Annotated in this window: 52 protein-coding genes (1 of these 52 running past the window's edge); 5 read left to right on the top strand and 47 right to left on the bottom strand. The window is 28.9% G+C overall.

The features are described 5' to 3' along the window. Positions 1-863: the 5' portion of a hypothetical protein gene (locus tag TR13x_RS08155; RefSeq protein ID WP_054871429.1), read on the bottom strand. The gene continues 301 nt to the left of window position 1, outside the view; only the first 863 of its 1,164 coding nucleotides appear in the window; the start codon lies at positions 861-863; the stop codon falls past the left edge of the window. A gap of 184 nt (positions 864-1,047) precedes the next feature. On the opposite strand from TR13x_RS08155, the gene TR13x_RS08150 reads away from it, so the two are divergent. After that, the gene (locus TR13x_RS08150; RefSeq protein ID WP_054871428.1) at positions 1,048-1,731 is read left to right on the top strand and encodes a BON domain-containing protein; all 684 of its coding nucleotides are present in this window, start codon (positions 1,048-1,050) and stop codon (positions 1,729-1,731) included. A 55-nt stretch (positions 1,732-1,786) separates the two neighbouring features. Here the strand turns inward: TR13x_RS08150 and TR13x_RS08145 are convergent, their stop codons facing one another. From TR13x_RS08145 to TR13x_RS08105, 9 genes are all read right to left on the bottom strand, one after another. Then, on the bottom strand, positions 1,787-2,620 hold the full coding sequence (locus TR13x_RS08145; protein WP_054871427.1) for a YjjW family glycine radical enzyme activase: 834 nt from the start codon (positions 2,618-2,620) through the stop codon (positions 1,787-1,789). Next, positions 2,613-4,112, bottom strand: coding sequence for a YjjI family glycine radical enzyme (locus TR13x_RS08140; protein ID WP_054871426.1), 1,500 nt, complete (start codon positions 4,110-4,112; stop codon positions 2,613-2,615). The genes TR13x_RS08145 and TR13x_RS08140 overlap by 8 nt, the downstream gene beginning before the upstream one ends. 12 nt (positions 4,113-4,124) lie before the next feature. Continuing rightward, positions 4,125-4,364 (bottom strand): DUF3006 domain-containing protein, encoded by a 240-nt coding sequence (locus TR13x_RS08135; protein ID WP_242851750.1) that lies wholly within the window; start codon positions 4,362-4,364, stop codon positions 4,125-4,127. Next, entirely contained in the window at positions 4,352-5,428 is a 1,077-nt protein-coding gene (locus tag TR13x_RS08130) for an MBL fold metallo-hydrolase (RefSeq protein ID WP_054871425.1), read from the bottom strand. The genes TR13x_RS08135 and TR13x_RS08130 overlap by 13 nt, the downstream gene beginning before the upstream one ends. 25 nt (positions 5,429-5,453) lie before the next feature. After that, the gene (locus TR13x_RS08125; protein ID WP_054871424.1) at positions 5,454-6,221 is read right to left on the bottom strand and encodes an acyl-CoA dehydratase activase; all 768 of its coding nucleotides are present in this window, start codon (positions 6,219-6,221) and stop codon (positions 5,454-5,456) included. A gap of 2 nt (positions 6,222-6,223) precedes the next feature. Further along, positions 6,224-7,219 carry a 2-hydroxyacyl-CoA dehydratase gene (locus TR13x_RS08120; RefSeq protein ID WP_054871423.1) on the bottom strand — a complete coding sequence of 332 codons (996 nt, stop codon included), beginning with the start codon at positions 7,217-7,219 and terminating at the stop codon, positions 6,224-6,226. 190 nt (positions 7,220-7,409) lie between these two features. Then, positions 7,410-7,928 (bottom strand): hypothetical protein, encoded by a 519-nt coding sequence (locus TR13x_RS08115; RefSeq protein WP_054871422.1) that lies wholly within the window; start codon positions 7,926-7,928, stop codon positions 7,410-7,412. Between the two features lie 14 nt (positions 7,929-7,942). Next, complete coding sequence (locus TR13x_RS08110) at positions 7,943-8,551, bottom strand: J domain-containing protein (RefSeq protein WP_054871421.1); 609 nt, start codon at positions 8,549-8,551, stop codon at positions 7,943-7,945. Continuing rightward, positions 8,548-9,420, bottom strand: coding sequence for a DUF5685 family protein (locus TR13x_RS08105; protein WP_054871420.1), 873 nt, complete (start codon positions 9,418-9,420; stop codon positions 8,548-8,550). The genes TR13x_RS08110 and TR13x_RS08105 overlap by 4 nt, the downstream gene beginning before the upstream one ends. A 176-nt stretch (positions 9,421-9,596) precedes the next feature. Here TR13x_RS08105 and uppS point away from each other — a divergent pair, with 176 nt between their 5' ends. After that, the gene (gene uppS, locus TR13x_RS08100; RefSeq protein ID WP_054871419.1) at positions 9,597-10,241 is read left to right on the top strand and encodes a polyprenyl diphosphate synthase; all 645 of its coding nucleotides are present in this window, start codon (positions 9,597-9,599) and stop codon (positions 10,239-10,241) included. Between the two features lie 38 nt (positions 10,242-10,279). Here the strand turns inward: uppS and TR13x_RS08095 are convergent, their stop codons facing one another. The 17 genes from TR13x_RS08095 to TR13x_RS08015 all read right to left on the bottom strand — a co-directional run bounded on the left by TR13x_RS08095 (position 10,280) and on the right by TR13x_RS08015 (position 33,027). Further along, positions 10,280-11,245, bottom strand: coding sequence for a D-glycerate dehydrogenase (locus TR13x_RS08095; RefSeq protein WP_054871418.1), 966 nt, complete (start codon positions 11,243-11,245; stop codon positions 10,280-10,282). A 78-nt stretch (positions 11,246-11,323) separates the two neighbouring features. Beyond that, a complete protein-coding gene (locus TR13x_RS08090) occupies positions 11,324-13,033 on the bottom strand; it encodes a sigma-54-dependent Fis family transcriptional regulator (protein WP_054871417.1) in 1,710 nt (569 codons plus the stop codon). Positions 13,034-13,134: 101 nt separating this feature from the next. Further along, positions 13,135-14,169 carry an electron transfer flavoprotein subunit alpha/FixB family protein gene (locus tag TR13x_RS08085; RefSeq protein WP_054871416.1) on the bottom strand — a complete coding sequence of 345 codons (1,035 nt, stop codon included), beginning with the start codon at positions 14,167-14,169 and terminating at the stop codon, positions 13,135-13,137. A gap of 28 nt (positions 14,170-14,197) precedes the next feature. After that, entirely contained in the window at positions 14,198-14,980 is a 783-nt protein-coding gene (locus tag TR13x_RS08080; protein ID WP_054871415.1) for an electron transfer flavoprotein subunit beta/FixA family protein, read from the bottom strand. Positions 14,981-14,992: 12 nt separating this feature from the next. Further along, entirely contained in the window at positions 14,993-16,132 is a 1,140-nt protein-coding gene (locus TR13x_RS08075; RefSeq protein ID WP_054871414.1) for an acyl-CoA dehydrogenase, read from the bottom strand. A 398-nt stretch (positions 16,133-16,530) separates the two neighbouring features. After that, positions 16,531-18,279: an alpha-amylase family glycosyl hydrolase gene (locus TR13x_RS08070; protein WP_054871413.1), complete on the bottom strand. Its 1,749-nt coding sequence runs from the start codon at positions 18,277-18,279 to the stop codon at positions 16,531-16,533. A gap of 81 nt (positions 18,280-18,360) precedes the next feature. Then, the gene (locus tag TR13x_RS08065; protein ID WP_054871412.1) at positions 18,361-19,527 is read right to left on the bottom strand and encodes a hypothetical protein; all 1,167 of its coding nucleotides are present in this window, start codon (positions 19,525-19,527) and stop codon (positions 18,361-18,363) included. Between the two features lie 208 nt (positions 19,528-19,735). After that, entirely contained in the window at positions 19,736-20,734 is a 999-nt protein-coding gene (locus tag TR13x_RS08060) for a LacI family DNA-binding transcriptional regulator (RefSeq protein ID WP_054871411.1), read from the bottom strand. A gap of 208 nt (positions 20,735-20,942) precedes the next feature. Continuing rightward, complete coding sequence (locus tag TR13x_RS08055) at positions 20,943-23,261, bottom strand: glycoside hydrolase family 65 protein (protein WP_054871410.1); 2,319 nt, start codon at positions 23,259-23,261, stop codon at positions 20,943-20,945. Between the two features lie 130 nt (positions 23,262-23,391). Continuing rightward, positions 23,392-24,618, bottom strand: a complete 1,227-nt coding sequence (locus TR13x_RS08050; protein WP_054871409.1) for an extracellular solute-binding protein — start codon at positions 24,616-24,618, stop codon at positions 23,392-23,394. A 31-nt stretch (positions 24,619-24,649) separates the two neighbouring features. Further along, positions 24,650-25,486: a carbohydrate ABC transporter permease gene (locus TR13x_RS08045; RefSeq protein WP_242851749.1), complete on the bottom strand. Its 837-nt coding sequence runs from the start codon at positions 25,484-25,486 to the stop codon at positions 24,650-24,652. Next, positions 25,483-26,373: a carbohydrate ABC transporter permease gene (locus TR13x_RS08040; protein WP_054871408.1), complete on the bottom strand. Its 891-nt coding sequence runs from the start codon at positions 26,371-26,373 to the stop codon at positions 25,483-25,485. The genes TR13x_RS08045 and TR13x_RS08040 overlap by 4 nt, the downstream gene beginning before the upstream one ends. Positions 26,374-26,420: 47 nt before the next feature. Continuing rightward, positions 26,421-27,410, bottom strand: a complete 990-nt coding sequence (locus TR13x_RS08035; protein WP_054871407.1) for a LacI family DNA-binding transcriptional regulator — start codon at positions 27,408-27,410, stop codon at positions 26,421-26,423. 204 nt (positions 27,411-27,614) lie between these two features. After that, on the bottom strand, positions 27,615-28,442 hold the full coding sequence (locus TR13x_RS08030; protein WP_054871406.1) for a carbohydrate ABC transporter permease: 828 nt from the start codon (positions 28,440-28,442) through the stop codon (positions 27,615-27,617). Between the two features lie 11 nt (positions 28,443-28,453). Further along, positions 28,454-29,383 carry a carbohydrate ABC transporter permease gene (locus tag TR13x_RS08025; protein WP_242851748.1) on the bottom strand — a complete coding sequence of 310 codons (930 nt, stop codon included), beginning with the start codon at positions 29,381-29,383 and terminating at the stop codon, positions 28,454-28,456. 56 nt (positions 29,384-29,439) lie between these two features. Further along, the gene (locus TR13x_RS08020) at positions 29,440-30,672 is read right to left on the bottom strand and encodes an ABC transporter substrate-binding protein (RefSeq protein ID WP_200905845.1); all 1,233 of its coding nucleotides are present in this window, start codon (positions 30,670-30,672) and stop codon (positions 29,440-29,442) included. 78 nt (positions 30,673-30,750) lie between these two features. Continuing rightward, complete coding sequence (locus TR13x_RS08015) at positions 30,751-33,027, bottom strand: glycoside hydrolase family 65 protein (protein ID WP_054871404.1); 2,277 nt, start codon at positions 33,025-33,027, stop codon at positions 30,751-30,753. Positions 33,028-33,224: 197 nt separating this feature from the next. On the opposite strand from TR13x_RS08015, the gene pgmB reads away from it, so the two are divergent. Next, positions 33,225-33,872: a beta-phosphoglucomutase gene (gene pgmB / locus TR13x_RS08010; protein WP_054871403.1), complete on the top strand. Its 648-nt coding sequence runs from the start codon at positions 33,225-33,227 to the stop codon at positions 33,870-33,872. Between the two features lie 42 nt (positions 33,873-33,914). Here pgmB and TR13x_RS08005 read toward each other — a convergent pair whose 3' ends face one another. The 6 genes from TR13x_RS08005 to TR13x_RS07980 all read right to left on the bottom strand — a co-directional run bounded on the left by TR13x_RS08005 (position 33,915) and on the right by TR13x_RS07980 (position 39,233). Next, positions 33,915-34,940, bottom strand: a complete 1,026-nt coding sequence (locus tag TR13x_RS08005; protein WP_054871402.1) for a LacI family DNA-binding transcriptional regulator — start codon at positions 34,938-34,940, stop codon at positions 33,915-33,917. Between the two features lie 111 nt (positions 34,941-35,051). Beyond that, entirely contained in the window at positions 35,052-35,243 is a 192-nt protein-coding gene (locus tag TR13x_RS08000) for a hypothetical protein (protein ID WP_054871401.1), read from the bottom strand. Positions 35,244-35,337: 94 nt separating this feature from the next. Beyond that, a complete protein-coding gene (locus TR13x_RS07995) occupies positions 35,338-36,192 on the bottom strand; it encodes a DMT family transporter (protein ID WP_054871400.1) in 855 nt (284 codons plus the stop codon). Between the two features lie 163 nt (positions 36,193-36,355). Next, positions 36,356-37,540 (bottom strand): tRNA uracil 4-sulfurtransferase ThiI, encoded by a 1,185-nt coding sequence (thiI, locus tag TR13x_RS07990; protein ID WP_054871399.1) that lies wholly within the window; start codon positions 37,538-37,540, stop codon positions 36,356-36,358. Positions 37,541-37,546: 6 nt separating this feature from the next. Continuing rightward, positions 37,547-38,704, bottom strand: coding sequence for a cysteine desulfurase family protein (locus tag TR13x_RS07985; RefSeq protein WP_054871398.1), 1,158 nt, complete (start codon positions 38,702-38,704; stop codon positions 37,547-37,549). A gap of 349 nt (positions 38,705-39,053) precedes the next feature. Continuing rightward, entirely contained in the window at positions 39,054-39,233 is a 180-nt protein-coding gene (locus tag TR13x_RS07980) for a hypothetical protein (protein WP_054871397.1), read from the bottom strand. 214 nt (positions 39,234-39,447) lie between these two features. Between TR13x_RS07980 and TR13x_RS07975 the strand changes: the two genes are divergently transcribed. Beyond that, the gene (locus tag TR13x_RS07975) at positions 39,448-40,437 is read left to right on the top strand and encodes an asparaginase (protein ID WP_054871396.1); all 990 of its coding nucleotides are present in this window, start codon (positions 39,448-39,450) and stop codon (positions 40,435-40,437) included. A gap of 13 nt (positions 40,438-40,450) precedes the next feature. Here TR13x_RS07975 and TR13x_RS07970 read toward each other — a convergent pair whose 3' ends face one another. From TR13x_RS07970 to TR13x_RS07905, 14 genes are all read right to left on the bottom strand, one after another. Further along, positions 40,451-42,160 (bottom strand): ABC-ATPase domain-containing protein, encoded by a 1,710-nt coding sequence (locus TR13x_RS07970; protein ID WP_054871395.1) that lies wholly within the window; start codon positions 42,158-42,160, stop codon positions 40,451-40,453. Between the two features lie 47 nt (positions 42,161-42,207). Further along, positions 42,208-43,251 (bottom strand): HD-GYP domain-containing protein, encoded by a 1,044-nt coding sequence (locus tag TR13x_RS07965; protein ID WP_054871394.1) that lies wholly within the window; start codon positions 43,249-43,251, stop codon positions 42,208-42,210. A 77-nt stretch (positions 43,252-43,328) separates the two neighbouring features. Beyond that, on the bottom strand, positions 43,329-43,787 hold the full coding sequence (locus tag TR13x_RS07960) for a nucleoside recognition domain-containing protein (protein WP_242851747.1): 459 nt from the start codon (positions 43,785-43,787) through the stop codon (positions 43,329-43,331). A gap of 24 nt (positions 43,788-43,811) precedes the next feature. Continuing rightward, complete coding sequence (locus tag TR13x_RS07955; RefSeq protein ID WP_054871392.1) at positions 43,812-44,249, bottom strand: nucleoside recognition domain-containing protein; 438 nt, start codon at positions 44,247-44,249, stop codon at positions 43,812-43,814. 93 nt (positions 44,250-44,342) lie between these two features. Next, positions 44,343-45,323: an acyl-CoA dehydratase activase gene (locus TR13x_RS07950; RefSeq protein ID WP_054871391.1), complete on the bottom strand. Its 981-nt coding sequence runs from the start codon at positions 45,321-45,323 to the stop codon at positions 44,343-44,345. Next, positions 45,298-46,407, bottom strand: a complete 1,110-nt coding sequence (locus TR13x_RS07945) for an acyl-CoA dehydratase activase-related protein (protein WP_054871390.1) — start codon at positions 46,405-46,407, stop codon at positions 45,298-45,300. The genes TR13x_RS07950 and TR13x_RS07945 overlap by 26 nt, the downstream gene beginning before the upstream one ends. Further along, positions 46,379-47,377: an acyl-CoA dehydratase activase-related protein gene (locus TR13x_RS07940; protein WP_054871389.1), complete on the bottom strand. Its 999-nt coding sequence runs from the start codon at positions 47,375-47,377 to the stop codon at positions 46,379-46,381. Before TR13x_RS07940 ends, TR13x_RS07945 begins: the two co-directional genes overlap by 29 nt. A gap of 192 nt (positions 47,378-47,569) precedes the next feature. After that, on the bottom strand, positions 47,570-49,015 hold the full coding sequence (locus tag TR13x_RS07935) for a hypothetical protein (protein ID WP_054871388.1): 1,446 nt from the start codon (positions 49,013-49,015) through the stop codon (positions 47,570-47,572). 85 nt (positions 49,016-49,100) lie between these two features. Next, positions 49,101-50,531 (bottom strand): type I glutamate--ammonia ligase, encoded by a 1,431-nt coding sequence (gene glnA, locus TR13x_RS07930; RefSeq protein WP_054871387.1) that lies wholly within the window; start codon positions 50,529-50,531, stop codon positions 49,101-49,103. Between the two features lie 196 nt (positions 50,532-50,727). Beyond that, on the bottom strand, positions 50,728-51,120 hold the full coding sequence (locus TR13x_RS07925; RefSeq protein ID WP_054871386.1) for an NUDIX domain-containing protein: 393 nt from the start codon (positions 51,118-51,120) through the stop codon (positions 50,728-50,730). A 29-nt stretch (positions 51,121-51,149) separates the two neighbouring features. Next, positions 51,150-52,721: an S-layer homology domain-containing protein gene (locus tag TR13x_RS07920; protein ID WP_054871385.1), complete on the bottom strand. Its 1,572-nt coding sequence runs from the start codon at positions 52,719-52,721 to the stop codon at positions 51,150-51,152. A gap of 75 nt (positions 52,722-52,796) precedes the next feature. Continuing rightward, a complete protein-coding gene (locus TR13x_RS07915) occupies positions 52,797-53,360 on the bottom strand; it encodes a hypothetical protein (RefSeq protein WP_054871384.1) in 564 nt (187 codons plus the stop codon). A 38-nt stretch (positions 53,361-53,398) separates the two neighbouring features. Continuing rightward, positions 53,399-55,549 carry an Eco57I restriction-modification methylase domain-containing protein gene (locus TR13x_RS07910; protein WP_242851746.1) on the bottom strand — a complete coding sequence of 717 codons (2,151 nt, stop codon included), beginning with the start codon at positions 55,547-55,549 and terminating at the stop codon, positions 53,399-53,401. A 54-nt stretch (positions 55,550-55,603) separates the two neighbouring features. Beyond that, positions 55,604-56,332, bottom strand: coding sequence for a hypothetical protein (locus TR13x_RS07905; protein ID WP_054871383.1), 729 nt, complete (start codon positions 56,330-56,332; stop codon positions 55,604-55,606). Positions 56,333-56,579: 247 nt separating this feature from the next. Here TR13x_RS07905 and TR13x_RS07900 point away from each other — a divergent pair, with 247 nt between their 5' ends. Further along, entirely contained in the window at positions 56,580-57,584 is a 1,005-nt protein-coding gene (locus tag TR13x_RS07900) for a ribonuclease H-like domain-containing protein (protein ID WP_054871382.1), read from the top strand. Positions 57,585-57,671: the final 87 nt, after the last annotated feature.

The following is a 57,671-nucleotide window of genomic DNA, read 5'->3' as shown; positions in this document are numbered from 1 at the left end:
GGCTTAAGAATAGGTGATAAAAACTCTCCTATTCTTGGCAGCAATCTAACTCCTTCAAAAGCCTTTCCTTGATATCCAATAGAAGGATCAGCTGGCCCAAAAGTTAAAACCATTATAACAGTACAAATTACTAAAACTCCTGGAATTATACTAAGCCCAATATCTACTCCTAATTTACCTCCTTCTAGAAAAGCTGTTAAAAATCTTTCAAAAAAGCTGCCTTGTGCGTGCTCTATAATATTATCTTCAATATCTATATCTCTCTTATTTTTCATCTTCTTTTCTGGTTCTTCGGGTAATACTTTTTTAGTTCTATAAGCCATTATTCTAACACTAACAACACTTCCTATTATAGCACCGATATTTCCTATTAATGCCTCTTTAAAAAATCCTAACCCCGTCATGAAAGTTGTAACTATAAGACCCATTCCAAATGCAGTACCTAGATTGCATAAGCAGGGTATTTGATGTTTCTTAAAATAACTTAAGAAATCATCATCCTTGGATAATGATATAATTGCTGGATTATCAGAAAGATAAGTTGTTATTACTCCTAAAAAAGCTACTCCAGGCATATTGAATAAAGGTTTCATTAAAGGAGAAAATATCTTATTTAATAGCTTAACTAAACCAAATTCAGTTGCAAGCTTACCAAAAGCTCCAGTTAATACTGCTATTGCCATAATATAAAATACAGTATCAATTAACAGCTCATAAGCTGTTGACATAATAGTCGAAAACATATTACTAATTCCCATATTTGCCCCTAAATAACCAAAAAACAAAGAAATAATTGCCAAAAAAATAATAGTATCCAGATATGGAATCGTTTTCCTAGTGCTTCCCGTTGTCATTTTATGCATCGTTTATACACCCCTTCTAAATATGTTAATTAACCCAGGATAATCATATTATATAAGATACAAAATACTAAAGCAATAAATTTTATCAATGTTTTGAAAAATTCATATAAGTGATAGGCTAGTATTCATATTTCATTCAAAGATGTGTAAAACTAATATAAATAGTTTAAAAGGGGTGTTTAATTTGAATATTAAAGATAAGAAAGAAAATCTTACAAAAGATGAATTATTAGTTGATTACATCAAAGATCAATTAGAAGAAAAAATGCAAGCATCTAGTATGGATATTAACGTAACCTGCAGAGATGGAGTCGTTCACCTTTCTGGATTTGTTGATGTACTAGCAGAAAAAAAATATGCTCAGCAAATCGCTTATAATATTGACGGAGTTAGAAAAGTAGAAAATAACATCACTATAGGTGTTGAAGGACAGATTACAGATAAGCATATCGAAAAAGAAGTTATCGACAGACTTCGTAATAACAGTTATTCTGAAAAAATAAATGGTGTTGGAGTCAAAGTAAAAGATGGTGTTGTAAATCTAGTTGGCCATGTAGATACATTAAAAGACTCACACATTGCAATGGAAATTGCATCTAAAGTCAGAGGTGTAAAGGACGTTGTAAATAATACACAAATCTCTACTTTAGGGGTAATTGATGATGTTACTATAACTAATATGATTAGAGATAAATTAAATAGAGCTAATTTTAGTGGAGAAGATATTGCTTGTACAGTTACAGGAGGTATTGCCTCATTGTCAGGATATGCACAAACTAGAAGAGATGCAGAAATAGCAAAAGAATTGGCTATGAGCGTTAAAGGAGTGAGGAAAGTTATTAATAAAATTCGAATAAGAGAAAAATAAGCCATGATTTTACTAACAAAGAAGTTAGCTTAGTGTACATGCTGAGCCAACTTCTTTATACTAAAATTACATTTTTACATCCATTTTTTGATGCTATATTAAATAATTTCTGCAAAAGTTCATCATCTGGTACAAAGCTGTGTACTCCCTCGCGTACTCCAATCGGTCTATATTTGATAATCTTATATCTTATATTTGGATTTAAACTAGCTATTAATTTGCTTATATTATCAACATTATAGTAATTATCTAAAATACCTGGCACTATTACTGTCCTAACCTCATATAGTTTATTAATCTTTGCTAAATACTTTATATTTTCAATTACAGTTGCATTGCCTTTTCCAGTAAGTTTTAAATGCTCATCTCTATCAAACGATTTTAAGTCTATCATTGCCATATCCATATTTTCAACTAATAATCTTAAATTATTTAAAGGTATATACCCATTGGAATCTAAAAAAGTAGTTAACCCGATTTCCTTTGTTTCCTTAAATATTTCACTAACAAAATTATACTGTAATGTACATTCTCCACCAGAAATAGTAACACCAGATATAAAGGGCTTTATTTTTCTTACAAAATCAATTACTTCATCCACTGTCATCAATTTTACTTTTGGTGAACTTGAATTTGGACAAGTTTTTATACATAAATCACAGTTTTTACAGTACTTTTCATTCCATATAACTTTATTATTTATTATACTAAGTGCATTATATGGACATTTATAGACACATATTCGGCAATTTATACAATAGTTAATAGTTTCTGGATTATGACAATACAAACAATTAAAATTACAACCTTGTAAAAATATTACTGTTCTATTTCCAGGTCCGTCAACAGAACTAAATGGTAAAATTTTATTTACATAACCTTTAGTCATATCTTCTTACCTTTCTATTTAGAAGATTTTGCTTTTCAACCGCTTCCAATCCTAAAGAAACTGTATCTTGCAGCACTTGGTATCCTTTTTTTAGCCTATCCATATCTGATTTTTTAACTAAATATCCTGTAATTCTTATCAAATCACTATCACTACAATAGAAAGAAAACATTCTTAACCCACTTTCCATTGCACCATCTATAATATTTAATACATATTCTGGATTATTTTTCGCTGTACTATCAAAAGTAAATATATCACTTATACCAGACGGAAAATACTTATGAAACATGGATGCTTGTAAAATATGCTCATAAATTTCTGGTTCATCACCTATTGGTATTCTACAACCAGGACTAACATCTATATCTGAAGATATACCCGACTGTGCATGTAGAAGAAATTTACCTTTAGTAATCTTACAATATTGATTATGATAATTGTTGACTTCTTTCTTTATTTTCTCGATTATCTCAATACCAAGATTATTAGCTTTTTTAGAATGACCATATTTTTCAATTTTGTCGACTGCATTTAGCAATATGTTAACACATTCTGCTAATCCAAAAATTCCAAACATTGCTGTAAATCTATCCTTTAAAATCAGACCTTCGTCAACAAGAAAACTGCTTTCAAAGAAATTACTTTCTTCAACCAAAAATTTTATTCTTTCATCCATTACTTCAGTCATTAATTTTACTGCATAAGGAATTACTTTATTAAGAAAATCGTCAATTCCTGAACTTATTCTAGCAAGTCGCTTTAAATTTAATCTTACTAGCGTATAGCTTCCTCCACCTATAGGCAATCCATTATAACAGCTTGCTATTCCATATCTACCATCAAAATCCTTTTGAAACATTTTATGGTTTGCAAAGTATGGTTTAGATACTTCTAATCCAGTTCTTACAGCCTCTATTGCAAAATCTCTGGGTGTATCTTTACTATATTTTAGCGTTAGATTAGGTACTGCATTTCTTAATTCCCTTTCTGCAACTAATATTGCTCTTCCTACCTTAGTAGCTTCTGGCCCAATATTAGCATGAACAAAAGAATCAGTTAATGTTTTATCTATATGAGTTAAAAACAATTTTATTATACTTAATACATATTCTTCATCTTCATCTGCTGCATAAGGCTCTAATAACTTATCTATTTCACCTAAATATACTGGGAACGATGTTATTGAAGGGACATGTTTATATAAAATCAGTAGGTTATTAACAGCTTCGAGTAGACTTTCAGCAGGTTTTAAACCAAAAAATTTACTGCCATTCTCCATAAATTTTTTATAATCAGGCAATATATATCTAGGTCTATAAGGTGCATTACCCTCAAATAAGTCACATATAATGCCTTTATTCATAAACTCTTTTGCTTCAGAACTAATATTTAATACATTTATTGAATTTTCAGCTTCTCTTGCTAACTGCAACACTTTTTGCTCAAATGTTAATGTTTTATCTTTAATAATATTTAATACATTTTCCATAGATTCCACTCCCTAACCTTCAAATAAATCTTCGAAAACCTTTTCTATTTGCTCCTTCCTTCTTTGTGTTTCTTCTATATCTATATAATATTCATTATCTTTAATTACTACTACATCTCCTTCCTTAGCATTCTGTGGAAGTTTATCTTTAAGTATATTAATAATTTTTAAATTCTCTAGTTCAACTATAGCATATTTACCTTCAAATCTATCAATTGTACCCTTTATAAAAATACCCCCTATTCTATACAATTTTTATGAGGTCTATATCCTGCTTTTTCTGCTTCTTCTTCACTTTTGAATACTACCCTATTTTCTTGTTTTGGCAAACTTTTACATTGTGTAGCATGGTAAACCTTTGTTCTTTTATTACCTATATAAACTGTTTTTTTATGTTTTTCATTTTTTGTTATATCATAATTATTTTTTGTAATTCCTTTATTGAAATCGATTTTATAGCCATCAGAAGTTGCAATTATAGTTCCCAATTCATCCGTTCTTAATACTTTTATCCCCATTTTATCTAGCCTTTTTAATACTTCTTTATGAGGATGTCCATAATCATTATCTTTACTAACTGATATAACTGCAAATTTAGGATTAATTTTTTTTAAAAATTCATAATTGGTTGAAGTTCTGCCCCCATGATGCCCAACCTTTAAAACATCTGCTTTTAAATCATAACCTAGCTTTATCATTTCTGCTTCAGAATCTTTTTCAGCATCACCAGTAAAAATAAAAGAAGTATTTTTATAAATTAACTTGTTTACTATTGAATATTCATTAGTTTCATCATACTTTTCAGAATTTGGGGCAATTATTGTAAACTTCAAATTCTCTGTGTCTATTATACTTAAACCACCTTTTGCTTGAATAATCTTTAAACCTTTGTTTTTTATTTCCTGTAACAAAGTTGCAAATATTCTTGTATTACTTATCTTATTTGGCATATATACTTTTTTAATATCAAAATTTTTTATAACCTCTGGTAATCCACCAATATGATCTTCATGTGGATGAGTTGCAATAATATAATTTATCTTACTAATACCCATACTTTTTATGTATTCAACTACAAATTTCCCATCTTCTCTATTACCACCATCTATTAATGCAGTCTCACCATTAGGAAATTGTATTAATATACTATCTGCTTGCCCAACATCAAGAAAATGAACTTTTAATAAACCATAGCTGTTACTTGATACATTTTGATTTGATACATCAACTTGAGTACAACCAAAAAGAAATGTGATTAATAAGACTAACAATAAAAACTTCAATTTTTTTACTTTTATAAGCTTCACTATTGTCATACCTCCCTAGCTGCAAAAAATATTGTTATTTTTTATTTGATCTTATTCTTCCATAATAACAGCAGCCTATAGCACCATTAAATTGAGGATAATTTAATGAAATTACTTCATCATAATCTGCACTTAAATATTTTATTAGTGCATTATTACGAGCTACACCACCTGAAAGTACTAACTTTCTTCCTTTGAATCTCGTTAAAAGCGGCTTCAGTCTTCTATATAAAGAAAAATTAACGCTAGAACACAGTGATTCTAAATTAACTCCTTCTGCAATTTTACCTATTAATTCAGATTCAGAAAAAACTGCACAAGTTGAATTAAGCTCAACTGGGTCTTTATAATACTTAAATAATTCATCTAAAGAAACCTCTAAAATATTAGCCATATTTTCTAAATATCTACCACATGAAGCTGCACATTTGTCATTCAATTCTAAGTCACTTATAATTCCTTTCTCAACTTTTACAATTTTAACGTCTTGACCACCAACATCTAATAAAATAAAATCCTTCAAACCACTCTGATAAATTGCTCCATATACATGTGCCTTTATTTCATTGATAGGCTCAAATCTTCTTAAATCAGTATTATTTCTACCATAACCTGTAGAAATCGCTATATCTATGTTTTTGATATTAAGCTTTTGCAAATCTACTACTATCTTTCCATCAAAATTGCAATAATCTCTATAAAAAGACATTGTACTTACTTTAAACATTTTTATTATCTTTTCATCTTCCATTAACACAACCTTTACTTCTCTACTTCCTAAGTCTATTCCTAAAATTCTCAACTTCAGCACCCCTTCAAATCACTAAGCATATCTAAAAATGCTTCTATTCTAAATTTAGTTCTAGCATCTAGTTGATTTAATTTATCACCTTCTATATTTAAAACTGGTACATCTAATTCTTTTTTTATGATAATATCCTCGATTGCTCTATAACAAAAAGCCTGAGTATAATGTATAATACCATCTATTTTTCTCTTCTTTATTTCTTCTTTTATCTTTTCTAATCTAAACCCGATATCATATGGATAAGTATAATCGTAATACTGCTCATAAATGTCTTTAGCGTTCTCAGCTCTTGGAAAAGCAAATTCTCTTTGTACTTCATTATAAATTATATGTGAATCAAATTTCTCTACAAATTCATATAAATTACCAGTCATAGGTGGTACGCCTATATATCCTAATCTTATTTTCCTCATTACTGGACTTCTTTTTTCGATTTCGTGCAATTTTTTTAATAGCATTTCCTCAAATTCGTCTATATTCCCATTAAAATCACTTAAACTTACTTGATATAAATGATTTTCAAAACCATTTACTTTTCCCTCCATATACGTAAGCTCATCTATTCTTTTTGCAATTTTTCTAATTTTATTCAATCTTTTTCTGATTAACTCAACTTGAGTTTCATAAACCCCAAATAAAGACATAAAATCTTTTATTGCTTTCTTTACATCTCTTAAATTATGACTATGTGGATATGAAAAAGGATATACCTTTATCCCATTTTGTCTTAATACTTCTATCAACGCTTTAGTATTTGAACAATCTCCTTCTATTACACCTATTACTTCAGTAATCTCATTTTCCAAAACTGCCCCATAGATACCTTTAATCCAAGCACATGAGCTTTTTGGAAATCCATCTTTTTCTGCTATTTCTATATATTTCCCATATTCCTCTGAAGTAATAAAAAGATTATTTAAGTCAATAACTCTGTATCCAGCAGCTAATAAAACTTCTATTGGAACAGTTGTAGTTATCCCTATTGTTTTCATCTTAAGTACCTCCTAAGTAATTAAATCCAAAAAGTACAAAAAAAGGGCATACGTGCCCTTTTATTAATACTACCTATATCAGTAGCTGGCCCGTAGTTTTGTTTAAAGACAGGATGGTTTCGAACTGTCTTATTTAATTTTGCTGATTAAGTATAGCATAAATATTATAAATACTCAATTTAATTTCACATTAGATCCTTAAGAATTTCCTTAATCTATTTTTATAATAACTGATAGCTAAACTATAACATATATCATAAATAATAAAGAATACTTGTAATAACAATAAAATAAACCATATTGGAAGTTTTATATATAAATTACTAACAAATAAATTAACTGTAATTATATAAGTCACATATGCGAATAAGTTAAAAAGAGCTATTTTTATTACCCATTCAGCTAAAATATTATTTATTTTTTCAATATAATATTTTATTATTCCATAATATCCAAAATAAATAACATACGGTATCATTATTAATTTATTAGGTATAATTATAAATCCTAAAATAGAAACAGCTCCATAAGTTATTAATGAAAAATAAGTTTTAAATTCTATTACAATCGCAGCAATAAAAACAGTACTCAAACTAAAGAAAAAAATCTTATTAGTAGGTAATATTGAAGCTAAATATAGACACAAAACAGATAATAATACAACAATACCACCTAGAGCTACTTTTTTTGACTTGCTTGAATTACTCATATTATTTGCCCCCATTAACAGCAAGTGATAAAATCTCCTCCCATACATTCACAGCAACAGTCAGTACATATTAAACATTGACAAATTTCACAAAGAGAAGTATCGCTACCATAACCCATACTTCGTCCTACATCTCTATAAGTTTCATTTCTAAAAGAAATATTGTTTAACACATTTCTATACTCAGTATTGTTTGGATCCAAATTAACAGCTCTTCTAACATGCTGGTATCCCTGCTCATACCAGCCTTTTTTCAACAATATTACTCCTTTTAAAAAATACCATTCAGCTCCTCTACTTGTACTGTTTTCTAATATATTATATGCTTCTTTAAGTCGACCCATATCAATCAATTTGCGAACCTCATCGAATTCACTAAAATTTGTACTGTCATATTGATTGTACTTCCAGTTATTATTACTTTCATGATTTCTACTTCTTTTATTCATAAGTATATTATAAGCTTCATTAATCTCTTTAAGTTTCTCTTCAGCAAGGTCAGCAAGAGGATTATTAACATATTGATCTGGGTGGTATTTTCTCACAAGCATCTTATATGCTCTCTTTATTTCTTCTTCACTTGCACCATCTCTAAGCCCTAATACTTCATAAGGATTTTTCATTGCTTACAACTCCCTTTCTTAAGAATCTGCACCATTTTCTGTCTTGTTCCCATATAAACTATATTTTCAATTATATTTCTATTATATTTTATATCTAATAATTCGAAACTTTTTGCTAGATTGTCTAGCGTAAATGTCAGAAAAAATTCTATAGGCTCTCTTACTCTATTTAAAAAGTTTTCTAATCCTTCTTTTGAACTATATTTATATTGTAAAAGGATAGGGTTATAATTTCCCTCTTTAATATCTTTTTCTATATCATTAAATGCATCTAACACATAAATAAAACGTCCTAAATTATATCCAAGCCATCTTAAAACTCTTATCGTCCTATCATCACTAATAAACGGCGATGCAGCTATCTCTTCCATTAGCTTACCAAAAGCATCAGCACTCTCATCAATAATATCACATTTTTCTTTTTCTAGTTTTGCTAACTTGTCCAAATTATTTACAACAGCTAAATATTTATCTTCAAAAACGTATTTAGCTTTATTTTTTGGAAAAATAAAGGGTATCATACCTATTAAAGAAAGTAAATTCCTTTCATCTTTCCAATCATCTAACAATTTATAATAAACTAGAATAACACTAATATAAGCACTATAACTAAGATTTTCATTTTTCACTACAATAGGCTTTTTCTTAAATGGATTAGCAATACAGCCTTCATATTTTATCTTGTCCTTTTTTTCGTCTAAAGAGGATAATAATAGTCCTAAAAAAGTGAAATCATAATTTAAACCAAATCTAACTACTTGATTAAATTCACTTCCAAGAACCTTGCATAGTCCGCAATAATATGCTTTAAATATATTATATTCTCTAACTTTCAATTCATCTTTATATGGTGTTACATAGCCAAACAATTTATCCACTCTTTCTATTTTTTAAATTGATTTAATTGCTTAATTAATATTTTAAAGTATCAAATAAGAAATAACAATAATATTCTTGTCAAAAAATCTCCAATATTCAAGAAATTGATTATAGTTAACTATTAAATGGCAATACTAGAATTGAAATTAAAATCGGAGGTAAGCTTATGAGAATCCCAAAACATATAGGAATAATTCCTGATGGAAATAGAAGATGGGCCGTAGGGAAAGGGCTTTCAAAAGAAATGGGCTATGAAAAAGGTCTTGACCCTGGTATTAAAGTATTTGAATTATGTAAAAAAATAGGAATTAAAGAACTTACATTTTATGGTTTTACTATAGATAATACTAAAAGGCCTTCAATACAAACTAGAGCGTTTACTAAAGCATGTATAAAAGCTGTAGAATTACTTTCAAATAGAGATGCTTCTTTGTTAGTAGTAGGTAATACTGATTCTCCTATGTTTCCTAAAGAATTACTGCCTTATACTAATAATAGAAAAACATTTGGTAAAGGAGGTATAAAAGTTAATTTTTTAGTTAACTATGGTTGGCAATGGGATGTAAAAAAATTAATAAATCAGAAAAGCATCTCTAATAATGTAATAGGCTTATTGCATTCAAAAGATATTTCAAGAATAGACTTAGTTATACGCTGGGGAGGTAGAAAAAGATTAAGTGGTTTTTTACCTTTACAAACAGTTTATTCAGACTTCTATTTTATTGATGATTATTGGCCTGATTTTAAAAAAGAGCATTTTTACCATGCTCTTGAATGGTACGATAAACAAGACATAACATTAGGAGGATAAAATATAGGCTTAGAGACATGCTAAGCCTATATTTTAACTTATATATCATTTACAGGAGTTAATGGTTTTTCATTATTAAATACAGCTATTATGTTTTTTGCAGCTATTTTCGCCATATTATCTCTCGTATTAATAGTTGCACTACCTATATGTGGCACCAAAACAACGTTTTCCATTTTCTTTAAATCTCCCTCTACTTCTGGTTCTTTTTCATAAACATCTAATCCTGCTCCCCAAATTTCTTTCTCTTTTAAAGCCTTAACTAATGCTTTTTCATCTATTACAGGGCCTCTTGCTGTATTTATTAGAATTGCAGTTTTTTTCATCAACTTAAATTCACGTTCTCCAATCATATGATATGTCTCTTGTGTAAGTGGAACATGAAGAGAAATAAAATCTGATTCTCTTAATAAAGTGTCTTTATCAACCCACTTAGCATTAAATTTTCTTTCCATTTCCTCGTCTCTTTTTCTATTATGATACAAAATCTTCATATCAAACCCAATACTCCTCTTTGCAAGTGTCTTGCCTATTCTCCCAGCACCAATTATACCTAAAGTCTTTCCAACCAAATCTTGTCCTAAAAAAAGAGTTGGAGACCAACATTTAAACTTTCCGGCTCTAGTATATTTATCAGCTTCAACTATTCTTCTTGCAACACTTAATAAAAGTGTCCACGCTAAATCAGCAGTTGCATCTGATAGCACATCAGGAGTATTTGTAATAATGATACCTCTTTTTGTAGCTTCATCAACATCTATATTATTAAATCCTACTGCATAATTTGCAAATATTTTAACTCTTTTAGCCCTATCATATACTTCCTTATCAATCAAATCTGTTAATTGACATAATACAGCATCTTTATCTTCAATATTGCTTATTAATTCTTCTTTAGTTAAAGGTCTATCTTCCATATTAATTTCAACTTCAAAATACTGCTTTAAAAGATTAATTCCTATATCAGGTATTTTTCGTGTTATATAAACTTTTTTTCTATTCACAAAACTCCTCCCCTTGATTCTATTAGTTATAATTATTTTATGCTTGGTAGTTATTTATTTCAATAACAAACTGAACATCTAATGTGCTTTATTTAAGTTATATCTTTCTATTTTCTTATATAAACCAACTCTACTAATTCCTAAAATTTTAGCAACTTTATTTTTATTCCAATCGTTCTTTTCTAAACATTCGAGAATAATTTCTTTTTCTATTTCTTCTATCATATTTTTCAAACTCTTTTTTTCATATATGTATTTCTTTGCTTTATTTTTAGTTATTTTTTCAGGCAAATGCTCAGGTTTTATAATCAAATCTGCATCTAATAGATTTACTGCCCTTTCAATAACATTTTCTAACTCTCTAATATTTCCAGGCCAATCATAACTTTCAAGATATTTTATTGCATCATTTGAAATCCCTTCTACATATTTTCCTAGTCTATTAGATACTTTTACAAGAAGTTTTTTTGTAAGAATACTAATATCTTCTTTTCTTTCTCTTAAAGAAGGTATTTTAATAGGCATTACATTAAGTCTAAAATAAAGATCTTCTCTAAATAATCCTTGTTTTACAAGCATCTCCAAATTTTTATTTGTAGACGCTATTATTCTAATATCTATATTTCTTACAATATTTCCTCCTAATCTTTCAATCTCTTTTTCTTGAAGCACTCTTAAAAGCTTAGCCTGCATCCTAATAGGCATATCACCTATCTCATCTAGTAAAATCGTCCCTCCATTAGCTAGTTCAAATTTTCCTTTCCTTCCACCTTTTCTAGCACCAGTAAACGCACCTTCTTCATATCCAAATAATTCAGATTCAAGTAGTTCCTCTGGTATTGCAGCACAATTTATTCTAATAAACGGACCTAAATATCTTTTACTAGCGTTATGGATAGCATGTGCAAAAAGCTCTTTTCCCGTCCCACTTTCCCCTGTAATCAAAATGTTCGAATCTGTTTTTGCTACTTTCATAGCCAATTCTTTTACTGCTTGAATACTAGCGCTCCTGCCAATTATGTCTTTAAATGAATATTTTGTAGTTCTTTCCTTATTCAATTCACTTTTGTAATATTCCAATTCTTGCTCTAATCTATTAACCTTATTAGTCAGAGTAACTAAATCACTCACATCTTTAAACATAACTTTTCCAACAGCACCAATTACTTTCCCATTCTTTTTTATTGGAATACGCATAGCTACCATTTTATTACCTTGTACTTCTTGAATCTCACCAATTTCCATTACTCCAGTTTTTAAAATAATATGCATTCTTGTATTTTCTATAACTTCAGTAACATGCTTCCCTTCAGGGTTAGGATTATTTATAAATTCTTTATACGCTTTACTCATCATAGTAATTATTCCTTTTTCATCTACTACAACAACTCTTTCATTTAATACATCTAAAATTGTATTAAGTATTTCTAAATGTACTTTATCTTCTTCAATTATTTTTATCAATTTACTATAATCTGTTACTTCGCGAAATAAAGCTATTGCTCCTTCAATTTTTTTATCTTTAAATACAGGTATTTTGTTTAAAACAAATTTTCTTCCATTATATATAAAATTATTCTCCAGTTCTTCTTTTCCAGTTTCTAATACTATATTGAGTTTAATACTTAATATAAAATCTTCTACTTTTTTCTTTTTTACAGTTTCAAATCCAAATATCTTCTTTGCAGCTTCATTAATTATAACAACATTACCTAATTTATCTATTCCTATTACTGCATCAGTCATATTTTTAAAAACTTTACTAACATAACTATTTGTAAATTCCATTGCACTCTCACCCTTTTAAATAATTAACTTTGTTAAAATTATATCATATTAGCATTTTAAAAACAAAACATCAGTAATTTTACCACAAAAAAATCTCTTGGCTAAAATCCAAGAGATTTTTGCATTTCTTTTGATTTTTTCACAGCTTCTATTTCTTCAATTAATGCAGGAATTACTTTATTTACATCTCCAACAATACCAATGTCAGCAACTTCAAAAATAGGAGCTTCAGGGTCTTTATTTATTGCAATAATAAAATCTGATTCTTCCATTCCAGCTAAGTGTTGAATAGCTCCTGAAATACCACATGCTATATATAAATCAGGTCTAACTGTTTTCCCAGTCTGTCCTACTTGATGTTCTCTATCAATCCATCCAGCATCAACTACTGCACGTGAAGCTGCAATTAATCCATCAAGCTTATCTGCTAGTTTTTTAAGTAATTCAAATTTCTCTGGTTTACCAATACCTCTTCCACCTGCTACTAATACATTTGCTTCTTCAATTTTTATTTTCTGCTTTTTCTCTTTTACTATCTCTAATATTTCAACATTTATATCTTCTTCAGAAAAATTCACTTTAAACTCTTCAATCTTTCCAACTCTATTTTCATCTTTTTCAAGCAATGGCATAACTCCAGGTCTTACTGTAGACATTTGAGGTCTATGTTCTGGGCAGACAATTGTAGCCATTAAATTGCCACCAAAAGCTGGTCTTGTCATTAAAAGATTTCTAGTTTCTTCTTCTATATCTAACGAAGTACAGTCTGCTGTAAGCCCTGTATGTATTCTAGCTGAAACTCTAGGTGCTAAATCTCTACCTATAGCCGTAGCACCAATTAAAAATATTTCTGGCTTTCTTGATTTTATTACTTCTGTTAAAGCTTTAGTATAAGGTTCAGTCATATAAACATCTAATATTTCATCATCTATATAAATAACTTCATCAGCTCCATAGTGAATTAAAGTATCTACTTTGTTTTTTATATTATATCCAAGTATAACAGCTGTAACAGACTCGCCTATTTTTTTTGCAATTTCTCTACCCTTTCCAATTAACTCTAATGAAACTCTCTGTATTTCACCTTCTCTCTGCTCAACAAAAACATATACTCCTCTAAATTCTCTAATATCCAAGGTACTCCCTCCTTAATCTATACCAATTTTAAATGAAAAACTTCTCCTTTAACTTTTCTACTATTATTTGTGCAGCCTCTTTTGGATCTACATCATACACTTTACCGGCCGTTTTTGCTCCCTTCGTGAAAGATTTCTTAACCTTTGTCGGAGAACCTCTTAAACCAATATTTGAAAGGTCTACATCTATATCATTTAATGTCCATTTTATTATCTCTTTTTCTCTATAAGCATCAAATACTCCACCTACTGACATATATCTAGGAACATTCATTTCACTTAAAGTAGTGATTAAACAAGGCATTTTGACTCTAATTAAATGGTATCCATCTTCAAACATTCTCTTTAAAATTAATCTATCATTATCCAATTTTAAATCGGCTACATAACTGACTTGAGGAAGCCCTAGATGTTCTGCTATTTGAGGACCAACTTGAGCAGTATCGCCATCTATAGCTTGTCTTCCAGCGATTATCAAGTCATAATCTAACTTTCTTATAGCTGCAGCAAGTGTTGAAGATGTAGCCCAAGTATCTGCACCCGCAAACGCTCTATCACTTAATAATATTGCTCTATCTGCTCCCATTGCTAAAGCTTCCCTCAATGCTTTTTCTGCTTGTGGTGGTCCCATAGTCAATACTGTTACCTCAGCACCGATTTCATCTTTTAACCTCAAAGCTGCTTCTAATCCACTTTTATCATCTGGATTTATTATACTAGGTACACCTTCTCTTATTAATGTTCCTGTAATTGGGTCTAGTCTTACTTCAGTAGTATCAGGAACCTGTTTAATACAAACTATTATTTTCACCTTAAAGCCCTCCTATCTTAACATACTAGCAGCAATAACCATTCTTTGAACTTCTGAAGTACCTTCATATATCTCAGTTATCTTTGCATCTCTCATCATTCTTTCAACTGGATATTCTCTTGTATATCCATACCCCCCATGTAGCTGAACAGCTTTTGTAGTAACTTCCATTGCTGTCTCAGATGCAAAAAGCTTAGCCATAGCCGCATATACACTATAGTTTTCGTTATTATCTTTAGCTTTTGCTGCTCTATATACAAGTAATCTTGCTGCATCAGTCTTAGTCTGCATATCAGCCAAACAAAACTGTGTATTTTGAAATTTTGCTATAGCTCTACCAAACTGCTTTCTTTCTTTTACATATTTAACAGTTTCATCAATTGCTCCCTGAGCTATACCTAAAGCTTGTGCTGCTATACCAATACGTCCACCATCAAGTGTTTTCATAGCAATTTTAAATCCTTGTCCTTCTTTACCAAGTAAATTCTCCTTAGGTACTCTACAATTCTCAAATATAAGCTCGCATGTAGAAGAACCTCTTATACCCATTTTCGCCTCTTTCTTTCCAATACTAAATCCTTCAAACCCTTTCTCTACAATAAAAGCTGATATTCCTTTGACACCTTTTTTCTTATCTGTCATTGCCATAACTATATATACATCTGCAAATCCAGCATTTGTTATGAAAATTTTTGAACCATTTAATATATAATAATCACCATCTAATACAGCTTTAGTCTGTTGTGCAGCTGCATCGGTACCTGCATTTGGCTCAGTTAATGCAAATGCCCCTAACTTTTCACCTTTAGCAAGCGGAACTAAATATTTTTGTTTTTGGTCCTCTGTACCAAACTCAAATATCGGTGCTGCACATAAAGATGTATGTGCTGATACAATAACTCCTGTTGTAGCGCATACTTTAGATATCTCCTCAACAGCCATAATGTAAGCCAAATTATCTCCACCCTGTCCACCATACTTTTTAGGAAATGGTATCCCTAAAAAACCGTACCTAGCTAATTTTTTTACTGTCTCTACTGGAAACATCTCTTTTTCATCAACTTCTTCTGCAAGAAGCTTCACTTCTTTCTCTGCAAACTCCCTATACATTTCTCGTAACATTTCATACTCTTTTGCAATACGAAAATCCATTCTTTATCCTCCTTCAGATTATAAAATTGTAATTTAAATCTATTTTGTTAATTTTTTAACATTTGAAGTTGAAAGAAATTTTATGTTAAGTCTAAGATAGCAATTTTTATGCCAAATTTTTAAAAATTTTGTCAAAATAACTTTTCCTTTAAGCATAAGAAAATATAGTATTATAGATTGCTTATTTTGTTAATTTATTAATACCCAATTTCATTTACCATATTAACTTCAAAGTTATTCTACAAAAACATTATGTATATTTAATTTACTTAATTTTAATAAATGTTGATATTAAAATATTTAACGAAAGTGCATATTTAGTTTACATGTAAATTTTGTTTACTTTTTCTACTGCCTTATAGAAATAACCGCCTACCTCTAGAGGCAGACGGCAAATTTTAACCTTTTAACCACATAAATTGATAAGGTTTAAGTGTGATTTCTATTATTCCATTATCTATATTAACTTTTTCATTAGATATAAGGTCTCTTAAAACATCTACTTTTTCTAATCCACATTCTTTTAGCTCCATTTTAATTCTTTGCTCTTTATTTGATACGTTATTTAATACTAATATTGCTTCTTCATTATCTAATGAAGTACGTACAAATGTAAATACAGATTCATTTACAAAAATCACCTTTTGCTTTGCATTTGGATGAAATGCTTTCTCAGCTTTTCTTGTTTTAATTAGCTCTACATATTTACTAAAAATCTTATTTCTCAATGTATTTTTATCATTTAATTCTTTTTCTAGATTTTCTAATAGTAATTTTTCTCTATTAATTCTTCTGTATATCCCACTTTCTTTTACACCTTCATTGTAATTTCTTGAACCTAATAAACTGTGTATATAAATTGCTGGTACTCCCATTAACGATAAAAGTATAGCTTGTGACCCCATAAATCTTTTTATTTTAATATTTTCCTCATCATCTGGATGTGAAAGTGCATCAAAATAATTTATATTAAGCTCATACGGACTCTTTGTTCCGTCCCCATTATCTTTATATGAAACATAGCCTCCATGTTCTTTCGCTTTTTTTACCATTTCATTTATCTCTTCTTCAGATAAAATACCTTTAGCTGGCATTACTCCTATGCCGTCATGCGATGCTAAGAAATTAAAAAATGTAGTTCTGTCAGATATTTGTTCTAACGAATCAGCCCATTTTAATAAATGGCTAGCATTACCTGTTTGATATGCATTTAATACTAATGGTGGCAGTGGAAACTGATAAACCATTTGAGCTTCATTATATCCATCGCCAAAATAGCTTATATTATCTTTATGAGGTACATTTGTTTCTGTTATTAATATGGTTTCTGGTGCTACTATGTCAAGTATATCTCTAAATAGTTGTATTACTTTATGAGTCTGCTTCAGATGAATACAGCTTGTACCAATTTCTTTCCATAAGTATCCTATAGCATCCAATCTAAGCGTTTTAGCTCCTTTAGATACATAAAATAATATTAACTCAATTATTTTTAACAGTACTTTTTCATTTTTAAAGTTTAAATCTATTTGGTCTTCACTAAAAGTTGTCCAGATATATTTCACACCTTCTGAAGTTTCAAACTTAGTAAGTAAAGGTAATGCTCTTGGTCTAGTAACTTTTGAAAGTTCTGGACAAGGCTTAGTTTCTATAAAAAAGTTTTTGTATTCTTCTTCTCCTTTTAAATAACCTTGGAACCACTCACTTTTAGCTGAAATATGATTTATAACCGCATCAAACATTAATTTAAAATCTTTAGACATACTTTCTATATCATCCCAATTACCTAACTCAGGATTTACTTCAAAGTAGTCTATAACTGAAAATCCATCATCTGATGAATATGGATAAAAAGGAAGTATATGCACATTTGTAATTATTCCTTTTAAATACTTAGTTAAAAACTCATGTAATGTTTTAAGTGCACCTTTTCCTTCTTCTTTTATATTATCTCCATAAGTAATTAAGAAAACATCTTTCTCATCAACCCACTCTTTATTCGCTGTTTTATTAAATTTGCTCTGAAAATCTTCAATTAAGTTTAGAATTTCCTCATAAATATGTAGGCTTTTATCCTTACCATACAAAAAATCTAATTTATCTATTATTCTATTTTTCATTTCTTCTGATATATTAATTCTTACCATAACCATCACCTTCTTTATTAATATTTATTTGACATGTTTTTATTAATTTAAATATTTCTTCTTTTGTAAAAATCTAAATAATTACTTACATAATATTGATATTAAAGTTTTCCAATCTTGTCTTTGTTGCTTATATTCTAGTATAGGGTCAAATCCTTCATTATCACTACTGTAAATTACTTTTATATTTTCCATTGTATTTTTATAATTCTCAATATCTCCTTTTGACAAATAATGCATCCCTAACAATATAGTATAATCCTTTGCTCTAACTTCAAAATCATCTTGCATAAAAACACCAGGGTATGGCATCAGTGTTTCAATAGAAATCTGTTGTAAATCTGTATGTTCCTTTAATGCTTTCAGCTTACGTCTTATATATTTAAATCTATAGAAATCAGCTCTTGCTCTTTTCCATTCCAAACTACCACTTTGAGGTGGTAAATGTGTAATTTTTAATTCATTATCAAATAGAATTGTATAATTAAACATCTTAGCATTAAATAAATAGTCCATATCTTCCCCTCTATGTACATGGACATCATAACATATTTCTCTCATAATTTCTTTAGACAACACCATATTACCACCTAAAGCTAAAGCAGTAGGTAAGAGTCTTTCATTTGCTTCAATTAACCTTTCAAATGCTTCATTCATATATTTGACTTTATTCCATCCACCGTAATTCCAAACAGGTATTTTCTCAGTTGATAATATATAAGTATCTCCATTGATATAATAACCTGCTTTTCCATACACTTTACCATATTTTGTATCTTTATTAATGTATTCCACTGCTTTTGTAAAATAATCTCTATCTTCTATAATCTCATCGTCATCTAAAAATATAGCTACATCAATATCATTCATAATAACTGGAAGTAAAGAAAAATTTCTTACTTGTGAATACCCTTTAAAGTCAAATAAATATGATAAACTTTTTTTATCTCCTAATTTACTAATACATTCCATTAAAAAACTATTCGAATAAAGTTCTATATTCAATTTTTCTTTATAAGGTTCTAAATATTTTTCTAAATATTTTTCTACACTATCTCTCAATTCTTCTTTATTGCTAATTCCAATAATATAAACAGGTATATCTTTCATTTCTTCAAATGTTGCTAAGTTTTTCAACAATCTCCCTAATGTACCTTCAGTATACAATGGAGTTGGATGATCAAAAATTACTTCCTCATCACCATTCAATTCTCCCCAATATGTTGGAATAACAACTGCTATCTTCATACCCTTTATCCCCTTTCACAGTAATTTTTAAAATCTCTATCTCACACTATATATTGTTACTTCCATCAGTGTTTCCTTTATATTATACATATTCACCACGACGGATAAATTGATTTAAAGCAACATTACTAAAGGTCTTCTTCATCAAAACCCCCCTTATTTTTTATCGTGAAACGTTTCAAAATTTACTAATCTTTAAATACAAGAGTTAATACAAAGATTTACAACTCTTACGAATAATAAGTTCTGTTTCAAGAATCTCAACTGTTTCGTTTCGATTTTTTCCATTTATCGTATCTATCAGTACTTCCACTGCCTTGTATCCCATTTCGAAAGCAGGTTGTCTTATTGTTGTTAAAGGTGGATTTAACATAGAAGCTAAATAAATATCATCAAACCCTATAACAGAAATATCCTCTGGAACTCTTAATCCCATATTCTGTAAGCCATTAAACACTCCCATAGCTATTGTGTCACTTCCTGCAAAAACTGCCGTTGCTTTGTGATTTTTAAGTATTTCAGTTATTCCTTTATATCCATTATTTATATCAAATTCACCCTCACGATATAAATCTTTATTGAAAGGTAAATTGTACTTAGATAATGCTTCAATATACCCCTTTAAACGCATCATTCCAGGTATCGTTGTAGTTGGTCCATTAATAAAAATAATATCTCTATGGCCTAGTTCTATCAAATACTTTACTGCTTTAAAAGCGCCACTCTGGTTGTCAATTAATATGGAAGGTATATTACTGTTATTTATATGCCTTTCCAAGAGAACAACAGGATACTTATTTTCTTGTACAACATCGAGAGCCTTATCATCTATCTCAATAGACACAAGTATAACTCCATCTACTCTTTTTTCTCCTATTAAATTCAAAAACTTCTCCTCTATTTTAGGATCCCTATGCGTTCTACAGAATATTAGATCATACCCATTTTCACTGGCAGCACTTTCTGCCCCTTCTATTATCATAGAATAAAAAGGTTTGGATATTTGTGGAATGAGAAGAGCAATACTATTTGTTCTCCCACGTTTTAACATTCTAGCAGTTCCTGAAGGTTGAAAATTTAACTCTTTTATCGCTTTTAATACTCTTTCTCTCTTCTCCTGTGAAACATTTACTTTATTATTTATAACATTTGATACTGTTCCTACTGAAACTCCAGCCCTTTTTGCAACATCAATAATTGTAGCCATTTATTATCACCTCATTGAAACCTTTCAAATTACATTATAGAAAAATCGAAATGTTTTGTCAATATTACATTGACGTCAGTTTTGTAAATAAAGTACTCTTATTTAGTAATTATATAGCTCGACTATCAAATTTGTCTTAAATCAAAAAACAAAACTGAGGGACAAATATCCCTCAGTACCAAGAATTGTCATCTATATATTAGGGGGACTAGCTTAAAGTTACTTCTTTCATTTTTGACAATTCTACTCTATTTCCTTTATGCCAAATCACTATATCATCACCATCAAGTAATTTATAAATAGTCAAATTATCTTCAACCTTAACATTTATTTGTCTATTCTTATATTTTACCCTAAACTCATAACTTTCCCATTTCTCAGGTAGATATGGTTTGAAATGTAATTCACCATTATATACTCTCATTCCAGCAAATCCATTTACAACGCTTGCCCATGTTCCCGCCATACAAGCAGTATGAATTCCTTCATGAGCATTATTATTATAATCATCTAAATCCATTCTAGCTGTTTGCATAAAATAATTATATGCTTGTTCTTTATAGCCAATCTCTGAAGCAATAATACTAAATACACACGCTGAAAGTGATGAATCATGTGTAGTTTTTGGTTCATAAAAATCATAATTTCTCTTTTTCAATTCAATATCAAATTCATCTCCAAGCAAGAACATTAACAAAATAACATCAGCCTGTTTACATATTTGATATCTCATAATATTTAGTTGATGCCAATTTGTAACAAGTGGCGTTTCCTCAACAGGAATTGAATCCACATCATATGGTTCTTTATAAAGAAAACTATCATCTTGAGGATTTATTCCTAATCTTTCATCATAAGGTAAATACATGTTATCAGCTGCATTCTTCCACTCTACAAGTTCTTCTTCTTTAAGATTAATCTTTTCCTTAAGCTCCTCATATTTTTGTGGATATTTAGCCTTCAACAATTCAGCTACATATACTCCATAATTTAAATTAAAACGTGCCATATAATTAGTATAGCAGTTATTATCAACACAAGGTTTATATTCGTCTGGTCCTGTAACTTCATTAATACAGAATTTATTATCCTTAAGAGGTATATATCCTCCTCTATCTGCCCACATTCTTGCTGTTTCAAACACAATTTCTGCTCCATAATTTATTAGAAAATCAAAATCATCAGTTGCCTCAACATATTTGTAGATAGCATATGTTATATCTGCATCAATATGGTATTGTGCTGTAGATGCTGGGAAGTATGAAGAAGCTTCTTCACCATTAATTGTTCTCCAAGGGAATAAAGCTCCTTTACTTCTCATCTCTCTAGCTCTCTCACGCGCTTTATCTAAAGTATTATATCTATACATCAGTAAAGCTTTAGAAATTTCTGGTCTACTATATAAGAAAAATGGTAATACATATATCTCTGAATCCCAGAAATAATGGCCTTCATATCCTTCGCCTGTTAAACCTTTTGCCCCTATATTAGTTATACCATCTCTTCCAACAGATTGTAATAATTGAAAACTGTTAAATCTTATACCTTGTTGTAAGGCTATATCTCCTTTTATTTTAATATCAGCATCTTCCCAGAATTTAAACAGATATTCTTTATGTTCATTATATAGATTATCATACCCCGCAGTCTTAGCCTCTAAAACTCCTTCTTTAGCATAATTCATGATTTCATTTTCAACTACATCTCTAGAAGTATAGAAATTTACATATTTATCCAAGATATATGTTTGGTCTTTTTCACCTTTAAAAGTTATTTTAATTCCAATCTTTTTGTCTTCCTCTATTTTTTCTAATGAATATTCTATATCTTGTTCTTTACAATAAAAATCATTATACATAGAACACCCTATAGTAAATTCTGTTTTATTAGTTTTCTGTTGAATATATCCTAATCTTTCGTCTGCCCACTTATCTATAACTATTAATGCTTGTTCTCTTAAATTTTTATTTTTAACATTTCCATCTAATTCAGAAATAAAAGTTATCTCTCCGTCAAAATTTAACGGTTTTATCATAAATCTTATTGCAGCTAGGTGTTTATTAGTTAGTGAAACAAATCTTTCAATTTTTACATATATTTCCTTGTCCTTAGGACTTCTCCAAATAAGCTCCCTTGTAAGTTTTCCATTTTTCATGTCTAGCGTACGATTGTAATCCTTAATTGAACCCTTTAACATATCAAATTTTTCATCTTCAATCCAAAAGCTAATAAGTCTCCAATCAGTAACATTTATCATTGTTTGTCCCCAGAGAGGATAGCCATAGTGGTACTCTCCATACATAATTGGCTCTGATTCATATATCCCATTAATATAAGTACCCACTAAACTAGTTTTAGGGTCACCAGAATAACCTTCCTCTAAATTACCTCTTATACCTAAATAGCCATTTCCTAGTGAAAAAATAGTTTCACTTCTCTGATTTGTTTTTTCATCAAATGCTTTTTCTATAATTCTCCATTCATCATATTCGTATATTGCTATTTTATTTTTATGAAACTCCCTCATAATTTGTCTCCTCTCCTAGATATTAAAATTTATATAATCTAATTAATACAACTTAGCCAGTGTGTAATCGTTTACATGTATTGACAATAAAATAGAGCTATGGGCATATCTCAAGATATGCCCTTTTATATTATTTCTTAGCATCAGCTATAACTTTAGCATATTTATCAAGTGTTGTTTTTACATCTTTGCCTTCAATAACAATTTCTCTAAATGCATCATTTAAAGCTTTATCAACTGTATCCCAATATGTTACATTTGGTCTAGGCTGTGATACTTTAAGAGCTTCTTTAACTGCTTCAAAGTAAGGTTTTTGCCACTCTTCTACTTTGCCATATGCATCAGTTCTACATGAAGGCCAGCCCATTTCTGTAACTAATAATTCTTGAGTTTCTTTGCTCATTAAGAATTGCATGAATTTTACTGCTAATTCTTTATTAGGTGAACCTACTGGTATACCTATTACTTCTCCACCAAGAACTTTTGACTTTTTCACAGGTCCTGCAAATCCAGCATGTGCTTTTATTTCTTTTTTACCACCATCTCTAACTATTACATTAACTCCAAACGGCCAGTTAGCACCATAATATACAGACTCAGTTGCTAAGTATTTGTTCATAGTATTCCAATCTGCTTTCTTGCTATCTGGTGATAAATAAGGCCATAATTCTTTTAAGAAAGTATAAGCTTTAATTGAACCTTCATCGTTTAATACTAGTGGATCTCCACCTGCCTGTCTTATGAACTCAAATAATTGTACAGTTGTATTTCCATCTAATGTTCCTTTTATAGCTACTCTACCAATACCTTCTTTTTCTTTAAAAGTTTTTGCAACTTTTAATAATTCATCCCAATTAGTTGGTGGTTTAATTCCATATTCATTAAATTTCTTCTCATTATAGAAGTTAATTTCAACATTTGGTCTGTATGGCATAAAATATAATTTTCCATTAAATTCACCAACCGGAATTAATGCCTTAATAACATTTTCAGGTATCATATCTCTGTATTCGCTTAAGTCTTCTACTAGTCCTTTCTCTACAAGTTGTGCTAATTGCATATTGTCTTGAGTAATAATGTCTATTTCCATCTTACCTGCTTTATGCATAGCTTCTAGCTTAGTAATAAGATCAGAAGCTTCAATTTGTACCGCTTCTATTTTAACGTTATTCTCTTTTTCAAAAATAGGGAAAATTTTATTTTTCATTACTTCCCACTCTGATTCACCTAGAGCCATACTAACTCTTAGTACTTTTTGTTCTTTACTAGCTTGCTCTTTTGTTCCTGTACATCCAGATAAAATTGCAAAAGTAAGCACCATAATAAGAAATAACGAAATTGCTTTTTTGAAATTCATACAAACATCCTCCCCTTTTATATTTATATTTTTATTTAATTGCTCCTCCAAGGTAATCTGATTTAAGATACCTTTGTAGAGCATAAGTAACAACAGCTACAGGAATAGTTAATATTGTTGCATATGTTGCAGTTTGGAAGAACCCACCTCTATTAACATAATAGTAAACTTGTAAAGGTAAGGTATTATCAGACAGTGATAAATATAATGCGTAAGTAAATTCATTCCATGAATTTAGCCATACAAACAAAGTCGCTACTGCAATTCCAGGAGCTGCATTTGGTATTACTATACTCATAAGAGCCCTTAATCTGGAAGCTCCATCAATCATTGCACTTTTTTCTAAATCAACAGGTATAACTTCAAAAGTACCTACAAGTATCCATGTAATAAAAGGTAACTGTTCAATCAAGTGAGCCAACACAAGGCCTATATAAGTATCCATAAGATTCCATTTCAAAAACTTTACAGCTATCGGTAAAGCTATACCCACGTTTGGAAACATTCTAGTGAAAAAAAGTCCTAATATAACAATGTACTTTACTTTTTTAGGTAATCTTGAAATCACGTATGAAGCAGGTGTTGCTATAATTATTGCAAATATTGCTGTTAAAGTCGCTACTGTAAAACTTTTTCTAAAAGCTGGCCACAATTTGCCAGAAGTTAATACCTTTATCCAATGATCCCAAGTAAAATTCCTAATTAAAAACGTTGGATGTTGTGTAAGTACATCTACTGGTTGACTAATCGAAACTTTAACCAATATATACACAGGTATTAACATTATCAATGAAAAAAATATAAGAAGGGGGAAAAAAGAAACATCAATAATTTTCCCTAATCTATCTTTTTTAACTGAACTCATCATGCTAATCCCTCACCTTTATCGACATATTTCAGATATAATAATACAAATATCATTATAATAACAAGTAGAATAGTTGAAACAGCTCCAGATATATTTGGATTATTGTAAACACGGTATTCCTCAAATGCATATGTCGCTAGTACAGGAACTGTTTTCCCTGCTAATATCATTGGAAGTTCAAAGATTCTAAACAAATCAACTGATCTTAAAATTACAGCCATTGTAATAGATGGTTTAAGTAATGGTAATGTTATATTTTTAAATGTTTGCCATTTGGAAGCTCCATCTATTTGTGCTGCCTCATATACATCTAAAGGTATTGATTCTAATCCAGCTAACAATAATAAAGTTACTATAGGAGTTACTTTCCACATATCTCCAAATGCTATCATAAGTATTGTCCTTATACCGCCACTTGCCCAGTCAATAGGAACAAATCTGTACGTACTAGCAATTAATCCAATGTATTTTAAACCTTCAGTAATCCTGTATAATAACTCGTTAAAATATCCTTGAGTATCGAATATATATAGTAACGCTACACCTGAAACTAAAGTAGGAACTCCCATAGGAGTCAAGATTATTGCTCTAAATATTCCTTTAGTTTTAAACTCTTTTTTCAGCATAAGTGCTAGTATTAAACCAGCTGTAAGCTGCATTATAAGACCTAATATAGATATTATAAAAGTGTTAACAAATGCCTTTCTGAAATCTTCTCTCTCAAGCAAGTATCTGTAATTATCTAGACTTAGACTACCTGTTATAGGATTTGTAAAGCCCATCTTAATAGTCTGTAAAATTGGAATTAATGTAAAATAAAAAATGTATAGAGCAAGAGGTAGAATTAACAATATTTCTAGATGATATTTTTTTAAGAACCTTTTCAATTCATGCCCTCCTTTGTGTAATCGTTTACATGTTGTTTAAAAAAATTTCAGCAACTTTCCCTAACTACGAGTCTATGCTTTAATGTTATTTTGTGAGAATCTATCTTCTCTTTATTTAAAATCTTTGTTAAGAGTCTCATCCCTATTGCCCCCATATCATATAAAGGCTGTGCAATGGTAGTAAGTGATGGAAATGACATTTCAGATATATTGATATCATCAAAACCTACTACACCTAAATCTTCTGGTACTCTTATTTTCATCTCAAAAGCTGCTCTTATAACACCTAAAGCCATTTCATCACTAGCGGCAAAAATCGCATCAGGTCTATTAGGCAGATTTAGTAATTTTTTGGCTCCATTGTAACCTGATTTAAAGCGATAATCCCCTTCACATATATACTCTCTATTAAGTAATAACCCTCCTTCTGTTAGAGCTTTTACAAACCCATTAAATCTTGGTAGCCCAGCATTTGGATCATCCATTGGTCCACCAATAAAAGCTATTTTTTTATATCCTTTTTTAATAATATACTTAACAGCATCTTCTGAAGCTTTCATGTTATTAATAGTTACTGATGGCATGTCCTCATAATCAGTAGAAATTAAAACAACATCTATTCCTGTTTTTTTAATTTTTTCAGCTAAAGCATCAGTAATTGTATTACTCATAAATATTATTCCATCAGTCTGTTTCTCTGCTAATACATCTAGATATTTTTCTTCTTTATCTCTATCTAAATCAGTATTACAAAGAATAATATTGTAGTTATAAAGATTTGCGATATCCTCTATCCCTCTTACAACTTCGGGAAAAAAATGGCTTGATATATCAGGTATCATAATCCCTATAGTTCTGGTATTCTTAACTTTTAAACTCCTGGCAATTGCATTTGGTTTATAGCCAGTTTTCTGTATAGCTTCTAAAACTCTATTTTTAGTTTGTTCACTCACATAACCACTTTTATTGAGAACTCTTGAAACAGTAGCTACGGAAACACCTGATAATTTTGCTACATCTTTTATACTTACACTCATTTTCATCACCTTGTGTAATCGTTTACATCTTTACGTAAGATATTTTATCAGCAATTCTATTGATTGTCAATATTATTATGAAATTTTTTTATAATCCTATTGAAGATTTTATTCTAACACAATAAAAATTCTGTTCTAATATAATAAAACTCTAGCCATATTAAAAACGACTAGAGCTAATCTAACTTAACTAAATTTGTAGCATTAGCCTTTCATACCTGTTGTTGAAATCCCTTTTATAAAATTCCTTTGGAATATTAAAAAAATAACTATTGCAGGTACTGAAAGTATCATAACTCCTGCTAATACTTGATCCCAAAATTGAAAATATTGTCCATAAAAAGAGTTTAGACCAACAGGTAATGTATACATATTATCTCTAGTAGCTAATAAACTTGGCCACAAAAAGCTATTCCAATTACCTGTAAACATAAGTATAAATTGTGTAGAAAGTGCAGGCTTAGCCATTGGCATCACTATTCTAAAAAATATACCAAATCTACTAAGGCCATCAATAGTAGCTGCTTCTTCTACAGACTTCGGTATACTTAAGAAAAACTGTCTCATTAAGAAAATTCCAAAAAGACTAAATAAAAAAGGAATTGTTAAGCCCTTATATGTGTTTATCCAACCTAATTTGGTAAGCAAAATAAAAGTAGGAACCATAACAACCTGTCCAGGTACCATCATCATTGCTAATATAGCTAAGTATAAAGCTTTTCTTCCTGGAAAATCAATTCTAGCTAATGCATAACCAGCCATTGAGTTAAATAGTAAATTACCCAATGTAACTATACTAGCAACTATTAAACTATTAAAGGCCCATCTTGCAAAAGGGAATTTTTTCCACAAGAATATGTAATTATCAAAAGATAATGTTGAAAAATTAACAGTAAAATTATTAACTTCACTAGTTGGTTTTAATGAAGTTATTATGCTCCATATAAATGGTCCTAATGTAATTACCGAATAAGAAATTAATAAAAAGTAAAAAACTATTCTTGATAAGCTAATTTTCTTTTTTCTAGCCATTAATTAACCTCCTACATCCTATTCTCTTCACCAAATAATTTCTTCTGAATTAATGTCAAGACAAATATTATAACAAATAAAATAAATGCTATAGCAGAAGCATAACCCATTTTAAACTCTCTAAATCCAGTTCTATACAAATATAAAACTACTGTCATAGTTGAGTCTAATGGCCCGCCATTACCTTTTGAAACTACATATGCCTGATCAAAAACTTGAAAAGTTCCAATAAGTGATACTACTAAATTAAAAAAGATTGTCGGTTTTAACATTGGCAATGTAACATGTATTAATTTTTGCCATTTACTAGCCCCATCTATGCTAGCCGCCTCATATAAAGATGTAGGAATATCTTGTAGTCCAGCCAAAAATATAACCATATAAAGACCTACAGATGACCAGACAGCCATAATCATAATAGAAGGTAGTGCTAAATGTATACTATTAAACCAGTTATAAGGCTGTAAACCAAAAAAGACAAGAATTTTATTTAATAAACCATCTGTTTTAAATATGAATAAAAACATTACTGCAACTGCAACAGTTGAAGTAATCGTAGGTATATAATAAGCAGTCCTAAAAAAAGTTTTACCTTTAATATTTGAATCGACAACTATTGCTAATGCTAAAGCAATTACTAATTGTACTGGAACTACACCGATTGAATATATTGTAGTATTTATTAATGCTTTTTTAAACGTAGGATCTTTAAAAGCATTGATATAATTATTAAAGCCTACCCATTTAGCTTGCCACATTGTAACAGAGTCCAAAAAAGAATACTCCTTAAAACTTAGCATAAAAGCTACTAAAAGAGGTCCGACAAAAAATATTAACGCCAATCCGACAAATGGCAATACAAAAAGCCAGCCATCTATCATATCTCTTATTTTATTTTTTTTAATAGAATTCTTTTTAGCTCTAGATATTTTTACTGCCAATCTGATTACCTCCTATAAATCAGGAAGAAGCACAAGTGTGCTTCTTCTAATTTCCTTTATTTCAATGAATTAGCTGCTTCCTCTAATACTTTTTTAGCATCAGTTTCTTGACCTAATTGTAATTTCTCACCAGCTTTATTAAGTGCATCCAATATTTTAGGTCCTTTAGTTCCAAATTGGAATACCTTCGAATATTGTACCATTTCTACTAAAGGTTTTCTTTCAGGATATTTTTTGGTGTAAACTTCTCCCATAGAAATTCTTGTAGGAATTGCTAAACCACTATCAGCAGTCATTTGTTGTGCCTTCTTACCAGTTAAGAACTTTATAACTTCAGCTGCTGCTTCCTTATGTTTAGTATTTCTACTCATTACATAAGCAACTGTGAATGCTAAATCTCCTTCTTTTTCTCCTTTTGGAAGTTTAGCAATGCCATAATTTACATCAGGACCTGCATCTTTCATAAATGGTATCATCCATCCACCTTCAATACACATTGCAGCTTTCTTTTGAGCTAAAGCATCACCATTCCAGCCTACACCTAAATTTTGTGGAGTATCTGCATAACCTTTCTTAATTAATGAATAGTAGAAATCTAATCCTTTAGCAGCTTCGTTTGAATTAAATACTATTTCTCCATTTTCAAGAACTTTTCCTCCCGCTTGATATATAAAAGGTATAAATCTTGCTGCATCATTACTTAACACAATACCTTTAACTCCATCTTTAGTCAAAGCTTTAGCAGCTTCCTCCAATTCTTTCCAAGTTGTAGGAACTTTCACACCAGCTTTTTCAAACATGTCTTTGTTATAAAATAATGCTAGAGTGTTATAATCTTTAGGTAAACCATATGTCTTACCATCCTTTTGAAATCCTTTCAATAAATTCGGCTCAAAATCCTTTAAATCTTCTTTATCTAAATATTCATCTAATGGCAATATTACACCTTTTTCTATGAAAGTAGGTGCTTGAGAAACATCTAAATAGTATACATCAGGTTCCGTTTTAGAAGCAATTCTAGCTTGCATTTGTTGTAAATAATCTCCAGTAATAACCTGCTTTTCAATTTTAATATTTGGATGAGTTTTTTCAAATTCTTTAATCTGAGCATCTAATAAATCAGTCTCTGCTGGTGATGAAGCCCATCCTCCTAATGTTATTGTTACAGTTTCTTCTTTTTTAGCTTTTTGACTAGTTTCTTGATTTTGTGGTTCTTTACTAGTACCACAACCTGCTAATATAGCACCTATTAGTGCTAAAACTAACACCAAAGAAATTAATTTTCTCATTATGAATCCCCCTTATATTTTATTATTTTTTAAAGATTATATAAAATGTTTAAATTATTAACTTGATTTTAACATCTATTATCTTCTATATATCAGCTCTTTGTTTTTATAAACTTTGAATTTCTCATCATATATCTTAATATCAAAGTCTTTTGTACTTATTACTCTAACTTCATTGTGCGAAACAACAACTTTCACTTTAGCTTCATTCCAAATAATATTGAAAGTCAATTCATCCCAATGTTCTGGTATCCATGGGTTTAAACAAAGGTACTGTTCTTTATCTACATGCAATCCTCCAAAGCCAAACACTACGCTTTGCCATGAACCACCAGTAGATGCAGCATGTAATCCAAAACAAGCATTACCTTGATTATCTTCTAAGTCTGTTAATATAGTTTTCATAAAATATTTATAGGCATTATGTGTATCCCCAACTGTAAGTCCCATTATTGAATACATTGACGGACTCAACGAAGACTTATGCATCGTTCTTTTTTCATAGTATTCGTAGTTGATTTTTCTTGTTTCTTTGTCAAATTCATCACCCAACAATAGCATCAACATAACAACATCAGGCTGCTTAATTAATTGAGTTTGTCCTAGTTTATATCCTTGTAAATCAGGCCATAAAGGCATGCCGTTTTCATCATGTTCTGTAATCTCAATATCTTTTAAATCAAAATACCCTTCAAACTGTTCAATTAATTTGCCATCTTCTGAATATGGTATATAAATCTTATCCTTTACTACTTTCCATTCTTTAAAATCTTCTTCCTTAATATCTAATTTCTTAAGCAAATCTTCATAGACTTTTACATTTTCTCTTTTTAACCATTCAGCAAGTTCTAATGTTTTTTCAATATTCCATTTAGCCAAGTAATTTGTATAGAAATTATTATTTACATGTTCGTGAAACTCATCAGGGCCTATTACTTTATTTATTTCATATCTATCCATATCTATGTTATATTCAACTCTGCTTATCCAAAACTTTGCTGTTTCTAAAAGAATTTCCATACCATAATTCATTAAAAAATCTTTGTCTTTTGTAGCTCTATAGTATTCCCAAATACTAAATACGATATCTGAATTTATATGGAATTCTTCATCACCAGTCCAAATCCTTACTAAGTTCCCATCATAATCCATGCCCCACTTAGGAGTTACTTCCAACCCGTCATCAGCTGACTCCCATGGGAATTGAGCACCTTCATAGCCGTTAAGTTTTGCATTTTTTCTAGCTCCATCTAGAGTGTTATATCTATACATTAATAAGTTTCTTGCAATTTCTGGTTGAGTATATATAAAGAATGGTAACATGAAAATCTCGGTATCCCAGAAAACATGACCTTTATACCCCTCACCATGTAGTGCCTTAGCAGCAATACTCACTCTATCATCTTGGTCATATGCTGATGATGATAATTGAAATATGTTAAACCTAATTCCTAATTGAGCTTGTACATCTCCTTTTATTTCAATATCGATTCTATCCCAAATTTCTTGCCAAGCCTTGATATGAGCTTCTATTTCATCTTCTAACCCCTGCTTATAAAAGTTTCTTAATTCATTTTCCAAAACATCTATCAGATTATCATCTGTATCTCTTGATGTATAAGTTGCACCAAATTTTTGTAGTATATACTCTTTCCCTTCTTCTACTCTTAATTCTAAAAGTTCTCTAACTATTTCACCAAAAACTCCATACTTTCTATTCTTTAAAACTGTATCATTTAATACCTTAATAATCGTTCCCTCTATTATTCTTATACCTTGGTCTATTGTATGTGCTTCTAATGCTATACCCGGATTAAGATCATATGTTTCTTTAACTCTAATATGCTTAGTTTTATCAACTGGATGATAATTACCATTAGTTACAGTACCATCAATCATATTTTCAACAAAAATCTTACCTGAATAATTTATAGGTGTTATTTTATATTCAACACCCCATCTGTGAACATTTTTTCTGCTTACAAATCTTTTTGCAGATATTTTTGTAATTTTTCCTTTGGGAGTTTTTATTTCTATATCAGTATGTAGAATGCCATCCTTCATATCTAAATATCTTTTAAAATTAACAATTTCACATCTGTCAATGTCTATCCTCTCATCATCAACATACAAATTGAAAACCAAAGGATTTTGAGTGTTGACAATTTCAGTGACTTGAGCTTCTGCTTTATCAAATACTCCTGCAATGAAATTGCCATTAAAACCATAACTCGAAAATTCTAACCATCCTCTAAATCCCCTGTATCCATTAGCTAAAGTAAATATTGTTTCATATTTTGGATTGTCTTTAACGTCATAACATTCTTGCTCAATAATCCATAGTTCGTTTCCCATATCATACCTCCAAAAATTTTTCGTAAACGTTTTTGTTAATTTTATTGTATAACAAAAAATATTATTTGGCAATAGTAAAAATTATTTTACTTGTTAATATGATCATTACATTGATTTCACAAAATACATATACCTCTTTAACTTCGAAATCGTTTCTGATATAATAAGATAAGATTTTACAAAAGGGAGGAATTTTTATGGTTAAAATTAAAGCTTGTATATTCGATTTAGATGGTGTAATTGTTGATACTGCAAAATATCATTATTTAGCTTGGAGAAAGCTTGCGAACGAGCTAGGTTTTGATTTCACTGAAAAAGATAATGAAAAACTAAAAGGTGTTAGCAGAATGGAATCACTTGAAATACTTCTTGGTTTAGGTAATGTTAAAGTTGATGAAGAAACAAAATTTAAGCTAGCTGAAAAGAAAAATAACTGGTACCGTGAACTAATTTCTAAAATGGATGAAACTGAAATACTACCAAAAGTTAAAGACTTTATTAGTGAACTAAAAAATGCAGGCATAAAAGTTGCAATAGGATCTTCAAGCAAAAATACTATGACTATCTTAAATAGTATCAAAATGACAGATGTTTTCGATGTTATTATTGATGGTAACAAGATAACTAAGGCTAAACCAGACCCTGAAGTATTTCTTTTAGGTGCAGAAGCTTTGGGTGTAAAGCCTAATGAATGTGTTGTATTTGAAGATGCAAAAGCCGGCATAGAAGCAGCTAAAAAAGCTGGAATGTACGCTGTTGGTATCGGTTCTAAGGAAATTCTAAAAGAAGCAGATAAAGTTATACCAGATACAAATAGTCTAACGTTCGATATTATTAATTTTTAGAAAAAAATAAAAGCCCTTCGGTGTTTAAAATGCCAAAGGGCTTTAAGCATTCTTATTTCTAGTAGATTCCCTTAAAACTAGTTCTGGCTCTATCACTATCTTGTTTATTTGCTGTCCATTTATTATATTAATTAGAAGCGTAGCTGCTGAAGTTCCCAGCTTATATGTATCTTGCCTTATAGTTGAAAGCTTAGGACTCACATAAGAACTTAATTCAATATCATCAAATCCAATAACTTCAATTTCTTCTGGTATTTTTTTGCCCATCTCTCTCAATTCAGTAATTGCACCTATCGCCATAAGATCACTAGCAGCAAAAACGGCTGTTATATCATTATGTTCATTAAAAAGCTTTCTAATCCCATCTCTACCACTTTTTTCAGTAAAATCACCAAAATAAATCAAAGTCTTATCTATAGGAATTTCATTTTTCATTAAAGATAAGTAATATCCATCCAATCTTTGGAGACTCACATATGCATTTTCATGACCATTTATAAACGCAATTTTTCTATGCCCATTACGGATCAAATAATCCATTGCTAAACTTGTCCCTTTAATATTGTCAGTTCCTACAAATCCTACTTTACCTTTATTTATAGGAATATCAAATAGAACACATGGTATATCACCTTTAAGAACTTGTTTATAAAATTCATCACTTAATTTAAGTCCCATCAAAAATATCCCGTCTAAATAATTGTCCTGAACTATTCTAGGTAATTTATTCTTATTGTTTTTGGTTAAATTAGGAAGAAAAACAACTTCATAGCCTTGTTTAGAAGCATATTCTTTAAAGCCCATAATTATTTTGTAAAGAAAAGAATAATTTGGCTTTGCTACATCGTAATCCTCTATACCAATAGCTATTCTTCTACTATTAGAAGTTCTCATTCCTCTAGCTAAAAGGCTCGGACTGTATCCTATCTCCTCAGCTATTTTTAATATCTTTTTTCTTGTTTCAGGTTTTATATCACTATAATCATTAAAAGCTCTTGATACTGTGCTAATTGATACTCCAGCTTTTTTTGCAACATCTTTTATTGTCACATTCCTCGCTTTCCGCATATAACCACATCCTTCTATCTCTAAAATAGGTACAACTACTCTAAATCGTTTTTGTATAATTTTACTATAATTTTTTTAACATTGCAAATTTGTTCAAAAAAAAGAGAGCTTTTACTCTCTTTCTTTCGGTTTGCTACCTGTAGCACCTGCACTTATTAAATTTCCTGTTCCCGATATAGTTTGCGATTTGATTTTTTGACTTCTAGACTCCTCAAGTTTAAACTTTAGCTCTGGAATATCTTCAACTGCACCTGGATCTGCAAATTTCCACTCAATTTGCTGTATATTATTCTTCCTTATCATATAATCACCTCATTGTTAGTATTTGATGCTAGAAAAATAATATACAGCGTAAGTATTAAATTGAATTTATTTGTGAGTAAATATATTTTTATTTCTACGAAATCTTTTTCATTTTATTTGAAAAATAATTAATCGCTCCAGCTGTAATTATAAGAAATGCGCCTATTAAGCTAAAAATATCAGGTATCTCAAACCAAATTACAATTCCCAATAACATAGAAAAAACAATATTCATATAAGTATAAATTGAAAGCTCGCCTGCAGGAGCAAATCTGTACGCATTAGTCATTAAAAATTGTGCAGTTGTAGCAAATATTCCTAGTAAAATTAGTCTTACTATATCATTTAAAGTTGGTAAAACAAAATATCCTGAAGCCATAACAGGTATCATAGTTAATGTTGAAAATAATGTAAAATAGAAAACTATAATTTCTGGTGAATCTGTGTGTCTTAAATGCCTTATCGTTGTATAAGCAGCACCAGCAAAAAATGCAGATAAAAGCCCTATAAAAGCTGGTATCACAGTATAACTAAATTGTGGTTTAATAACAAAAATAGCTCCGATTAAAGCAATTGCCAAAGATAACATTTGTATTTTATTAAACCTTTCTTTTAGAAAAATTGACGATAATATGATTACAAAAAAAGGTGATAATTTATTAAGTATTACTGCATCAGCTAAAGGAATTTTCGATAAAGCAAAAAAATAACTAGCTACACCTAATAATCCAAAAATACTTCTAAAGAATAACAGCTTCTTATTATTTCCTGATATTTTCTTACCTTTCTTTAGAATTATGTATGTTGCAACAATAAGTCCAAGTAAATTTCTAAAAAAGATTTTTTCTGCTACTGGAATACTATTTAACGACTTTACTGTAGCTGCCATAAGTGCAAAAAATAGTGAAGATAATAAAATTAATATTATACCTATTTTTCTGCGTTCCATAGAAAACCTCCTTGCTTAAACTAATCATATTTTACAACAATATAATTTACATTAAAAGTAGTTTTGTAAATAATCGAATTTTTCATGGTATTTTATGGATTTATATAATATAATAGAACAAACATAAAGAGTAGACAGTCAGTCTACTCTTTCACTATATAATTTACTCCACATTTTCCTGAGAACTTATTTCTATTATTTCCATTTTTTCAATAGCATCTTCAACCAAACTCTCAATATCAAGAGCCTCTTCTGATTTTTCAATATCTTCTAATTTTGGTCTAGTTACTGGATGTTTTGGTAAAAAAACCGTACAGCAATCTTCATATGGTAAAATTGATGTTTCATAAGTTCCTATATCCATAGCAATTTCTGTAATTTCTACTTTGTCCATACCAATTAAAGGTCTAAATACAGGTCTTTTTACTACTGAATTGGTTACATTAAGACTTTTTATCGTCTGACTTGCAACTTGCCCTAGGCTTTCACCTGTAATAAGTGCATCTATTCCCTCTTTTTCAGCAATTCTTTCTGCTATTCGCATCATAAATCTTCTAGATATAATAGTCATTTCATCTTCTGGACATTTTTCATTTATTTCTCTTTGTATAGGCAAAATATTTACACTATAAAGCTTCATCTTACCACAGTATTCGGCTAGTAAACTAGCTAATTTTTTAACTTTTTCTTCTGCTCGCTCACTTGTAAATGGATAACTATGAAAATGAACTGCATTTATTGAAACTCCTCTTTTTGCTATCATAAATCCTGCAACTGGACTATCTATTCCTCCAGATAATAATAAAAGCGCTTTACCATTAGTACCTACTGGTAATCCTCCATAGCCTCTTATCTTATCTGTATATATGTAACAATAATCTCTAATATCCACCTTTACTAATAAATCAGGATTATTAACATCTACTTTTAATACTTTCAATTCTCTTAATATTGCAGCCCCAATTTCTCTAGCAACATCCATTGATTTTATTGGAAACCTTTTATCCGCTCTTTTCACTTGAACCTTAAAAGTTCTAACTTCTTTGTGTTCAACAGTCTGTTTGATGGACTCTATAGCTTTTTCAATCATTTTTTCCATATCTTTTTCAACTCTATATCCAGGACTTATATAAACTATACCAAAAATTTTTTTAAGTTTTTCAACTATTTGATCTATATTTTCATCATCTGTAACAACATATATTTTGCCTTGATCTCTATAAACCTTAGGTTCACCCAATCCTTTTATAGAATACTTAATTTGACCCAATAATTTTTTTACAAAATATGACCTATTTAAGCCCTTTAAAGCAATCTCTCCAAAACTTATACTTACTATTCTTTGCAAATTTCATCACCTCATTGTAATTTTTCTTATGTCCTTAACTGACTTTTCAAGCTTATCAATTACGTATTCAATTTCTTCCTTAGTATTATAGAAAGCAAAGCTAAACCTTATAGCCCCCTCAATTTCTTTTTCTTTTAAACCTATACTTTTAAGCACATGACTCCTTCCCTTTTTGTGTGAGGAACACGCAGAGCCTGTGGATACAAATATACCATTTTTTTCTAGATAATGCAATAATACTTCTCCTTTTACTCCGATAAATGATATATTTACTATATGTGGAGCACATCTATCATCAGTATAGCTATTTATCTTAATATTATCAATTCTTTCTATAACTTTATCAATAAAATACTTTTTCAAATCTTTTATATGTTTTTTTTCATCATTAAAATTATTTTTAATAATCTCGACAGCTTTACCTAATCCTACAATTCCAGGTGTATTTTCTGTTCCTGACTTTAAACCTTTTTCTTGATTGCCACCAAAAATAATCGGTTCTAATATAATACCATTTCTAATATATAGTCCACCTATACCTTTCGGTCCATGAATTTTGTGTCCACTAAAAGAAAAAGTATCTATTCCTAAGCTTTTAAGCGATACATCTATTTTGCCAAAAGCCTGTACTCCATCTACATGCAATTTTACATCCTTATTTTTTTTCTTAATTATTTCAATTATTTCTTCAATAGGCTGTATTGTACCTATTTCATTATTAACCATCATAATAGATACTAAAATTGTTTTATCATTTATACTACTTTCTAACTGTTTTAAGTCAACAATGCCCTTTTCATTAACATCTAAGTATGTAACTTCAAATCCTTTTTCTTCATAGTGTTTAAAAATGTTTAATACTGATGGATGTTCAATTTTAGTAGTTATGATATGTTTTCCTCGCTTTGCATATTTTTTTATCAATCCCTGTATAGCTATATTGTTACTTTCTGTCCCACCTGAAGTAAAGAAAATTTCTTTACTGTCTACTCCTAGAAATTTACTAATAATCTTTCTTGATTTTTCTATTTCTTTCTCTGCTTCTAATCCTTTTCTATGCAAAGATGATGGATTCCCATATGTGCTTTTTAACATATATATCATAGCATCAATAACTTCATCTCTTGGTCTTGTTGTAGCACTATTGTCCAAGTAAACTTCCATTAAATCACCTCATTTATCATAAGTTTCTTGCTAACATATACTATATCCATATTATATATAAATATATTTTAATTTAAAAGAAAAAAGAGCTATTTCAAAAAAATCTACCAAAAATACTTTGCATATACAAGTTTGTTGCCGTCAAATAACCAATTACAGTATCTTGTGCCTGATACCAAGTACCTAAACATAAAAATATAAATTTGCCAACAATCTATATGTTAATTTTTCTTAAAATATTTTCAAAAAATATTGCGTATTTTGTCGGATTTTGTTACAATTTAGATAGTTATCCCCCTGGTAACCTCAATTACCTCTATTCCCATTTATTATTTTGTGTAAAAAGGCTCTAATTATAGAGCCTTTTTGCTTTATCTTTTATAATCTTAAAAAATGTTTTTTTCTTATAATAAGTACATCTTTCATATATACTCAAAATCCTTTCATAATCTTTTTGTTCTCTATCTTTTCGTTCTTTTTTGTTTTCTATTTTTTTGCTGTCAACAGTATAATTTAATCTAAAAATCATAAAAACCAGTCCTTTACTGTTTTCTATATAGGTACTTGGTACTTAGGTACTGGGTGCTAGGCTAAATTTGTCAATAACCTGTTTATATAATACTATTATCAAAATTTAATTTTATGCTTTTTTTTAATACACATAATAAATTATAACTTTTTATACTTTGTAGGACTGGTATATGATAAAATAGTATTGTCATTATTTTTTAGGGGGGACTGAAATGAAGAAAAAAGTTGCAGTTATTTTTACAGGCGGTACTATTTCAATGAAAATTGATCCTCGTATTGATGCTGCAATCCCTGCATTATCAAGCGAAGAAATTTTAGCTATGGTTACAAATATTGAAAAATTTGCTGAAGTTGAAATTATAAACTTCGCTAAACTTCCAGGACCACATATGACTCCATATAAAATGATGGAATTAGCAAAATTAGTTAAAGAAACAATTAAAAGAAAAGATATAACAGGCGTTGTAGTAACTCATGGGACAGATACTTTAGAAGAAACTGCATATTTACTGGACTTAACAATAAAGTCTGAAAAACCAATCATAGTTGTTGGAGCCATGAGAAATGGTTCTGAATTAGGTTACGATGGACCAAGTAACTTATCTGCTTCAATATGTACAGCTATATCTGAAGAAGCTAAAGGCAGAGGCGTTCTTGTAGTCATGAATAATGAAGTCAATGCTGCAAGTGAAGTAACAAAAACAAACACTCTTTCATTGAACACTTTTAAATCACCAGAGTTTGGACCTTTAGGAATTGTAGATAATGACGAAGTAATATTCTATAGGGATATATTAAATCACGAACATATTGAAACTGATTCAATCGAACCCAAAGTAGCTTTAATAAAATGTGCTGCTGGTATGGACGATGATATTATTAACTTTTGTATTGAAACGGGTTATAAAGGGATAATTATTGAAGCTTTAGGTAGAGGAAATGTTCCACCAAATATGGTAGAAGGTATTAAGAAAGCCATAGAAAACGATATCCCAGTTGTTATTGTATCAAGATGTCCAACTGGTAGAGTTTTAGATACTTATGGATATCCTGGTGCTGGTAAAACACTTAGACAATTAGGTGCTATATTTGGAAGCAACCTTCCAGGTCAAAAAGCTAGAATTAAGCTAATGTTAGCTTTAAGCGTAACTAAAGATATAAATAAAATAAAAGAAATATTTGAAAAAGACATATATAAATAGGGCATTTGATGCCCTATTTCATTTTTATTATTCTAAGTCTATTTATAGCAGCCGCAACCTCATAAGGACGAGGTATGGCCATATTGCCAGCAGGACTTCCTGTATAAGGAGAAATAACATCTAGACCCTTTTCTTCAATATCTTTATATAGCTTTTTAATAATATCTGTTAAAGTAGTTTTATCATTTATATACTTTTTCTTAATATACATAATAGTATTTGCTATTGCCTCGGTCTGGCTTGAATCTACAAGCTGTTCAATAAAAGATAAATCTATTAAAGTCTTACCATACATAATTTTGTCTATTCCCTTTGCTTTAATTTTTTGTTTTCCATTTATCTCTAAACTTTTTTTGATTGGAATTCTATTTTTTATTTTCCCAAAATCATCGTTTGCTTCTATATTTCTTAAACTCCTATACTCCTCGCTAATCTTTTTTGCTTTATAAGTTACATCCTTAGGTTCATAATTTTCCATCATAATTACATAATCTGCAACATCAAAATAATCACCTGAACCTCCAACTACTATTATTGTAGAAATATCCATCTTCTCGTATAATTGTCTGACTCTATCAATAAAAGGAGTTATAGGTTCTTTTTCCTTCGAAACTAAGTTTTGCATTCTTCCATCTCTTATCATAAAATTAGTTGCACTAGTATCTTCATCTAATAATAACAAACTAGTTCCCACTTCTAATGCTTCCATTATATTAGCAGCCTGAGAAGTGCTTCCACTAGCATTTTCAGTTGTAAAATCTTCTGTTGTCAAACCAAAAGGTAAATTACTAATAAATGGTGATATGTCCACATTTTCAACTTTTCTTCCGTCTTCAGCTCTAATTTTAACAGCATCTTCTATTGTAAGTACAAATTCTCTTCCATCTCCTGGTATATGATTATATACTCCTCTTTCAATAGCTTTTAATAAAGTAGATTTCCCATGATAACCTCCTCCAACAATTAATGTTACACCACGTTTTATTCCCATTCCCTTAATATGACCCCTATTTGGTAAATTAAACTCTACTTCTAAAGATTCTGGAGACCTGAAAGGTATAACTTTTCTACCCTTCATAGGTCTATCACTTATACCACTTTCTCTTGGTAGGATTGAATCATTAGCTATAAAGGTTATCAGTCCTCTTTTTCTCATTTCTTCTCTCAAAAATATTTGATCTTCTATAAGATTTACATATTCAACCATCAAAGTTTTATTAAAATTATCATATATTAAAGAATTTTCAACTATTTTGGGTATCTCATTAAATAACATTTCAATTGCAATTTTCCCAAGTATTTTTCTTCCCCTGGCAGGAAGTCCAACAAAAAACCTTATTTCTATGTAGTTTCCATGTACATTAGCTGCTGTTCTTTCTAATATTTCCTGACCTCCTACATCTATGTATATGAGACCACTCTTTCCAGTTCCCCTAATACCTTTTGAACTGCTCTTGATTTCTTTATGAAAGCTTCTTATTAAAAAATCTTCTAAAGCTATTTTTTTATATTTAGTATCAAAATATTTCTTTGGTATCTTAGCTTTTTCAATAGGAATTCTTACTCTCATTCTACTCGGTGAAGCAAATGGATCTCCTTGAACATAATCTATATAAAGTATAAAATCACTAAAATCATATTCACCTTGTATTTCTTTATATAATTTATATCCTTTATTATCTAATTGGTTTAACTTTTTTCTTAAGAACTCCTTATTCTTCATGTAAACTCCTCCCACTTTATTCTGTAAAAAAAAGAGGACTTTAGCCTCTAATCTATAATATCAATTATTTCTATGTCTTTCATTTTCATTAAATCAATAAAAGTATTTTCCACTTTTACAACTGGTCTAGTAGGAATATTTTTATTTACATATACGATTTCACCTATGAAACCATTACTTAATTTAACTAAATTGCCTATATAGAACTTCGAAATATTATCTAGAAAAACAGTAGAAATTCGTGCATCTAAAACTCCAAATCTATTTTCAGCAATAAGTTCAGCTACTTTAAATGGTGATTTTTTATCTTTATATATTCTTCTTGAAGTCATTGCATCAAAAATATCACAAATTGCAATTATTTTACCAAACTCATGTATATTATCTGACTTAAGTTTTAAAGGATATCCACTACCATCTTCTCTTTCATGATGCTGCAAAGCTCCAAAAGCTGTACTTTGACTAATACCTATAGTCTCTCTAAGGATATTATATCCAAATATAGTATGTTTTTTTACAATATTGAACTCCATTTCGCTTAATCTACTAGGTTTTTCTATTATATCTTTCGATATCTTCAACTTACCAATATCATGGAACAAACCTGAAACCGCTAATTGTTTTAGTTCTATCTCTGTATACCCTAACCATTTACCTAACATAGTTGATAACATACAAACATTTAAAGAATGTTGAAAAGTATAATCATCACTCTGTTCAATTTGTCTCAGTCTACCTAATATATTGTTGCTATTAGTTATCTCATCTATAATATCGTCTACTTCATCACTTATTTCTGAAACTATAATTTTTTTTCCTAACTTTATATCTTTTAAAATTTTCTTTGTTTTATCTGCCAAATTATCATATTTATTAATAAATGATTTCTGTTTATTTTTATTAACTTCTTTTATTTCTCCAGTTATTTCAAGAACATTTATATAACTTATATTCATATTTTTTAAATGGAGTATATTTTTCTTATTTAAAACAATTCCACTTTTTAGTAATATATTACCAGTGTCTAAATCTTCAACATCCTCAATTAAGACCATCCCTGGTGTAACTTCATCAATTTTTATAATACCCATACTATCCCCCACTTTTAATTGAAATAACATTGAGTAAATACCTTATTTATATCTTCTATATAATTACTGTAAACCCTTCAACCTTTCATCGTATTTTCTTGAGTTTTAAATAACCTATCAAGTATTTTAGCTACTGCTATTGTTAAAATTATAGCTGTAATTAATCTAAAGCCTAAGAGTAACCATCCATTAGCACCAATTGCTACGAATAGTAAAGTATCTTCAAAAACTGAATGACAAGAAACTAAAAAAATCATAAGTAAATACAAATCTTTTTTCTTTAACTGACCTTCTTTCGCAGATTTTATTATTACACCTGCCCCATATGCTAAACCAAATATCAAACCTATCAACAAAGGAAAAATAGAATTTTTTGATACTCCTAAAAATCTTGCTACTGGTTTCAATAAATCAGATAACTTATCAAGAAATTTAATATCTTTCAATATCTCCATGAGTATCATCAAAGGTATTATTACCTTAGCAATAGTAATTATTGAATTAATACTACCATTAACTGCTTCCTTAAATATCAAAATTAAGTCCAGTTTAACCCCCTCCTAAATTACCAAGTTTAATATAATCCCAGATAATATAGCTAAAGTCAATCTTAACAAAACTACTCCTAAAGCACTAATTCCGATTTTTTTTGCTACAGCAGTTTCCATAAATAGACTGTGAGAAAAAGAAAGCATTACCGCTATTATTGTATATTGTTTAGCTGTTAATGTTAAAGTAGATACAGCACCTAAAGCTGCATATAGATTTAATACATTCCCTAAAACTAATACTATAGCTGCTTCTCCAGGTAATCCCAAAATATTCATAAAAGGCGAAAAAAGATTAGCAATCCAATCTATAATAGGTGTGTATTTAAGAAATGTTATAATAAAATAAACAGCTATAATGATTTTTGAAAGAAAAAACATTGTCTGTAAACCACTTTTCAAACCATTAAATAAAGTATTTTTTATATGCCCTATAGCTCTTTTTTCCATAATAACTCCCTTTCATCAGTTTCATAATTTACTGATTTTTATTATATCATAACTTAGAATTTTACAAAAAAACCTGAGTTTTTTCAACTCAGGTTACGCTAATCTCTGTAAATTAATATCTGATAGATTCGTCCATTTTCCACATTTATCTCCCCATCTAGCTATCACTTTATCTTCAGCCAATATTTGAATAACTTCACACATATTCGCACAATCGTTACATTCAAACCCTTTAACTTTATAGTCAGTATCAGCAACTTCAAACCCTTTAAACTTTGATACTTCTTTGGACTTGACTTCTTCCCTAGCCAATATTGCCGATCCAATCGCCCCCATTACATCATAATGATTTGGTACATATACTTCCATATCAAGAGCTCTTTCAAAAGCCCTTTTTATTCCTACATTTGCTGCTACTCCTCCTTGAAATACAACTGGAGCAAGTATTTCCTTACCTTTCCCTACATTGCTTAGATAATTTCTTACTAAAGCCTCACATAAACCATTTATAATATCTTCTTGATTATGTCCTAATTGCTGCTTATGGATCATATCTGATTCTGCAAATACTGCACATCTTCCAGCAATTCTAATAGGGTTATTTGATTTCAAAGCTAGTTCACCAAATTCTTTTATATCTATTCCCAGTCTAGCAGCTTGCCTATCCAAAAATGAACCAGTACCAGCTGCACATACTGTATTCATAGCAAAATCAGTTACTATACCATCTCTCAAAATAATTATTTTAGAATCCTGTCCTCCTATCTCCAATATTGTTTTCACATCAGGTACAAAATTTAATGCTGCTACTGCATGCGCTGTAATTTCATTTTTCACAATATCAGCACCTATTAATATGCTTGATAAATACCTTCCGCTCCCGGTTGTACCTACACCCTTTATTTCTATTTCACCAATTTCTTCTTTTATTTCTTTTAAACCAGACTGAATAGCTTTTATTGGTCTTCCTTTAGTTCTTATATATTTTTTTACTATAACATCATTATTTTCATCTATAATAACAATATTTGTACTTACAGAACCTACATCAACTCCTAGATAATACTCTTTCAAATTTCCTTTCCTCCTTTCTTCTTTTTAACAGATCAACAAACGCTTCTAGCCTTGTAACATAACCTGCTTCCCCAGTTAACTCATCTACTATTAAAGTCAATATTGGAATATCATAATCCTTTGCAACAGTTTTAAGTATTGTTTCAGCTACTATTTCTGGCATGCAAGTAAATGGCAAAAGTTGTATAACGCCATCATATCCTTTTTCTGCATACATAATTGCACTTCCAACAGTCTCTCTTCCATGCCCACCAACTAGAGTTCTTATGTAAGGCTTTGCTGCCTTCCAAGCCTTCCTTTCTTCACTTAACCCTAAATGACCAAGTGTAAGATTATGCTCTACCCATCTAGATGGAGTTAAAAACTTATCTACCAAAACTCCCATATGGCCAAGTTTTCTCTCAATATCTAAATTAACATACGGCTCAATAACAGTATATATTTCGCCTACTATTCCAACTTTTAATGGACGTTTCGTATTATCAACCTCTATTTTTTCAAGTTCTTTAAAAATTCTTTTTATCAACTTTTTAGTCTCTATGACTCCTTTTACTTTAAGAACACCTTCACTAAACTTTTGCATAATTTTATCTACTTCATAACTATTCACAGCATACGCACGTTTTTTATTTGAAAATTGAAATAATCTATCTACTTCTTTTAGTATAATTCTTCCCCTATTAAAACTTTTTAATATTTTAATTGGATTATTGGTATTTACTGCTTTTGTAATTCTATTTATAAATTCTTTATAATTACCATCTGGAGGATCAAATACTATAATATCTATATCATAGCCCAAATCTTTTAAAATCTCTTTTTCAATTACTGAATAAAACCCAAATCTACAAGGACCACAACTACCAGTTATTAATATTGTATCTGCTCCTCTCTCTATACTCTCAATATAATTACCTATATTAATTTTTAAAGGTAAACAAATTGATTCTGGTGAGTACTTGGTACCTAATTCAAGTGTACGCTTGCTACATTTTGGTGGTACAATCACTTCTAGTCCTAAATCTTCAAGCATTGCTTTAACTGCGATGTAAGTATTACCCATGTGTGGAAATGTTATTTTCATTACTGTCCCTCCATATAATCATATCTACAAACGCCTCTAGTCTTGTGTTAACTCCAGCCTCTCCTGAATGCTCATCAAGAGTTACTAATGTAAATGGAACCTTAAATTTTTTTGCCTTTCTATAAACCAAATCAATCAATACAGAATCTAAGCCACAACCGAATGAAGAGATATATATTATCCCATCAACTGCATTTTCCTCAATTAAATAAAAAGCAGCACCTACTATCTTTCTGCCAAAACTCCAAAACATTCTTTTAGGTAATTTTGATGCATAATAATTTATCTTATCTATACTTACAGTATCTGGAGTTATCACTTTCATATTATCTTTCTGTAGTTTTTCAATAAGTTTCATGCTTAAAAATTCATCATATAAATTATAAGAATGCCCTAAAACAAGAATTTTATATTTACTATTTTTTAACGTTGTAATGCTATTAATATATTTATTGTAAACTTTAATTGCTTCAATAGGTATTACTCCATTAGCTAACAATTTTTTATATTCATTAAATCTATTAATAGCTTTATTAAAAGCTAAGTCTATCTTTTTATTATTAGATGTGAAATAATTACCAATTTCTATTACTGACTTGTGTAAATTAGAATTTGATTTTATTAAATTAATCTCAACATCTATTATTGTTGGTAAATCATCAATCGAATTCTTTACCATTTCCGGTAATCCTAATAATTTAGGGCATAAATACTCTTTTTTGCAAACACTAATAAACTTAGGTATAAACAAATAATCAACTTTATTCTTAAGCTGCTCTACATGACCATGAAATACTTTTACAGGCAAACATGCTTCATCAACACAACTAGATACTCCAGCATTTAATATAGATTTATTTGTACTTGAAGATAATACTATTTCTGCTCCTAATTCAGTAAAAAACTCTTTCCATAACGGATAATATTCATAGTAAAGTAATGCCTGTGGTATACCAACTTTACAAGACATAAAACACCTCCTATCCAACTATTATTATGGTCAAATACAGTTATAAATAAACATAAAATAAGTTTGAACAAAATCTTCAATTAAAATAAATTAAGGTATATTTTGCCTATATCCATAAATGGAAATTATATTTAGAATTATCCACAATTTAATGAAGTATATAATTTCCTTATGGATTATAAAAAAGACTCCTTAATCGGAGTCTTTTTTAAAGCTTGTTTTTCGTTCATAACTTAACATTAATTGTGCAATATTATATAAAGCTAATTGTAAATCCTTTTTGGAGATATTTAATCCAAGTGAGTTTTGCAGATATTCAAAAAACTCTTCGATACTACTGAATTGTTCATTTAAAGTACTTAACAGTCTTCTCATTCTAACCTTTCTATAAATATTTGTCATATCCATTAAATTTCGATCTATATATTGAATAAAACTATCAACTGCTTGTTCCAGATAATCATTAGATACAATTTTAAAATCATCCATATTTAATGCTTTAACTTTCTCATAACCTGGATCCTTTAAGTAAGAAAAAACTTCTATCATTTCAAAATAAAGGGTATTTAAATAATCTTCATATTCCTCATTCATCAGTTTTTTATCAGCTTCTTCTATCAATTTAGCCGATTCATTTAAAGAAGTAATTATATTGTCAACTTCTTCTTGGCAAATCGATAATAACTCTTGGCTTCTTTCTAAATTTTTTTCATTCATTATTTCTTTAAGTTGTTTTATTATTTTTTTAATACTTTCTCTATCTAAATCTTTAGTTAAATAATTTTTAGTCTTTTCAATAACTATAAACTTATTTATTATTACTCCAAGTTTGCTTAATATTGTCGTTAAATCATATATTTCCAAAAGTAATTTTGAAATTTCGTCTTTTAATGCTTTAACTTCTTTTAAATCAGCTAATTTAAAATCAAATTTTTTATAACCTTGTGCTTTTGTAAAGTAATGATCAAAGCTTTTTCCATATTGTAAGCTTAATGAACCATTAAATATACTCTTTAGTTCTTCTATATAATCATTGACGCTGCTTTCGCTAAAATCCTTTAAATAACTTAATAATGCAGTTCTTACAATATCATAAAATTTATGCTTAGACATTCTAAAAGGCACTAAACGTATAATTTCAGAAATTTTTTCCTGTAATGTGTTTTTATCTGTTGCTAAGAATTTAAATACATCATTATAAAACCTTTCAAAATTTACTGTCATATTCGCATAGTCATTATTATCTTCTATCAATTTTTTACTTATTAATTCATTAGCTATTTCTAAAGAATATGACATTTCAGTAGCATAACTATTTAAACATTTTATTAAATCAACAATATTATCTTTTAAATTTGTAAAATACTCTTCACCTAAATTATCCTCAATATCACTTAGACCTAATATTATTTCTATACTTAATGCTTTGTCATTAATCTTCTTAAAAAAATCTAAAATATCTTCTCCTTCTTTTTCAAGATTTTTAAATAATTCCTGTTTCTCATCTATATATCTATTAATCAATATTATATCTCTAACTATATCATAAAAAGCTATAATACCAGCATCTTTCAAGAAATTAATATATAAATTTTGTAAATACTTTTCTGTTTGAGCATCCTTTTTTATATCTTTCACATTCTTTCTCCTTTCATTTATGCTATGTTTATAGTTTAACTATATATTTAATTCATTTCAAGAAAAAAAGCAGCATAAATGCTGCTTATAAATCATAATACAACCTATATTCCATAGGATGAGGAATAATATTTATTTTCTTTGCTTCTTCTCTAATTCTTTTTATATGATCATTTATAAGCTCTTCAGTAAAAACACCACCTGCAAGTAAAAACTCATGATCTTTTTCTAATGCATCAGCTGCTTCATCTAATGATTTTGGTAAGCTCTTAATTTTCTTTCTTTGTTCCTCAGATAAATCAAAAATATTTACATCATAAGGTCCATAACCTTCCTTTACAGGGTCTATTTTATTTATTATTCCATCAATACCTGCTAATAAAAGTGCAGAAAAAGCCAAATATGGATTAGCAGTTGCATCTGAAGGTCTAAATTCAAATCTCTTTTTCTCTGGTTTTTTAGCATAACCTGGTATCCTTATTACTGAACTTCTATTCGCAGTAGCAAAACATATACTAACAGGTGCTTCATATCCAGGAACTAACCTTTTATAAGAATTTGTGCTAGGGTTTGTAAATGCAAGTATTGCTGAAGCATGTCTTAAAATACCTCCAATATAATATAAAGCTATATCACTTAATCCGGAATATCCTTTCTCATCATAGAAAATTGGTTTACCTTCTTTAAAAAGTTGCATATGTACATGCATTCCACTTCCAGCTTCTCCATACAAAGGTTTTGGCATAAAAGTAACAGTCTTACCTTCTTGCATAGCTAAATTCTTAACAACATATTTTAAAATCAAAGTTTTGTCTGCCATTTCTTTTAGTCTACCAAATTGAGTTTCTATTTCTACTTGGCCTGATCCTCCAACCTCATGATGATGATATTTAACTGGTATACCTAATTCTTCTAATTGTCTAGTGATTTTAGACCTTAAATCATTAGTAACATCTTTTGGTAAATCTACATGATAACCTTTTTGAAACTCCACTTTATATCCTAAATTTTGATAATCTTTATTGCCATTATTCCAATATGCTTGTTCAGTATCTATATATATCTCTTGATGATTACTTTTGTTAATAAATGATATATGATCAAATACATAAAATTCAAATTCGGGTCCAATAATATTTTCATCTGCAATTCCTGTTTCTTTTAAGTATTTTTCTGCCTTTTCGGCAATATATCTAGGATCTGACTGAAATCTTTCGCTTTTATCTGTAATTTGATATATATCAGCAATCATACTTAATGTTGGTACTTCACAAAAAGGATCTACAAAGGCTGTCCTAATATCAGGTTTGAAAATCATATCTGATTTTTCAACGCTTAAAAAACCATAGCTTGACCCATCAAAACCTATACCATCTTCTAATATCTTTTCATCAAATCTTTCTACTGGTATCGACAAATGATGCCATCTTCCTGCTAAATCTACTACTTTAAAGTCAACTATTTTTATCCCTTCTTTTTCGCAAAAACTAATTACCTGGCTAATATCTTCAAACATAAAAATCACCTCTTGTAGAATTTTCTGTAATTTTATAATATTTCAAAGTTTCTGTAATGTCAAATAAGATTTATTAGAGAACAGGAGGCAGCTAACAGGCAATAGTTTATTTTGGTTTTAGTCATTGGCCCTTTGCTATTCGTTATTCGTCTTTTTGTTTATCTTTGCAAAAAAGAAAAAGTGGCCAAAGGCCACATTAGTTAGCTAAAAGCTCATTAATAGCTTCATTTACATAATAAATCTTTTCAAAATCATTTATTTTATTCATATTAACCCATTCATATTCACTATGTTCATCATTTAATTTAATATCTCCACCTTGATAATCACATAAAAACACTACAGTAATATACTGTTTAGTTTTTGTTTCATTAATACCTGAACTAATACTTAATGGTCTTATAACTTTAACCTTTAACGAAGTTTCCTCAAAGATTTCCCTTTCTAAGCTTTCTCTAGGAAACTCTCCAAATTCTAATTTCCCTCCAGGAATATCCCATAATCCACTTCCGAATGAACCATCTTTTCGTTTCAATAATAGGACTTCTTCTCCTTTTCTGATAAGTGCTTTGGTAAGTACTCTAAACATACAATCTTCCTTTCAATATTTGTATATTTCTATTGCTGAATTATTTTAGAATAGTATTCAGACTGAGACATAAGAAGCTTCTTAATTGCTCCAATAAACTCCTTATCATACATATTCTTATTTGAAAGATAATGTCTATTTGTCTTCACAACTTCCCAACCGTCTCTTAAAATAGACTCTGCATTCTCAAATTCATTCATTTTATATTGTAAATAAGCTTTATTCATTATGAAACATTTTAAAATATCTATATCATCCTTTGGTAAATCTTGTTCGTATATTTCTATTGCCTTTTCATAATCATTGTTATTAACATATACTTTTGATTTTATGAATTGTATATTTAACTTAGTTATATTTTCTTCTGCAGCAGCATACCACTTATCTAAACTGCTTACCAATTTATCAATTTCAATATTATAATTCAAACATTCTTTAAATATTAATAAAGATTCAATATCATCAATATCATCTCTTAATTGATAGTTATCTAAAAGCTCAACAATTAAATTTTCCTTCTCATCATTACTTATATTATCAAACTTAATCAAATAATAATTAATTCCAACAATATTAAAGTAATCTGCTTCTTTAAGGTCTCTAAGTGCCTTAATTGGATCTTTAAGATACAAATGCTGCTCCTCAAAAGGTATATAACCCATTAAATTAATATATTCTAACGTTGAAACAGCTTTTTTATACAAAATATCTTGCTCATCTAATTCTCTATTATAATAATCCCCGAACAAACTAAAATTATCTTCCAAAGTATAATCAACAAATTGTATATTATCTAAATATTTTCCACTTAAATAATCCATATCATAATATATTCTCTTAATTAAAGTTGCTGACTCAGCCCTTGTTATGTTCCTATAAGGCCTAAATGTACTATCTTCATAACCTTTAATTATACCATTATTTACTAAGTTTTTAATTATATCAAAGTATTTATAATTTTGATCAATATCCTTAAATTCCTTAGTATTTTCATCTATTGGTAATGTAGTAAAAAAACTAGATAAAATTGTAGCTTCTTCCCTAGTGATATATTTATTAGGCTCAAATTTATTTCCAGGGAAAATATCTTTAAATTTCATACCAATACTATATTTATCAATAAACTCTGCTATTGATAAAATCTCTTTGTAAGCCCAGAAATTGCTATCTAAGTCATCATATTGTAAAGTATATTTATTATTTTCTTTAGCAATATTATTGGTGTTATCAACATTATCATCCGCTAAAACGATTTTACTTTCATCAACTTGATTGTTAGTATTTGTATTATCAATACTTTCTTTTGCTACATCATATCCATTTTTCTCTTCATTTATATTATTATTACTAATTATTTTCTTTTGTATTGCTGCTCTATATAGTATAGTAATAAATTCAGCTCTAGTAATACTATCATCTGGTCTGAAAGTACCATCAGGATAACCATTAAAAAGGTTGGCTTCATTGGTCGCCCATAATATCGTATATTCTGCCCAGTGACCAAAAACATCTAAATAGAAAGTTTCAGCCATTACAACATTATAATTTACAAAAAATAAAGTTATAATCAGTATAAATAAAGTCGCTTTGATTTTCTTCATATTAACCCCCCTTTTTCAGCCAACCTGTATCTGCTTTGTCCCCATATTCTTTCTCATATTTATTATAACATATAATCAACCATTACATCTTTGATACTCATCAATTATACCCATAATTAATAAATCTACACCAAATTTCTTAAGAAATTTAAGAAATACATTTTTAAGATCATCTTCATCTAGTATACTAGGATGAACTCCTACTTCCATTCTACTCATTATATCCTCAAGATGCCTACTTAAGTATAAAGTAAAATATCTATATGAAATATCATCTATTAATAATTCATAATTTTTTTGATCGGTTAAATAAGCTATCAACTTTTCTTTTAATTCTACCTCATCAATTTTAAAAATTCTACCTATTACTAACTCTTCTTTCTGGATTATCTTTCCTTTTCTATACATACTCCAAGCTAATCCTAAATTCATTGTACAGTAAAGATTGATTAATCTTGAATCAAAAATAACTCCTTTTTCTTCTAATTTTATTATACTATTTTTAATCAATTGAATAGTTAATTTGATGTCATGTTCACTAAAATTGTTTAATACAAGCATTAGATCATTTTCAAATCTATCAATGCATATTTTCTCAGCTATTTCGGCTTTATACTCTGTTAATTTCAAAATACACATTTTATACGCCCCCTATTGGGTTACATAAGAAAATTGTTTTAAATATTACAATAAATTTTATTCTTAATTATTTTAATTTCATCTGGTTTCAATTTATACAGTGTAAAAAAGTATTCATCAATCTTCTCTATCTCTTTAAATATTTTAGTTTGTAACTTATCAATTTCTTCAGCACTTGATTTGCTTTTTAATAATTTATCAATATCATTATAGTAACTTATTATTTTTTTAACTCTTCCAGAAATAAAATTAATATTTTCTCCTATTTTTATCCTTAATCTCATCAGTTTATTAGGATAAAAATCATATATATTATCCCCTACTTTTTTTGCAACTGTCTTAAAATAGAATTCGAAAATTGATGAGTTTAAAAAAGCTGTTAAATATTCTATTGTAACTTCATTTAAAAATATATCTTTTATTTTTATAATGTAAACATCAGCACTGCAAAATAAATTATCATAATCTATCATAAACCTGCTTGATTCAGATTTAAATGGGAAAATTATTTTAGGTGACTTAAAAACTTCTAAATTCCTCCCCCATTGAAGCTCATACCATTTTCTAATACCTTTTATACATTCTCTACGCTTTTCTAATCTCTTTTTATATGGCAATATATGTTCTAATGTATTAGGATAATCGTCTATATTTTTGATTAAATCAGTATATAATATATATTTATTTACTGCAGTTTTTGTGTATTTCTGTATATAACTGTTCTTTATCCACGGCTTTAAAATGCCACGCTCTAATTTACATTTATTAATTTTTTCTGCATCTACAATAAATGCATCGTCACAACCAGTTATTATGCCTTGATAGCTCTCACAAATATCCTCTAATTTATAGTCTCCTTGAAAGTCTATTTTTTTAAAAATTAATTTTTCTAAAGGATTTATAATTATCCACCCTTTATCATCTAACTCAATAAGTTTTACTTTAAAGTTTTCATAAATACTTTCGTTTGCAATATTAAAATCATCATTTGGATTTAACTTTTTCTTTAACTTGTAAACATTAAACTCTGTATTATTCTTCTTTCCTTTTATACATTTTATTATTAATGGACTTATTCCAATCCCTTTAAAGACTTTATATCCATTAAAGTCAATTAATGACTCTATAGTAAAGCTATCCTTAATAAATTTCCTTAAGAATTTTCCTGATGGAGATTCAATAAAATACCTAGATGTAATCAAAATTAATCTTCCATTTTCCTTTAATAAGTTATATCCTTTTTTTATAAAACAGAATGAAATATCTGCTTTGTCAGAAAACACATCATAATAATAATGTATTAATCTCTGCCTATAAATTTTACTAATTTTTTTATGCCCTATATAAGGGGGATTGCCTATTACTAAATCAAATTTAATATCATTTAAAGGATTTTTATCTGAAAGTATATTCAATAAATTCTGTTCCTCATCTAATAAAATATCTTTCTTATATATATTCAAATTAAAATTATCATCTGTTGTGCCTTTTAATAAAAGCGAAATAGTTGTCATATATACTGCGAACTCGTCAATATCTGTCCCCCAAATGTTATTTTTTAATATAAATTCATGTACACTATTGTCTAACTGCATTTTAACTCCTGGATTTTTGCAAATTATTTTTTCATAATTATTATTTATTATAAATTTAATCTTCTCATAAGCTTCAATTAAAAAATATCCACCGCCACAAGCTGGATCTATCACTTTAAAATAAGGATTTTCAATAATATATTCTTCTTTTATCCCTTCTTCTATCATATATTTTATAATACTCTTTGGCGTATATACCTGTCCCAATTGTTTTCTTTCTTTACTTGTTATAAGCCCTTCATAAAGTTTACCTAATGAAAATTCACACAATTCTTCATTCCCAAGTTTATTTAACAAAGATACTATTTCAGCTTTCTCATTGCTTGTAAGCATTACTTTTTTGTCAAAAGATATTTCAAATTCCTTAAACTTTTCAGGTAGCTTTTCTATAGAATTATTATTTAATATATTATTTAGATCTTTCTCTGTTATTTTTTCAGATTTATAGTATGAAATTGCTAAAATTATTTTACCTATATAATAAAGAATACCCTTTAAATTATTTATGTAACTATCCAGTCCTTCATTCTTATATTTATATAGATACTCTTTAATAATTTTTATTAGTTCTTTTTCATAAGCTTTATTTTTCATCATTCTACCTCCACTTTAAAAAATGAGGCCAAAAGCCTCATTTCTATCTTAATTTTAAGAATTATAATATGTATAAAATACACCATCACAAAAAATTTTTTTAATATTTCTTTTTTCTAAATAAATTTTAACTGTCATACCTCTTTTAATTCTTAAGCTTATAGGTACAGTTATAGGCAGAATTACATTACCTGAAAGTAATTTGAATTTAGTTTTATGTGTATGATTTCTACCTCCAAAGTCAGAAAAATCAGCTCCTAATAAAAGACCTTCTCCTACTCCCATATTTTCTACGGTAATAATCGGATAATCAACTACTTTACCATAAATAGGTATTCCGTTTTCTCCAACATTTGCTTCTATATAATCAATATTTTCCTTTATAATAATATTCTCACCATTTATATCAACATTTTTTCTATCTAATAATAAATATCCATATATTTTACTTTTATCAATTCTAATAAACCTTTCAATGTTACATAACTGCTCTAATAATAATAGTCTAAAAAGTAACTTTTCATTATACTCACCATAGCTTTTGTATTTATTTCCCCAAATATTTAGTAAAATCTCAACTAATTTATCTTCTTTTATTTTGCCTAATATATTTTTACATCCATATAATTCTGCAACATACATTTTAATACTATCAATATCTAAATCAATATCTGACGCTTTTAAATCTGTTATACTAATCATCAGTATATCTGTATCATTTGGAAAGGAAGTTGTAATTACTCCTATATGTTTATTATTAATATCATAAACATCGAATGGCATACTTACTCCCCCTTTGTAATTTGCATACCAAAATTTCTTATACCTATATTATAATATAAAAGTGTAGTTATATCATTATTCTACTTTTTTTATAATCCATAGGAAATTATATGCCTTATTAATTTATGGATAGTTTTAAATATATTTTTTGTTTATGGATATGTACAAAATCTCATTTATAATTTATTTAAATCCAAGATTTTATTCTTATTAATACACTTAATTATTGATTCTTAAGGAGGATTATATGGAGATTATCACAAATTCTTTTCAAGAACAATTGAAAATACCTGATTATTTAAAAGCAATTACATATAATAAAAATTTTTGTTTTTTAGATATTGAAACAACAGGATTTAATCGTAAAAAAGATAAAATCATTTTAATAGGAATAATGTATTTCAAAAATAATGAAATTAGAATTACTCAGTTTTTTGCTAATTCTTTAGAAGAAGAAAAAGAAATTCTAAATGAATTCATAAAATTCATTATTCAATTTGACCTTTTTTTCACATTTAATGGTGATGTATTTGATATACCATTCATTAATAGTAAGCTTAAACAATATGGACTAGAATATTTAATTGAAATGAATAAAAGTATCGACTTATTGAAAGTAGTAAGAAAATATAAAAAAGTTCTAGGTTTAAACAACTGCAAACTAAAAACTGTTGAAAAATATCTTGGGATTAATAGAGAAGATAAGATTTCAGGTGAAGAAAGCGTTAAAATGTATTTCAAATACTTAAAAACAAAAGATGATAAAATTAAAAAAATAATTCTTAAGCATAACTATGAAGACATTTACTATCTACATAAATTACTTAAGATATATGAAACAATAGATAATTTAAGTAATTTAAGCTTAATTATTAACTTTAATAATTATAATATTAACTTCAGTTTTGATTTAAATAATATATCTATTGCAGGAAATAGTTTTACTCTTACAGGTATAACAACTAAATGTACACTACCTAACTATATATACTATGAAGATGGTTTTAAACTTGAATGGATTACAAATGAAGGTAAAATCTATATAACTTTTATTATTAATGTAGGAATGTTAACGGATAACAAAAAATGCTATTATTTAAATAAAAATGATTACTCTTTCAATATTACATCTACCGATAAAACTAACTATTCTATCCCAGAAAACTATATTTTACTAAAAATAGAGGATAAAATAATCAAACAAAACCTGCAAAATATTGTTTGTGAAATACTAACAAATATATTAAAGTAAATATAATCAATTGGTAGTGCACATCTAAAAAAACTCCTATCGTAAATAGTACGATAGGAGTTTTTTGGTGCCCAGAGGCGGAATCGA

Source organism: Caloranaerobacter sp. TR13, from assembly GCF_001316435.1.
Taxonomy (GTDB): Bacteria; Bacillota; Clostridia; order Tissierellales; family Thermohalobacteraceae; genus Caloranaerobacter.
Note: the sequence above shows the minus strand (reverse complement) of the source record. Positions and strands in the feature narration are given on the sequence as shown.

Coding starts and splice junctions, on each gene's coding strand:
- TR13x_RS08145 (WP_054871427.1), bottom strand. CDS start 2,620: ATGACTAAAGGTTATGTAAATAAAATTTTACCATTTAGTTCTGTTGAC.
- TR13x_RS08140 (WP_054871426.1), bottom strand. CDS start 4,112: ATGGAAAATGTATTAAATATTATTAAAGATAAAACATTAACATTTGAG.
- TR13x_RS08130 (WP_054871425.1), bottom strand. CDS start 5,428: ATGACAATAGTGAAGCTTATAAAAGTAAAAAAATTGAAGTTTTTATTG.
- TR13x_RS08120 (WP_054871423.1), bottom strand. CDS start 7,219: ATGAAAACAATAGGGATAACTACAACTGTTCCAATAGAAGTTTTATTA.
- TR13x_RS08115 (WP_054871422.1), bottom strand. CDS start 7,928: ATGAGTAATTCAAGCAAGTCAAAAAAAGTAGCTCTAGGTGGTATTGTT.
- TR13x_RS08110 (WP_054871421.1), bottom strand. CDS start 8,551: ATGAAAAATCCTTATGAAGTATTAGGGCTTAGAGATGGTGCAAGTGAA.
- uppS (WP_054871419.1), top strand. CDS start 9,597: ATGAGAATCCCAAAACATATAGGAATAATTCCTGATGGAAATAGAAGA.
- TR13x_RS08090 (WP_054871417.1), bottom strand. CDS start 13,033: ATGGAATTTACAAATAGTTATGTTAGTAAAGTTTTTAAAAATATGACT.
- TR13x_RS08075 (WP_054871414.1), bottom strand. CDS start 16,132: ATGGATTTTCGTATTGCAAAAGAGTATGAAATGTTACGAGAAATGTAT.
- TR13x_RS08070 (WP_054871413.1), bottom strand. CDS start 18,279: ATGGTAAGAATTAATATATCAGAAGAAATGAAAAATAGAATAATAGAT.
- TR13x_RS08065 (WP_054871412.1), bottom strand. CDS start 19,527: ATGAAGATAGCAGTTGTTATTCCAACATATTGGGGAGAATTGAATGGT.
- TR13x_RS08060 (WP_054871411.1), bottom strand. CDS start 20,734: ATGGCTACAATTATTGATGTTGCAAAAAGGGCTGGAGTTTCAGTAGGA.
- TR13x_RS08055 (WP_054871410.1), bottom strand. CDS start 23,261: ATGAGGGAGTTTCATAAAAATAAAATAGCAATATACGAATATGATGAA.
- TR13x_RS08050 (WP_054871409.1), bottom strand. CDS start 24,618: ATGAATTTCAAAAAAGCAATTTCGTTATTTCTTATTATGGTGCTTACT.
- TR13x_RS08045 (WP_242851749.1), bottom strand. CDS start 25,486: ATGATGAGTTCAGTTAAAAAAGATAGATTAGGGAAAATTATTGATGTT.
- TR13x_RS08035 (WP_054871407.1), bottom strand. CDS start 27,410: ATGAGTGTAAGTATAAAAGATGTAGCAAAATTATCAGGTGTTTCCGTA.
- TR13x_RS08030 (WP_054871406.1), bottom strand. CDS start 28,442: ATGGCTAGAAAAAAGAAAATTAGCTTATCAAGAATAGTTTTTTACTTT.
- TR13x_RS08020 (WP_200905845.1), bottom strand. CDS start 30,672: ATGAGAAAATTAATTTCTTTGGTGTTAGTTTTAGCACTAATAGGTGCT.
- TR13x_RS08015 (WP_054871404.1), bottom strand. CDS start 33,027: ATGGGAAACGAACTATGGATTATTGAGCAAGAATGTTATGACGTTAAA.
- pgmB (WP_054871403.1), top strand. CDS start 33,225: ATGGTTAAAATTAAAGCTTGTATATTCGATTTAGATGGTGTAATTGTT.
- TR13x_RS08005 (WP_054871402.1), bottom strand. CDS start 34,940: ATGCGGAAAGCGAGGAATGTGACAATAAAAGATGTTGCAAAAAAAGCT.
- TR13x_RS08000 (WP_054871401.1), bottom strand. CDS start 35,243: ATGATAAGGAAGAATAATATACAGCAAATTGAGTGGAAATTTGCAGAT.
- TR13x_RS07995 (WP_054871400.1), bottom strand. CDS start 36,192: ATGGAACGCAGAAAAATAGGTATAATATTAATTTTATTATCTTCACTA.
- TR13x_RS07985 (WP_054871398.1), bottom strand. CDS start 38,704: ATGGAAGTTTACTTGGACAATAGTGCTACAACAAGACCAAGAGATGAA.
- TR13x_RS07980 (WP_054871397.1), bottom strand. CDS start 39,233: ATGATTTTTAGATTAAATTATACTGTTGACAGCAAAAAAATAGAAAAC.
- TR13x_RS07975 (WP_054871396.1), top strand. CDS start 39,448: ATGAAGAAAAAAGTTGCAGTTATTTTTACAGGCGGTACTATTTCAATG.
- TR13x_RS07970 (WP_054871395.1), bottom strand. CDS start 42,160: ATGAAGAATAAGGAGTTCTTAAGAAAAAAGTTAAACCAATTAGATAAT.
- TR13x_RS07965 (WP_054871394.1), bottom strand. CDS start 43,251: ATGGGTATTATAAAAATTGATGAAGTTACACCAGGGATGGTCTTAATT.
- TR13x_RS07955 (WP_054871392.1), bottom strand. CDS start 44,249: ATGGAAAAAAGAGCTATAGGGCATATAAAAAATACTTTATTTAATGGT.
- TR13x_RS07945 (WP_054871390.1), bottom strand. CDS start 46,407: ATGAAAATAACATTTCCACACATGGGTAATACTTACATCGCAGTTAAA.
- TR13x_RS07940 (WP_054871389.1), bottom strand. CDS start 47,377: ATGTCTTGTAAAGTTGGTATACCACAGGCATTACTTTACTATGAATAT.
- glnA (WP_054871387.1), bottom strand. CDS start 50,531: ATGTTTGAAGATATTAGCCAGGTAATTAGTTTTTGCGAAAAAGAAGGG.
- TR13x_RS07925 (WP_054871386.1), bottom strand. CDS start 51,120: ATGTTTAGAGTACTTACCAAAGCACTTATCAGAAAAGGAGAAGAAGTC.
- TR13x_RS07920 (WP_054871385.1), bottom strand. CDS start 52,721: ATGAAGAAAATCAAAGCGACTTTATTTATACTGATTATAACTTTATTT.
- TR13x_RS07915 (WP_054871384.1), bottom strand. CDS start 53,360: ATGTGTATTTTGAAATTAACAGAGTATAAAGCCGAAATAGCTGAGAAA.
- TR13x_RS07910 (WP_242851746.1), bottom strand. CDS start 55,549: ATGAAAAATAAAGCTTATGAAAAAGAACTAATAAAAATTATTAAAGAG.
- TR13x_RS07905 (WP_054871383.1), bottom strand. CDS start 56,332: ATGCCATTCGATGTTTATGATATTAATAATAAACATATAGGAGTAATT.
- TR13x_RS07900 (WP_054871382.1), top strand. CDS start 56,580: ATGGAGATTATCACAAATTCTTTTCAAGAACAATTGAAAATACCTGAT.